The sequence below is a fragment of the Undibacterium sp. TC9W genome (assembly GCF_049339865.1).
Lineage (GTDB): Bacteria > Pseudomonadota > Gammaproteobacteria > Burkholderiales > Burkholderiaceae_D > Undibacterium.
In genome coordinates this window covers 56,662-114,332 of the sequence record NZ_JBMPPJ010000002.1, presented here as the reverse complement: position 1 = coordinate 114,332, position 57,671 = coordinate 56,662, and the positions used below count along the sequence as shown (strand labels likewise).

The window sequence follows — 57,671 nt, the reverse complement described above, 5'->3', positions numbered from 1 at the left end:
TCGCCCAGCATGACTATGTGCAGTGGAATGGCCTGGGTGGCAATGGTGGCCTGGGCCCACTGGGGCGCAATACAGGTGAAGTGATAGGTGTATTTGGTTCACTGGACTGGCATGAGGGCAAACGCTTCTCCATCACTTCATTGCTGACTGGTCAGGGCTGGACCAAAAAAGTGGTTGAGTATGACAGCTCCATCAATACCCAGAACCTGCGCCGAATAGAAAACCAGCTGACTGAATTGCAGTCACCCAAATGGCCGCAAGACATTCTGGGCAAGCTGGACCAGACCCGCATCAAGCGCGGTGAAAAGCTGTTTGCCAATTATTGTGTCAGTTGCCATGCAGAGATAGACCGCAGCTCACCACAACGCCGCGTGGTGGCGCATATGTCCAAGCTGGAAGAAGTGGGTACCGACCCGACCATGGCCGACAACAGCATCAAATATGAGGGTTATTCAGGCATCTTGCGCAATCAATATGTGGGTGCGGGTGTGGGTGATGTCTTGCTGGATAAAAAAGCCCCTATCGCTGCTCTGCTGACCAAGGCAACCCTGGGCGTGGTAACGACACCAGATGCGGACAAGGGCTTCATACGCCGCTGGTCTGAGTGGCTGCACAATATTTTCCAGGCTTTGTTCAGCAATGAAATCAAGGACTCAAACAAGCACGGCAATTACAATCCTGATACCACGATGACGCCCTATTCTTCCCTGCAGGCGTACAAGGGACGCTCACTGAATGGCATCTGGGCGACCGGGCCTTATCTGCATAATGGTTCAGTGCCTACCCTGTATGATTTGCTGTTACCTGCCTGTCAGGCCGAGCAAAAGGATGCAGAATGCAGACCTGAGAAGTTCATGGTGGGCTCACGCGAATTTGATGCAGAAAAAGTCGGCATGAAGAGCACAGCCTATGAAGGTTTTGTCTTTGACACCCGGCTCAATGGCAACCGCAATACAGGCCATGACTATGGAACCAAACCAGCCAAAGGGGCAGGCGACTTGCCTATGCTGACGAAAGAACAAAGACTGGATTTGCTGGAGTATTTGAAGAATCAGTGATGGTCTTCACTGCATTTAAAGTGGGCCGGTGGTTGATCCCGCGATCAGCACCGGTTGCCACAATACCTGCAAGTCTGCTGCGGGGGTGCCATTCATCAGAGCCAGCAGCATTTCACTCATCTTGACGCCTGCGGCGCGGGGATCAGGCTGGTCTATGGTGGTGACCTGGTCGCCGACCAGGGTGTCTTCCATATTGCCCCAGACGATGACGGAGATATCACGGCCTATGGCAATGCCTGCGTCCATCAGGGCACGCATGGCACCGACGCCGGACAGATGGTTATCGACGATGATGGCGCTGGGTCTTGGTGTGCAACACAACAAAGTCTGCACGGCCAGATAACCGCTGCGTCTGTCGAGCGCATCCTGTATTAAATAACGGGTATCAATATCGAGGCCAGCACTGCTCATGGCTTCGACAAAGCTGGTGCGTCGCTGGCGCGCAAAGTTCAATTCCAGCGGCGCGCTGATGAGGCTGATGCGCTGGTGGCCAAGCTCCAGCAAATGCTGCACAGCCAGCCGTATGCCGTTTGCATTGTCATAGTCAAACCAGGCATAGGGTTTGTCAGTCTGGGTACGGCCATGGGCAATGAAAGGAAAGCCCTGCCGGGACAAATAAGCGATGCGCGGGTCTTGCACCATGGTGCGGCTGACGATGAGACCATCGACACGGCGACCTTTCACCATTTGCTCATACGAGGGTAATTCGTTGCCGGGCGAAACAGGCGCAATCATCAGGTTCATCTTGCGCGCTTCCAGCGCCTCTGCCATGCCACCGACGACGCCCAGGAACATGGGGTCGCCCAAGTCAGAGGGCAGCAAAGGATAGATCAAGCCAAACACATTGGTGCGGCCGACGGCCAGGCTGCGCGCCATGGGGTTGGCTTCATAGCCATGCTGCTCTGCTGCTGCCAATACTTTTTTGCGCGTCTGCTCACCGACTTCAGGGTAGCCGTTCAAGGCACGGCTGACCGTGGTCTTGGACATACCCAGGCTGGCGGCAAGCTCCTTTAAAGTAATCGACATAGGGCAAATGGTAAAGATGGATTAAGTTGGAAATAAGCTGGGATTATATACTTGTGCAGCGTGGCTAAGTTCATCCATGGTCATATCAATCCAGTCGCTCAATCGCTCGCTTGAAGAAAAACAGGGTCAGCAAGATGACGCTCAAGGGCAGCAAGGATAAGTAAAACGCCGTTTGCCCATTCATCGCACCAAACACATAACCAGTGATCATCGAACCACTGGTACCACCCAAAGCAGAAAACAAGACCAGCAAACCCGTCATGGCGGCATGCTGGTTGGTCGGCAGAGAGCTCAGCATGACAGAATTAATGCCAGGATAAATCGGTGCCATGAACAAGCCTATCAATGGGAAGATGAAGGCCGCCAGCGGAGCATTGCTCCAGCGCAGATCAGGGTTGGCGACGATATTATGCGTCAATGGCAAGGTCAGCAAGACCAGCGCTGCCATGCTGATCAGGCAGATGTTCAACACCAGATACCAGTTCAGCTTGCGCATGACAGCACCCGCCCCCAGCCTGCCTATCGCCAGGCAGGCCGCAAAAATGCTGGTAGCTTGCACGCTCATATCCACTGGCATCTTGAGGATTTCATTGTTGAAGGTCGGCAGCCAGGTGCCTATGCCCTGCTCCAGTAACACGTATAAAAAAGCCGAGATTATATAAACACAGACGAGGGGACGCGCCATCAGTTTAAGCATATCGGCAAAATCGGTAAGCAGGCTGCTGTCGCTGACTGTCAGCTTTGCTTCAAATTCTGTGAAACTGGTTGTGGCAACCAGCAAGAAGGTCAAGGCACACAAGGCTGCCAGCAGCCAATACACATGCAGCCAGACTGGAGAGGCAGGATCGTTGGCATCGATGAAATAACCAAATATCCAGTAACCACTGAGCACGCCAACCATGAAGAAGCCTTCCAGCGTATTCATGAGGCTCGCATGTTGTTTGCGGTCTGCACTGATCAGGCCTATGCTTGCATAGACGGATACCTTGATAAGCGCAAAGGCCACACCCACACTGAGGAACAGGAGCTTGGTCATCAAAAAGCCGGGCAGCAAGGGCATGGCTGCTGTACTGATAGTGACTATCGCCATGCCAGTCAGCATTGCATATTTATAGCCTAGACGTGGCAGAAAAGACGCCACGCAGAAAGAGACTATGCTGATGGGAATATCCTTGAAAGCCTCCAGCACACTGGCAGCAGATTTGCTGACGCCATAAGTTTTGATGACTTGTAGTATCACCGTGCCCACGCTATTGAGCAGGATGGCGAATACAAAATACAGCAGGAATAGCGCAAGAATAATGCGCCGCCTGCTGGCTGGCTGTTGAGCCTGATTGGTCATGTTGTCTCCTGCCTTTTTTATTTTTCGGGACTTACGCAAAACCGCCCTAGCTGCGTTGCAGCTCCCGGTTTAAATCAAGACCTTGTACTAAAGTACTATCTTCGTCGCTGACGCCTTGCTGGAACGATTTTGCGTAAGTCCTGTTTTTGCATTACATTTTTTATTTACTGCTTATTTTTTTGTTTTTACTGCTTTTACTGCTCTTACTTCAGATAATCCTGCAAACTGAATTGATGCAAGCCTGCGATGACGACGTCGGCTTTCGTCAATACTGCCGGGCTGCCTATGCCTAGCGCAAACATGCTCGCAGATTTGATGGCGCGTATGCCTGCGATGGAATCTTCGATTCCAAAACACTCGTCAGAAGTCAAACCCAGCCCTGCTGCCGCGGTCAGGAAAATTTCAGGGTCAGGCTTGCTGTACTTTATTTTTGCGGCATCGACGACGACATCAAACTGATCTGCAATGCCCAGTCGCTCAATGACTGCATGGGCATTTTTACTGACCGATGCCAACGCTGTTTTTAAACCTGCTGCACGTATCTGTTGCAAGGACTCAGCCGCGCCAGGCAATAAATCAGCGGGGCTCAACTGCGCAATCAGGCTTTGATAATGCAGGTTTTTTTGATCTGCCAGTGCCAGTTTATCTGCATCGCTGAAATTCTTGCCAGATGTCGCCAGGATCAGGTTCAGCGAACCCATTCTATCGACACCTTTTAATTGCTCATTGAAGGCTTCATCAAAACTCGCACCTACACTTTCAGCCAGTTTTTTCCAGGCCAGATAGTGATAATGTGCAGTATCCGTAAGAACGCCATCCAGATCAAAAATCACACCACGGTAATCGTATTTACGCATGGCTCAGCTCCTGTGTCTGCAAAGCGACTTTGCATGTCGTTTGTTGCTCTGTGACTTGCAGGCTTTGTCTCTTGTGCTGGAATTGCAATGCCGTGCCGCGCAAAAGGCGGTATTCGACATGGGTTTGGCTCACGGTGATTTCCAGCAATTGCCCGTGGAAATGCACGCGGAACTGGTAGTCTTGCCATTGCCTGGGCAAGACCGGAGCAAAACTCAGTTGCCCCTGGCTGACGCGCATGCCTGCAAAGCCATAGGCAATGCCAAGCCAGGTGCCGCCCATGGCTGCCGTGTGCACGCCGTAATGGGTATTGCCATGGGTATTGTCCAGATCAAGCCTGGCAGTTTGCATGAAGTAGTCGTAAGCCTTGTCCTGATAACCGACTTCTGCGGCTATGATGCTGAAGATACAGGTAGACAGGGATGAATCATGGGTCGTGACTTTTTCATAAAAATCAAAGTCACGGCGCTTGTCATCAAGGCTGAACTGGTCACTGAGCAAGAGCAAGGCCAGCACCACATCTGCCTGTTTGCAAACCTGATGGCGATAGATGACAAGCGGATGGTAATTCAACAGCAGGGGATAATTTTCTTTGGGTGTATTGGCAAAGTCCCAGACCTTTTTGTTGAGGAAGCTGTCATCCTGCTCATGAATGCCCCGCTCTTTGTTATAGGGCAAAGCCATGTGATCAGCAGCATGTTGCCATGTGTCTGCCTCATCCGCGTGCAGATGAATTTTTGCTGCAAGTCCAGCAAATTTTTCTATGTGTTCAAGTTGTAATTGCTTGACGATATCAGCAGCAAAATGCAAATGCATTTGCGCCATCGCATTGGTGTAATAGTTGTTGTTGACTTGCGCCGTGTATTCATCTGGGCCGGTCACTTCATTGATGCAAAACGAATCCTCGTTGTGACCTGGCAAGCGGGTGTAATGGCCCAGGCCCATCCACAGGCGGGCGGTTTCAAGTACGATTTCTGCCCCTTGCGTCAGCAAGAAATCCATGTCTGCCGTTGCTTCCATATACAGCTTGATGGAATAGGCAATGTCAGCATTGATATGGTATTGCGCTGTACCTGCGGGGAAGTAGGCTGAGCATTCTTCACCATCGATAGTGCGCCATGGGTAAAGTGCGCCGCTGGCATGCGACATCTGACGCGCACGCTCTCTCGCTTGTGGCAGGTATTGATAGCGGTATTCGAGCAGCTTTCTGGCAATCTCTGGTTTGTTGTAGAGGAAGAAGGGGAAGATATAAATTTCTGTATCCCAGAAATAATGCCCTTCATAGCCTTCGCCTGTCAGGCCCTTGGCAGCAATATTGGTCTTGCCGTCACGCCCTACTGATTGCAACAGGTGGAACATATTGAAGCGTATGCCCTGCTGTAAGGCAGCGTCGCCGCTGATGTGCACATCGGCTTGCGCCCAGAAATCAGCCAGATATACTTGCTGGCTGGCGGCCAGTTGTGCAAAACCTTGTTCACACACCTTGCCCAATGTTTGTTGACTGAGCGAGAGCAAAGACGCTGCCGGATAATCGCGGGATGAAAAATAGCTGCAAAATTTATCCAGCTTTATTGCCTGTCCTTGTACTGCCTGGATGGTGAATTGCTGTTCCAGTTTGTCATCAAACTGCTGCAAGCTGCTGGTGTAGGCACTCTCTGCTTGCAAATGATTTTGCATGGCAGTTGCCAGGCTCAGACCGCTATTGTGGGTGCGGTGCAGGAAAGCAGAGAAATCATCCTCCTGCACCACCTCCAGTTTGTGCAGCACCGGGCCGCTGATGGCAGAGCCTACACGCGGGTCATCACCAGCAGCAATATTTTTTACTGCGGCATCAATGGCAGAAACCAGTTTGATCTCGCCAGAAAAATTCAGGGGCGTGACTTCATACGACATCGCATACACATGCTTGTTGTCAAAACTGACCAGTCGCTGGCTATGCAGGCGTATGCTGCGTCCCCGTGCAGATGTCCATTGCAAGGTGCGGGTCAGCAAACCGGTGCGAAAATCCAGTTGACGCTGGTAGCTATCTACCCTGCCCTGCTGCAGATCGAAAGTCTCATCTTCCAGCATCAAGGTCAGGCATTTGGCGTTGGGCACATTCAGCATGAATTGATTGGTGCGCGCCAGGCCATAAGCGTTTTCTGGATACTGTATGGCTTCGGATTCATAAAAACCATTGAGGTAACTGCCGTTCAGTGAGTCTGCTGCTGTTCTTTGATTGCCTTCTTCTGCCGTGCCGCGCAAACCTATGTAGCCATTTCCCAGGGCGAACAGGGTTTCGCTGAGCAGGTGATGCCCGTCATCGAGCTGATTTTCAGTAATCCCCCAGCCTTCCAGCGGAAATTGATGTTGCAAGGCATCACTTGTGTGCACGGTGTCGTCCTTCATTTTTGTTCTTGATTTTGAATATTGCGATTCATTTTGGTGGATTTGATATTAATAAATTTATTCAAACCGGTTTGAAACCTAAATTAATTCTATTTAAACCGGTTTTAAAAGTCAACAAACTAAATTTATATTTTTCGAACCAAGGTCAGCCAGCGTTTAAGCATTGTTTAAGAACGGCCCTGAAAATAGCTAGTTGGAGACCTGGGCGGCATGGAGCCAGGTTTATCCAGTGATCAGTTTATCGACGCAAAATAGGGGCATTTAAAGCAAGCTGCCCTCTCTTACGGCGGGCAAAACCGGGTCAGCTCTCAGCAAATTGCCCCTAAGCTTTCCAGGTTATTTATTAAATAATCCACAAATGATAACGATTCTCATTTATAATGATTTCACTTTAGCAATTTCACACCCTCTGAAGCGCCAGCCCCCAGCTACACACGTACGCCAGCATCCCTACGTGGGCAAGTGAAAAAACCATGCGTTATATTCGCGGGGAAATCATGTCCATCCTTATTTCACATTCGTCTCCATCTTCATATTCGTCTCCATCGTCGTATCCATTGCCGCACTCGTCCGTCATCGCTTCTGTCCAGAAAAATACTCTCATGACGCAGCACTACGACAGCCCCGGCTAACCGTCAGCCCATAAGCGCTTTTCATTTCACATCGTGCAGCAAACTGTGATTGCCCCGGCAATCGCAAGGGATTTGCTCACCCTCATTTTTTGGAAAAACTATATGGACAGCAGTAATCAAATTCCGGCGACTGGCAATAAGTCATTTTATACAGCAGCGGCCGAACGCACGCTACGCCAGTTCATCGATGCATTCTGGTTTGAGGGAGCCCTGGATGGGCATCTGGAACGACAGGCTGATGGCAAGGCTGATTTGTATTTACGGGGTATCAATGAGCAGGGCCAACCGATTGAATACCGGATAGCTGCACATCCGGCAAATAGCTTTGGGCGCAGCCGTTTGCACGGCCCGGTATGCGAAGTCAGCAGTGGGACGACCACTACTGATATTGCCATCGTTGCAGGCAATTTGCTGAGGTCACACGCGGCGCAGAATGGCCCACGCTTCATTAATGAATTAATTCATACCGCCGCCAAACAGGCCTGCTCATTGCAAGCCAGGGCACTGGCAGCAAAGGGCCGTACTGCACTTGACTTGCCGTATGCCTGGCAAGAAGCACAATTGGGTGACGGCCATCTGTACCATCCTTGCTATCGTTCTCGCATAGGTTTTAACCTGGCCGACCATCAGCGTTATGGGCCAGAATTTGCGCAGGCCTTTGGCCTGGTCTGGCTGGCGCTGGACAAGCAACTGGCTGATATCCATAGCTTGCCCGGTGTTGACTACACACAGTTTTTGCAAACGGAAATTGGTGCAGCAGAAGTGCTGCGTTTGCAGCAAGCCATCAGGCTCTCAGGCAGGGATGCAGACAATTATTATCTGCTGCCCGCCCATCCCTGGCACTGGTATCAGAGCCTGCAAATCCAGTACGCTGACTGGCTGGCAGATGGCCGCCTGCTCTATCTTGGTACGGGTGAAACGGTCTGGCTGGCACAGCAATCAATACGTTCACTGACATCTCTTGTCAGCCATAACAATCACAACCTCAAGCTGCCGCTCGCCATCGCCAACAGTTCAGCAGACCGCATCCTGTCTGACCATCATGTACATAATGCGCCGGTGATATCGCAGTGGCTGGAGAGTGTGTGTAGCGAAGATTTTTTTTTACAACAGCACTGCAGGCTGGCAGTTCTGGCAGAACCCATGGGCATCACCCTGGCACCTGCGGCGTCACGCCAGGACAGATATGGCTTGCTGGGCGCGATCTGGCGGCAGTCGCCCACATCCATACTCAGGCAAGGCGAGCAGGTATTCCCCTGCACGGCCTTGACTACGCTCGATGATCAGCAGCAACTGAATCAGCTGCAACTAAGTATCTCCCCCTGGTTGCAACAGCATGGTACTGAAGCCTGGGTCAGTGCTTTATTGCAAGCCATGCTGCCGCCGTTTATTCATCTGATGTTGGCGCATGGTGTCTTGCTGGAAGCGCACGCACAAAATACCCTGCTCATCGTCAGGGATGGCTTGCCTGTCGGTGTTGCCATCCGTGACTTGCCCGGTGGCCTGCACTATATCGCCGGGCAAACCACCAACGAAGCGCAATTACAGCATTTGCGCCAGGCGCCGACACACCGCAATGTGGCCAATGCCAGCAACGGTTTTGCCATGGACACGACAGACGAAGCCAGGGATTATCTGCTTGAAGTGCTCTTGTTTATCCATCTGTCTGAACTGGCACACAGATTGGATAAGCATCACGGCTTTGAGGAAAGCCGCTTCTGGCAACTGGCTGCGCAAACCGTGCTTGATTATCAGGCGCAAGTGCCGCAATTGTCTGCACGTTTCCAGCAATTCAATTTGTTTGCACCAGAACTGCAAATGGAAAAACTGGCGAGCAGGCGTCTTTCTGCCGCCAGTGCGCAAGCTTTTCATACTGTCCCTAACCCCCTGCATCAATTCATGCAGTCGCAGGGCGCGTGATGCGGCAAACCATTTTCATCACGGTACTGGGGCATTTTGGTGCGGCCTTTGCTGCGCTGTGCATGCCACCATTTTATGCGCATATACTGCAGCAGAACTTTTCGAGTCAGGCCCTGGTCATGGCTGGCTGGTACTTTACCCTGCCAACCCTGGCGGCGGCGATCTCCAATCCCTTATGGGGCAAGCTGGCTGACCGTATAGGCATACGTGCTTCGCTGATACGTGCACACTGGGGCCTGTGCCTGAGCTTCATCATCACAGGCATGGCGCGCACCCCCTGGGAATTTGCCTTTGGCCTGACTTTGCAAGGTTTGCTGGGTGGCACCTTTGCGGCATCAAATGCGTTTCTGGCTTCTTTCCTGCCAGGCAAGCGCCTCGCTACATTGCTGAGTGTCATGCAAGGCTCGGCCCGCACCGCGCTGTTCGCAGGGCCTGCCATCATAGGCCTGTTCAGCGACGGCCAAAATCTGCTGCACATCTTTTTTTACCTGGCGATATTCCCTGGTCTGGCGGGGTTGATACTCTATCTGTTGCCAGCAAAAACCAGTTTCCCTGCCGCGCATACAGTAGCAGACAACACTGGCACAGCACCTGCCGAGGCTGGCACACTCAGTGCCAGCAGTCTGTACCGCTACCAGGCGCTATTCACCATAGGTACGGTACTGACCTATCCGTATTTTGTCATTGACCTGGCGCAACGCCTGAATATGTCTGCGGCCTGGGCCGGTGCCCTGTTTGGCTTGCCGCATGCACTGTTTCTGGTGCTGGCCTGGCCTATCGGCCGCCATGTCAATTTTTCTAATGCGCAGACTGCACTGGCGCGTTTCTCCGCGCTGACCTGCGCTGGATTGTTATTGCAGGTGCTGGCCAATAATCTGCCCCAACTGGCCACGGGCCGGATACTCATGGGCGTGGGGATGACCGGCGCTTATCTGGCCATCAATGCCCTGGCAGCATCCACCACCAGAAAAGCCAGCGCTGGCCAGCACTTTGGCAAACTGGAAGGCGCCAATAAATGGGGCGCTGTCATGGCAGGAATTCTCGCAAGCGGTCTGGCTACTTCAATGAGTTATACCGCTCCCATCTGGTTGGCATGTGCGCTGTTGGCCGGCCTCTCCATTTTTATAGAAAGTAAACGCTGATGAACGCTAGCTTACCGCGGTTCGCATGGAACCATGCGCCTGAAACTCTGCCCTTACTCCATCTGCCGTCTTTGCCGCGTGCTTTGCCACATGCGAGGCAGGCAGCTAACAATGCTGTCCCTGTCGAAGCCAGCGAATACGCCCAGTTGCAACATGCCCGCGTGCTGCTGAATTGTTATGCGCGTGAGGTCGCCATGCAGGAACATAAACTGGCCGTCCGTTCCATCTCCCACACCAGGCTGGCACCTGCAGCACTGCGCCAGTATCAGGGCCAGGTGCTGGACATACAGTTACCGCGCATGCAAAGCCGTTTTTGCGTGGGCGTACAACATGTCTCAGTCACCGGTAATTATGATTACATCACCGACATCTATCTGCAAGACCATCAGCAGACCTGGTCAGTAGCCAGTTGGCGCGAGATTGCCCAGATCATCGTAGCTGACCTGTCGCTGCGCGAAGGCACTGCGTTTAATACCGACCTGCTACAACAAATCGAGGAAAGCATCGCTACCATGCAGCATTTGCTGGAGGCACAACAGGGCAAATTACGTTCTCTCCACACAGATTCAGCTTTACAGCAATACATACGCAGTGAACAGCATTTGCTGACGGGCCACCCTTTTCACCCTACACCCAAGAGCCGTTCAGGCTGGACAAGAACAGAAGAAAAAAACTATTCGCCAGAACATGGCGCAAGGCTGCAATTACGCTATTTCCAGATCCCGCGCAGCTGGATCATCAGCGACAGCCTGGATGAGCAAGATTTGTCCACGCGTCTTCAACAACTGACTGAGCATGGTCTGCAAGCCGATAGCGAACACATCATCGTCCCCCTGCACCCCTGGCAATCTGACTGGCTCATGCAGCAGCCCCGCATTCAAGCTGCCATGGCCGCCGGCGATTTACGCGACCTGGGTTGTAGTGGCAAGCAGTTTTATCCCACGGCATCCATCCGTACCATGCTGGCCGAAGATGGCAGTGCTTTCTTGAAGCTGTCGCTGAACCTGCGCATCACCAATTGCATACGCAATAATGCCCGGCACGAGCTGGCTGCAGCATTGACCGCCAGCCGTCTGTACCGTCCCATGAAAGCAGACATGCTGGCGCTGTTCCCGCATTTTCATGCACTGGAAGAACAGGCTTACCTGAGTGTAGCCTTCCCGGAAGACCAGCAACAGAGTGACCGGCAACATAAGGAAATCGAAGACGGCTTTGGACTGGTCTTGCGTGAAGGTCTGGCAAGCCATCTGGCGCAAGGCATCACACCCATGATATGCGCAGCCTTGTTTGGCAACGGCCAGGCGGGTCGTCTGCAGGTCGCTGCATTGATAGAACGGTTTTCTCACAGACATAGTCTGTCCCTGCGCCAGGGCATGCGACTGTGGTTCAGCCGTTATGCCGAGCTGGCAATTTATCCTGTGTTTTACCTGCTGTTTGAAAAAGGCATCGCCTTTGAGCCACACATGCAAAACAGCATCGTCGGGCTTGCAGAAGATGGCACTCCAGTGCGTTTTATCGTCCGTGATCTGGAGCTGACCAGGCTGACGCCCAGAGCCCACGAACTGATCAAGGCCATGCAACTCGATGAACATACCCGCAAAGAAATCTGTTGCAGCGACGAAGCTGGCTGGACACGCATAGGCTATTGCCTGCTGGTGAATAATATCTGTGAAGTCATCGCCACGCTGGCGAATGGCAATCATGAACTTTACCTCGAATTGTGGGCTTGTCTGCGCAATATACTGCAAAGTTATCTCGCCAATTTCCCCAACCCGGAAGCAGCACGCCGCATACAGGGCTTGCTGTCCGGCGAGCCCTTGCCAGTCAAGGGTAATTTGCTGATCCGTTTTTTAAAGCAGGCTGACCGCAAGGCAGCCTATCTGCCGCTATATCACCCACTGGGCGTAGTCAATGAAGCTTAGCGATTCGTGGCGTGGTCACAGCTCTGTATCCGTTTTTTTTCAACTCCAAATGATGTATTAATTATGCACGTAAAACCTTTTTCACTGATACTCCCGGCCTTGCTAGGTCAGGCTTATAGCCATGCAGTGATGGCGCAAAGCACGACACAAAATGACTTGCCTTTAATTGAAGTCAAGGCTCAGTCCAGGCCAGCAGCTACCCGGGTAAGCGGTGCCAGCAAAACCAATGGCATTTTGCTGGAAACCCCACAGTCGATATCTGTCGTCAATAATGAAGACTTGCGCGACCGTGCAGCCAACAGCAGCAAGGACGCACTGGCCTATACGCCCGGCATTATCGCCGGGCAAGGCGAAGGCCGCCGCGATGAATTTTATATACGTGGCTTTTACTCCCCACGTGAAACCCTGCTCGATGGCATGCGTGACGACAGCCTGTATTTCCGCGATCTTGCCACCACCGACAAAATCGAAGTCATCAAGGGTGCGACAGCCGCCTTGTATGGCCGTGGCGCAGCCGGGGGCCTGATCAACCGCATTACCAAAAAGCCTCAGGCCAAACAAGACAATGAAATTTCACTGGCCCTGGGTTCGAACAGCCAGCGCAGGCTCAGTGTCGATGCAGGTGGTGCCCTGAGTAATGAGCTCAATGCCCGCCTGATTGCAGCCTATGATGCGGGTGACAGTTACCGCAATATTGTTGATCATAAGCGCACGCTGCTGGCACCATCGCTGTCATGGAATATCAGCCCTCAAACCAGCTTGCTGCTGCAGACTGAAATACAGCGCGAAGACCACACGCCTGATCGTGGCATACCATCGGTGAATGGACGTGCCGTGGCGGTTGATGCCAGCACATTTTATGGTGAAAAATTTGACTTCACCAAAACCAATAGTGATCTGTTTAAAGCAAGGTTGGAACACAAGTTCAATCAGCAACTTAGTCTGGTCAACAACCTGCAATACAGCCAGACTGATCTTGATGGCGTGAACGCCCGCAACCGGCGCGTGAATGCAGACAACACCGTATCGCGCCAGATTACCTATTTCCCCATACAGCAAAAAAATCTGGTCAACCAGACTGAACTGACTTACGCGATCGGCAACCATCTGTTGCTGGCTGGCCTGGAATTATCCCAGCAAAAGCGCGATTCCCTGGTCAGGCAAACCGGCACGGCTTACCCTGTGGATTTATACCGCCCCCAGCAATTGCTGGCCGCTCCTGACTTCAGGGCTTTGCCTGTGGCCATAGACAGCCGCTTCAATGCCGACACCACTGCCCTGTACCTGCAGGATCAGATTGCCTTGACGAATGAATGGGACATACTGCTCGGTGGCCGCTTTGACCAGTTCAAGCAAAAGCAAACCAACAGGCTGCTCAACAATGCCGTCAGTGAACGTACCGATAATCTGTTCTCACCACGTATGGGGCTGGTGTATAAAATCACGCCGCAACAGTCTGCCTATGCCACGATCAGTCGCTCACATCAGCCTGCCGGTGGTGATTTACTGTACACCGGTAGCAATCCGCTGAGCCAGGTCAAGCCCCTGAAGACTGACCTGCAGGAAATCGGCTTGAAGCAAGAGTGGCTGGATAAACGCCTGTACACCAGCATCGCCTTGTTCAGGGTGGAGCAAAGCAATCAATTGACTGCTGATCCAACTGACCTGACAGGTTTGCGTCAGTTGCAAATTGGCCGTCAGCGCAACCAGGGGCTGGAGCTTGAACTGCAGGGACAACTGTTCAGCGCTACCCAGGTCAATGCGAGCTATACCTATAACGATGCAAAAATCGTCGCATCGAATGATATACGCATAGGCAATCGCGCAGAAATGACACCGACGCACAATGCCAGTCTGTGGTTAAAGCAAAGTTTCAGCAAGAACTGGAGTGCCGGTGCAGGCATCATTGCCCATAGCGAGCAGTATGCCCTGACTGACAATACGGTACGTCTGCCGGGTTACGCCCGGGTCGATCTGGCACTGACTTATATGCAAGCCCGTTATGACATTACCCTGAAACTCAATAACCTCGGCAATACCCGCTATATGGAGTCAGCCAACAATAATGTGCAGATACAGCCTGGCGCACCGTTCAATGCCTATCTGGTGTTGAATACACGCTTCTAGTGGACTGTAACAGTGAAATCGAGAGTGAAGGACATGTGCCCGGCGCATCAGGGCAAGACGCAAAACACAGCGATAGCGGGGCTATCGCGAGTATTTGCAACGCAGCCATGATCGTCGCGCACATGACAGGCACTCCGATTTCCACTGTGACAGTCCACTAGACACAGGGTCTTGAATGCCCCTCCCTGGCAAGGCGAGCCGGGTGCATCGCGCATCCGGTTTTTTTTATTTGTTCTTGCGCTTGCGCCACATGCGCCAGCCTGTCAGCATCAAAACCAGTGGAACCAGACCAAAGCATGAAATGAATATCCGGCCTGGCATGCCAAAGGCGATGCCGCTATGCAGGGGAAACAACCAGGCCAGGAAACGGTCGCCAGCCTGTCCCTGTAGCGGGTCGGCAACCCGGATGATACGTCCAGTGCCGGCATCTACACTGACCCTGCTGGCGCCATCGCCGCTATGCATTTCCTGGGGCTGGCGCAGACGGATTTCATACACGGCAGCAGAAGCCGATGGCAAACCCAGGCGCGAAATTCTGGCATGCGGGAATACGCCTTGTGCTATCAGCATGGCTTGTACAGCAGTGATGTGCTGACCGGGAAGCACATGTGCATCTCCCGGCTTGCGTGCCTGTGTCACCGGCATTACTTTGCCTATGACGGGCAATATCCATTGTGGCTGATTGAAATAGGCACCAGAAAATCCCAGCAGCAGGAGCACAGGCAAGGCAAAAAATCCCAGCACGCGGTGCAGGCGAAAATTGATGGCCGCCGGGGTTGCCGCCAGATTGATTGTCAGAGTCTGTCGCAAGGTTTTCCAGTTGGGCCTGGGCAGCCATAAAAACAGGCCAATGAGCGACATCAGCACGAGCATGATGCCGCTGACTGCGATCACGGTCTTACCGGTATCACCCAGTAAAACATAACGGTGCAAGTGATACAGGCTTGGTATCAGCAAGCTTACTGAGATGCCGTATTGCCCCCAGTTGCGTTCACCTTTCACTTCCAGCGTGAGCGGATCAAGCATGACCTGGCGTGACCAGTCCTGGCTAAACGCAGACTTGCCGGTAGCTGCTCTGGCAGGATACCAGGCAGTAATGACATCTGCCGTAGTGGCAGGCAGCATCAATTGCCTGGGCTTGCCATAAGCGGGATTGGCTGTCAGTATATCCAGCGCAGCCTGTACCATTTCTGGCTCGATGGGTTCAGCAGTGTAAGTTTGCCGTCCAGTGCTGAACAGGGCTGGATTGAGTGCGTGATCAAGCTCATGCATCCAGCAGATGATGCTGCCCGTGAGCCCCAATAGCACGAATACACTGCCAAACGTGAGCGCCAGCCACAAATGCAAACGCCGCAATACCGTGCGTGCCGACTTAGGCAACATAAACAGTCCCGAAATAGCGACTATTTGAGATCATGTGAAACTGGGATTTGCAGGTAAACATCGTGAATATCCAGACTGAGAAAAAATGGCTGGCTATTCTTGGGGAAACAGGAAAATGCTGGCTGTAATGGAGGCTGCTTATTGAATGGCACCAGATAGCAGCGCTGCCACTATCTTATCTAAAACAGCCAGGCAGATCAATGATAGTTAAGGGCTAACAGCCGCGATGCGGCTAAACGCCATCACATTCAAGTCTGCCTGACCACCAGCATGGTCTGCAAGACCTCGGACTCGACCGGCTCTTCGTTGATGAGACCAAGGATTTTCTTGGCGAGCAGAATGCCACCGTCGCGCAGGTATTGGTGTACGCTGGTCAGTGCCGGGATGAAGCTGGCAGCACCTGGGGTATCGTCATAGCCGATGATAGATACCTGGCCGGGCACGCTCATATCTGCTTCGGTAATTGCACGTATCGCGCCCATGGCTAGCAAGTCGCTGGCGGCGAAGACGGCATCGAAGGTTTTGTCCTTTTTATCCAGGTAGGCAGACATGCAGTCAAACCCGGCTTCAAAGGTAAACGCCTTGGGGCGCAGAATGGTGACGGCATGCTGCTGTTCACCCAGGGCTTCCATAAAACCAGCGCAACGTTCCTGCACTTCGGCGTGGTCAATATCACCGATGAACAAGAGTTTGCGCCGCCCTTGCTGGATAAAACGCTCAGCCACGCTGGCACCGCCCTTGCGGTTATCACTACCAACGACGATGCCAGGTTGGTTTGCATCCGGTGCGCCCCAGATGACCAGCGGCAGGCCGGAACGTTGCAAGCGATGCACAGCCTCCCCATGGGAGCCCTGGCCCAACAAGATCATGCCATCAGCGCCTTGTACAGGTGGCGTGTCGATGAGTTGCATGGAAGTCAGCACCACGCTATACCCTGCCGTGGTCAACTCCTGCGTGATGCCGCCCAATAATTCCAGCGGATAAGGGTCAGACATGGGCCTGTCATTGGCAGGCGTCATCTCCACCACCACGGCCACAGAATGGCTGCGGCCCAGGCGCAAATTGCGGGCACTGACGTTGAAGCGGTAGCCCTGCTCTTCTGCAATCTTGCGGATTTTTTCACGCGTCTCTACCGTCACCAGCGGGCTGTTACGCAAGGCACGCGACACCGTAATGGTCGAAACCCCGGCAATGGCTGCCAGGTGTTCCATCGTTACCCCGGATTCGGGATGAGGTGTGCTGCGTTTTTTTGCCGACATGCAAAGACCTTATGAACAATTGCCAGATGTAGAAATTTCGGGTGCAGTGATTTCAGCTTCGGGCAAGCTCAGCACTATGTCTGACTTTGCCCCTCTGAAACTGATTATTTCCCGCGCATTATGACAGAGCTTGTTTGGCTGCGATATATCCCCCTATATCCCCCTTCGACGCTGCGCAAAGTGAACACCCCCTTCTCCTCTATCGCTGCCGCACAACACAGGGGCAAATCAGGTAAAAACACGTCAGAAATTTTGCGGTGCTCATGCCAGCATCTGTACTGGCAAGTTAGTCAGCGTTTCATTTCCCATTGGAAATTTTTGTATTTTTAACCAATAAATTTATCTGTGTCGAATAAATGACATCGATAACATTTCAATTGACATCGATAACATTTATTGTTTCAATGAGCTTGTTTTTACATCTCGTCACTTGAGTACCAGGGAAACAGGCCGCATAAAAAACCAGGCCAGGCTCATTTAGGAAGTGGCAAGAGGCAACAATGCGTATCATGGAAAATGAACGTATTGCCCTTGAACGGATGTTAGGGACGACAAACTTTAATAATATTCAGGAGCACAACATGAACTGCAACAAGCCCTTCCGCTTGTCGGCGATTACTATCGCCATGATGACATTATTGAGCCAGGCCCAAGCCCAGGTCGCCAGCAATCCAGATACCAACACCACTGCCGCTGCTGCCAATACTGCAGCGCCAGCCAAGGCAGATGAAGTCCAGCAAATCGTCGTGACAGGTAATGCCCGCAACGGTGGCCAGCGCAAGATCGATGCGTCTTATTCCATCACGACTGCGAATGAAGAACAACTGAAACAGGCAGCTCCCAGCAGCACTGCTGATCTGCTGAAAATCGTACCCGGCATTTATGCCGAATCCAGCGGCGGTAATGCCGGTGCCAATATAGGCGTACGTGGTTTCCCTATCGACGGTGATGCGCCGTTTGTGACCATACAAATGAATGGCTCGCCTTTGTTCCCGCCGCCTACCCTGTCTTTCCTGGAAGGTTCATCCTTGTTCCGTATTGATGACACGGTTGAGCGGGTAGAAGTCTTGCGCGGTGGCCCCAGCCCTATCTTCTCGAATGGCCAGCCTGGCGCGACGATGAACTTCCTGCTCAAGAAAGGCCGCGATGTGGCAGAAGGCAGTTTGCGTGCGACTGTGGGCACGGGCAATCTGCGCCGCATCGACGGCTATTATGGCGGCAAGATTGCTGATGGCTGGTATGGCACCATAGGCGGATTTTACCGCGTAGCACAAGGCGTGCGTGACGGGCAATACCCGGCAGACGATGGCGGGCAAATCACTGCCAGCGTCACCAGAAAGCTGGACCAGGGCGAGCTGACTTTTTATGCGCGTACCGTCAATGACAAAAATACTTTCTATACTGGGGTGCCGCTGATCTCTGCCAGCTCTGCGGGTGGCAAGCCAACGGCTTTCCCTGGCTTTGATCCTTTGACAGGCTCCCTGTACAGCAATGAATTGCGCAATGTCGCGCTGGAAGTCGGCTCTGGCCAGGTCATCAATAAAGACCTGGCAAATGGCCGCGGCCTGCAGGCCAATCTGTTTGGCGTGGATTTTTCGCAAACCATCAATGGCTGGAATATCAGCAACAAGCTCAATCATTTTTCTGGTGACGCACCTACCCTGGCAATCTTCACCGGCAACAGCCCGGTGAGCATGTCCAGCTATATCAATAGCGCTATCCAGTCTGCCAATGGCCAGGCCAACGTAGTAGCTGCAGCAGGTGGCAAGCAGGCTGTGTCGGGTACGGCAAATTATCTGAATGGCGGTGCAGCAGTGGCGGGTGACCAGCAAGTAATGTCTGCCGGTATCTGGTCAGTAGAAAAGAAACTGAGTTCTTTTACGGATGAACTGCGCATCAGCAAAGAGATCGTCAAAGACCATACATTTACCGCCGGTCTGTACTACGCTGACTATTCATCCAAGGACATGTGGTATCTGGGTAATAGCGTGCTGATGACAGCAACACCAAATGCCCGCCCTATCAATGTACAGTTGAATAATGGCGTGATAGTCAGCGGCAATGGACATGATGGCGCATCTTTCTACACCTTGAATGAAAATTTCTCGGCACAGAACACGGCGTTTTACCTGGCAGATGAATGGAAGATCAATGACCGCATCCGCGTTGATGCTGGTGTACGTACCGAGAACCGCCGTTTGAATGGTGTTATCTCGAATCCAAAATCAGTGGATCTGGATAATAACCCGCTGACCCTGTATAACAACAGCGCATCAGTGCTGAGCGGCAGCAATACTCCGGTCGATCGTTCTGACAATGAAGTGTCTTATACACTCGGTGGCAATTACAAGGTGTCAGAAAATTTCAGTGTATTTGCACGCCTGAATTCTGGCTTTGCCCTGCCACAGTTCGACACCATACGCGACAATGGCGTGAATGCACCTGTGACCAAGGTAAAGCAATATGAGATAGGCTTGAAGAGCGTGTCGGAATATTTCAGCGCCTACCTGACCTTCTTCCACAATACCTTCACTGGCCTGCCCTTCCAGCAATTCTTGGCAGATGGCCGCAATGTGAATGCGATAGGTGGCTCCAGCGGCTCAGGCCTGGAATTTGAAGTGGCTGCACGCCCGATCAAGAATTTCCAGATTTCCCTGAGCGGTGCCTATCAGAAATCGAAGTATGAAAACTATGGCGCCAATACTGGCAATGAAGTGAAGCGTCAGCCTAAGTTGCAATTCCGCCTGTCACCAAGCTACCGTATCCCGCTCGACAATGGTGATATCAAACTGTATGGCACCTATACCCATGTCGATGCACGCTTTGCCGATGCAGAAAACCAGCAATCCCTGCCCAAGTATTACACGCTGGATGCAGGCATCCTGGTGGGTCTGGGTGACAACCTGGAATTCCGTCTGGCTGGCACCAACCTGAGCAATCAGCTCGGTCTGACGGAAGGTAATTCCCGCGTCATAGGCAGTGGCAGCAGCGTGGTCTTTGCCCGCCCTATCTTTGGTCGTGCGATTGAGGCGTCTGTGCTGTATCGCTTCTAAAACCGGTCTAAAACTGGTTTGTATCGATAATCAAGCGTGGTCCTGCCAGGGCCACGCTTTTTTCATTCAGGCGATCAGGCTTTGCACTTTTTTGACTTCATCAAACAGGAAGAAATGTCCGCCTGCAAAGCTATGTACTTCAGGCGTATTCACAAAACATTCCGCCCAGGCCAGACCATCGGCCAGCGCTATTCGGTCATCTTGCCCCAGCAGCACTCGCACAGGTACATCATGCTGTCGCTGGCTGCCATCAACATAGGCCTCTGCTGCGCCTATGTCTGCGCGCAGGATAGGCTCAAATAATTCCATCAATTGCGGCTCTGACAGCACTTCTGCCGAGATGCCGCCCATGTTTGCCACCCATTCCAAAAATTCCTTGTGCGGCAGTTCTGCATGATGTTCTGAAGCGCGGCAATGTGGTGCGGCGACGCCTGACAACACCAGTCTTTGTGGCAGGCGGGCACCCAGTTCCACCAGCCTGTCCAGCATGGCCAGCGCGATATAGGCCCCCATACTGTGTCCAAACAGAACATAAGGTTTGCCAGCGCTTGCACGCAAAGTAGGTTCGAGCAGGGCCGCTACCATCTCGGGTATGCTGTGCATCAATGGCTGGCGCATATTACTGCCATGTCCCGGTGGGTCAAGCACCAGCCACTCATGTGCATGTTCACGCGACAGTTTTGCATAGCTATAGCTGCTGCCACCGGCGAATGGGTAGGCGATGATTTTCAATATACTATTCCTTTATCGGCGTTCTGAATATAATGCGGCACCAGTGAATATAACCTGTCCATGACTACCCACACAAAGAATATGTACCCAAATCCGGCAGCAGAAATATGGATAGCCAGACTCGATCACCTGCGCATCTACAGAGCCTGCTTGCAAACCCTGCTAACGAGCGCAGAACAAATACGTGCCCAACGCTATCTGCAACAGGATGACAGGGACAGGTACCTGGGTGGCCGTGCACTGGTGAAACTGGCAGCAGGAAAAATGACTGGCGTCCTGCCTGAAGAGATATCAATTATCACTGCTGCTACGGGCAAACCATCCGTCAGCTTCGTCAATGACAATATTGTGGTTCCTGCCATCAGCATTTCTCACGCTGGTCAACTGGTCGTGGTGGCCTTGCAATATGGCGCAGAGTTGGGCGTGGATGTCGAATTATTTAACCATGATGTCAATCTGGATGATTTGATGGGTGTGGTTTGCAGCAAGGAAGAAATTGCGGAAATCAACCTGGCCGACGACAAAACCAGGAGACAGAAGTTTTATGAATTCTGGGTGTTAAAAGAAGCTTATCTGAAAGCCACTGGTGAAGGCTTGTCGGCAGATGCGCGCAAACTGGTGTTCAGTGTGGATGCGGTATCGAAGGTCAGCTTATTACAAGCGCCTGATAACAGCAGTGTCAGGCAGTGGGAGTTTTTACTCAGGCAATATGATGAAAAACATTTGATCGCGCTGGCAAACCAGAAGCCAACATCCCTAAAACCCTCTGAAAAAAACACTGAAAAACAAGTTCAGACACTACAAGATAATGCGTCATTCAAGGACGCATTATCTTTGTTCACTGAGTATTGCGAAAACCGCAAACAATAATCGGCCAGTGCATCAATTCATCAGCGCATCAATACATCAAAATTTTTGCCAGCGTCAACTCCAGCTCAAATCCGTATGCGTCAACGGCAACTGCCTGACCCGCTTGCCCGTCGCTGCAAAAATCGCATTACACACCGCCGGTGCCAGCGGCGGGAAGGCTGGCTCACCCAGACCCGTCACAGGAAAATCCGTCTTCAGGAAATGCGCCTCAATCTTGGTATAACTATCCTTGATGCGCAGCAGCGGGTATTCATTGAAATTACCCTGCACGACACGGCCGCGCTGAATATCGAGTTCAGGATACATCAGGGTACTGATACCATCCAGCACTGAGCCATATACCTGATGCTCGGCACCGCTGAGATTGACTATCTGCGAACCTATATCGGTCACCACCACCACCCTGTCAACCTTGAGCTCACCCTGTTTGCTGACGGTCACCTCGGCCACCTCGGCAATATAACCACGGTGGCTGAAATGGAAGGCAATGCCCTGACCCTGGCCGCGCGGGAATTTCTTTTTACCCCAGTCTGCCCTGGTTGCCACTTCTTGCAAGACACGCTTCATGCGGCCCACATGGTAGGGCTGGCCTCGCTCGCCTGTACCTGGCACGATTTCTTTATCACCGAGGATGTCGAGGCGGAACTGCACGGGGTCACGCCCTGCTGCATGCGCCAGCTCATCAATAAAACTATGAAAGACCCAGGCAAACACATTGCTGCCCGGTGCCCGCCATGGGCCCATGGGGATATTGCATTCCATCAGCGTCTGTTCAAGCAGGCAATTGTCGAGCCAGCGGCCAGGAAATTCATCTCCTGACAAACCGGCACCGCTGCCCGCCTGAAATTGCGGCTTGCCGTCCCGCATGACCTTGTTGCCAAAACTCACAAAGTGGTTATGCCAGGCAGTGAGCTTGCCCTTGTCATCCACTGCACCACGCAAGAAGTGAAAACCACCTGCACGGAAATGATCATGCCGCATATCGTCTTCGCGTGACCAGGTCAGTTTGACGGGTGCATTGACGCGTTTGGCAATCGCTGCAGCTTCGACGATAAAATCAGAACTCAGGCGGCGGCCAAAGCCACCACCGCTGCGGGTAATGTGCAGCTTGATTTTTTCCTTGGGCATGGTCAGAACTTCAGCCACCAGATTCTGGCCAGACTCAGGCAACTGGGTTGGCGCCCATATCTCAAGACTGCTGTCTTTTGCGTTATACGCAGCCGTGCAATTTTGTGGCTCCATGCTCGCATGCGAGATAAAGGCGTAGGAATAGGCAGCTTCCACCGTCTTGGTGGCTTTACCCATGGCGGCAGTAACATCACCATCCTTGCGCAAAGTGACAGTGCCCGGCTGGCCAGAGAGTTTTTTGGCTTGCTCGGCAAAGCCAGCCCAGCTCTCAGCCGCGCCCTTGCCTTCATCCCATTTCACTTCCAGCAGCTTGCGGGCGCTGAAGGCTGCCCAGGTGGTTTCGGCAATTATCGCCACGCCGGGCATGAGACCACGCAGATTGTCCGTACCCTCAATGACAAAGGCATCCTTGATGCCAGGCTGCTTCTTGATGTGGTCGAGATTGGCGCTGACGACCTTGCCACCAAATACCGGACATTTTTCATAGACTGCATATAGCATGCCGGGCAATTTCACATCAATGCCAAACAGCGGTTTGCCGGTGACGATGGCCGCATTATCAACCCCGCCTATGCGCGTGCCCAGTAGCTTGAATTGCGCCGGGTCCTTGAGTTTGACATCCTTGGCATCTGGCACAGGCAATGTAGCAGCTTTAGCGGCCAATGCCGCATACGTCAGTTTGCGATTGCTGGCCGCATGGTACACGGCACTGTCAGCCGCATGACATTCAGACGCTGGCACATTCCAGGTCTGTGCAGCAGCACTGACCAGCATGGTGCGTGCCGTAGCACCCAACCTGTGGAATTCATTGTAATTGGTTGGTGTGGAAGTTGAACCACCGGCACCCTGGCTACCGTAAGCAGGATTAAGATCACCCTGGATGATGCGCACATCCTTCCAGTTCACTTCCAGCTCTTCGGCTATCACCATAGGCAGCGAAGTCTTGATGCCCTGGCCTATCTCTGGCTGTTTGGATACCAGGGTCACGGTGCCGTCACTGCCTATGCGTATCAGGGCATGCGGCACAAAGTCAGTTGATGACGGCAATGCAGCAGGCTTGCTGATCTGCGCCAGTGCACTATCGCCAGCACCAAGGTAGGCCAGTACCAGGCCACCGCCTGTGAATGCTGACATGCGTAAAAAGTCACGGCGTGCCGTAGAGCTGACTTTTGGCTCAACAGAAATATTTGCAGGTTTATTCATTTCGCCACCTTCTTCTTGCCAATATTGCCACTCTTGCCGCTATTGCCATCAGCGAGCTCAGCCGCTCTATGTATGCCTGCCCGTATGCGTATATAGGTCGCACAGCGACACAGGTTGCCGCCCATGGCAGCATCGATATCAGCATCAGTAGGATGGGGCTTGTCTTTGAGCAAGGCGGCAGCCGACATGATCTGGCCAGCCTGGCAATAGCCGCATTGCGGCACGTCCAGCTCTTGCCAGGCGGCTTGCAGCGGGTGCGTGGCCTTGGCGTCCAGGCCTTCTATGGTGGTGATTTTTTGTTTACCTAGCGAAGATACCGGCACCATGCAGGATCGAGTGGGTGAGCCATTGATATGCACGGTACAGGCGCCGCACTGCCCCACACCGCATCCATATTTGGTGCCAACCAGGTTCAGGCTGTCGCGCAGCGCCCATAATAAGGGGGTATCGGGGGCGACATCTACGGCCTGCAACTGGCCATTAATATTCAGGGTATGTTTGCTCATGCTGAGTCCGCTAAAGTTGAACAAGTCCAATCAGGCATGCAAGATTGTATGCTTTTTAGGCAAATCAGGTGAGGCAGTTTCAAATCAATACACGATGAGCGATTGTCATGTACAAAGGGATACCGAGCAAGATATTGAATGGGAAGGTCATACCCAGTGACATGCCCAAATACAGTGCTGGTGAAGCTTCAGGAATAGCAAAGCGCAAAACCGCCGGTACTGCAATATAGGAGGCACTGGCAGCAAGGACCATCAACAGCGCGGCGTCCCCGGCAGGCAAGCTGAACAAGGCAGCCAGAACCAATGCAATTCCAGCGTGGACCAGCGGCGCCAGCAAGGAATAGGCAATCAGCAAGGGAGACTTTCCACGCAATTGTCCCAGGTTGCGTGCAGCCTTTAAACCCATATCAAGCAGAAAAAACGCCAGCATCCCTTTGAACAAGTCGCCAGAAAATGGCTGCATCGATGCCTTGCCCGCTTCACCGGAAAGTATGCCCACCAGCATGGCCCCCAACAACAGCAACTGCGCACCGTCCGTCAAAGACTCGTGCAGTATCTTGCCCAGTGTAGGCACACCACCGGGCTCACCAGCATTCGCATGGCGCTTGCGCACTGTATTTGCCACGATCACGGCGAACAGTATCGCTGGCGACTCCATCAGTGCCATCGCAGCCGCCATGTGGCCACCATAATGCAAACCATGGGTATCCATGTACTGCACCGCCGTAATAAACGTGACCGCGCTGACTGAACCGTAAGTCGCCGCCACAGCAACGGCATCAAGGGCTGGCAAAATTCGCTTCAAGGCCAGATAAGACAATGCGGGAACAATTAGCGCCAATGCAACCGCGCAGCCCAGGCTGGTTACCAGTTGCAAGTTGAGGCCAGAATGCGCCAGCGCAAAACCGCCCTTCAACCCCAGGGCCATGAGTAAATACAAAGACAGAAATTTAGCAATCTGCGAGGGTATCTCCAGATTTGATTTCATCAAACCAGCCAGGATGCCAAAGATAAAAAAGAGGATGGCGGGGTCAAGTAAGCTCTGCATATCTGCCTTAAGAATATCGTTGGCAGGCATGGTAAGCGCAGGCCATCATAAGGTAAAATCAATTTTATAAACTTCAATCATAGATAAAAACCTATGAACATCACCTTTAGACAATTGCAGATATTCATACGCCTGGCAGAGCTGCGCAGCATTAGTGCTGTTGCACGCGTCTGTCACGTGACACAACCCACGGTGTCCATGCAACTGAAAGAAATGACTGACACCATAGGCATGCCCCTGTATGAAGTGATAGGCAAAAAACTCTACCTGACCAAGGCAGGCGAAGAATTGGCGAGTACCGCCCGCAGCCTGGCGCATGAATGGGGCAGCTTTGAACAGCAAATCGCAGCCATGAAAGGTTTGACCGAGGGCAGCCTGCGCGTGGCCGTGGTCAGCACCGCGAAATACTTTATCCCGCGCATGCTGGGCGATTTTTGCAGGGAATATCCAGAAATTGATATCGCACTTGAAGTGCAAAACCGTGACGGCGTCGTTGAGCGCCTGAGAAACAATTTGGACGATATCTACATCATGTCCACACCCCCTAAGGACATCGACGTCGTCAAACAAGTATTCTTGCCAAATCCACTGGTCGTGGTTGCACCCTTGCAGCATCCTCTGGCGGGAAAAAAACGGCTGCAATTTGCCCAGTTATTAAATGAACGCTTTATCCTGCGTGAGCGGGGCTCTGGCACCAGGCTGGCGTGTGAACACTACTTTAGTGAGAATAAGGTCGCACCCGTGGTCAGACTGGAACTCGGCAGCAACGAGGCGATCAAACAAGCAGTTGCTGCCGATATGGGGCTGACCATTCTGTCACGCCATGCGCTGGGCGATCATTTGACTGATCAAAACCTGAGCGTTCTGGACGTCAAGGATTTTCCCATCATGTCGAACTGGTATATCGTTCACCTGCAAGGCAAACGCCTGTCCCCCATTGCCAGCAATTTTCTTGGCTACCTGAGCCAGCACGCACAAGACAAGGTTTAGAAATCATATCAAGGCAAAATCACCAGCCCTGAATGTTGAAAAGAATTACGGTCACCACGGCGATAACTGCGATAAACATACTTGCCTTCTGCTGTCCTGCTGCACATGGTGCAAGGCACGTCATGGTCTATCTCGCTGATACCGATTTGCTGCAAGGCACGCCTGGCAAGTACATTCAAATCTACATGACGGTAACGCGGGTTGATGGCTGTGGCATCCAGGTCAGGGAATTGCCGTACAAAATCCGCCGCCAGTTCTTCGCTGACTTCAAAACAGCATGGGCCTATATGCGCACCGATGGCAGCCACCCAGTCTTGCGGCTGCTCGCCCTGTGCGGCCAGCTCCTGCCACAAGGTTTGAACCACACCACCGACGATGCCACGCCAGCCTGCATGTGCGACTGCTATCATCTTGCCGTCACGCCTGGCCATTAACACCGGCACGCAATCCGCAGTAATCACAGTGACTGGTATGCCCGGCAGGCGCGTGAAAAAAGCATCTGCATCGCCACATTGCTGGGATTGTTCTGTCACCTCCACCACGCGTATGCCATGTACCTGCAGCTTGTTGGGCACAGTATCCCAATACCCGCTGAGACTGGCGGGGACAAAGTCACGGGCATTGCCAAAGCCATAGCGTATGCCGGGAATACTGGAAAGAACGCTGCTGTCGTGTTGACTATGGTGGCTGTGGTGGCTATGTTGGCTGCGATGGCGGTGATGCAGGGACAAGGCTGGCTCCGGTAAATTTGTTCAGAGCAAGATTTTAGCGACTTTCTTGTCCGGTATGTACAACAGGTTTCACTTTTAAATACCCGCACCTGTATCTATGCAGGAACTTAGTGGTAAAGCATCAGTCTGAATCCAGAATTCAGCACTGCAAATTTCAAATCTTATCTATCCTCATACCGCGAGACAATAATGCGTTCAATAGTATTCCCTGCCCTGGTCCTGCTATTTGCCAGCTTCAACCATGCACAGGCTACCACTGAGACCCTGTCCCCCGGCAAAACCCTGTCACGCATCGCCCTGTTAAAGGAAGGCACACATCACTACCTGCGCTATTTCAAGAGTGGCGACAGCAATGTCCCTCTTGATATCTGGTCGCGCGAAGTACAAATCACAGAGCAAAATAGCGAAAAGCGCATACGCATACGCCAGCGCTGGGATGGCGCAGCCATACCGCCCAGCGCAGCTGCGGCCACACAGGCCACCCAAGCCAACAGCACAGCGACTACCAAGCTCCTCGATTCATGGGCACAGTTCCCCAGCTTTACCCCTATCAGCCATGAACGCATCACCGACAAGGACGGCAAACACCTGGTAGAAGGCTTCACCTTCAGCGCCGACGAGATCACGGGCATGAAAGATCTCGCCAACAATAGCCAAAAAGATTTTGTCATGCCATCTGCCGTAGCCACCTACAATTTTGAAACCGACATCGAATTCCTGCAGACCCTGCCGCTGGCAGCAGGCTATGAAGCCAGGGTCAACTTCTACCACCCTGGCAGCCCTACTGCCCCAGCCTACTACAGCTTCAAGGTAGCAGGTGAAGAAAGCATCCCCGGGCCAGCTGGCAATGTCGATTGCTGGCTGGTGACCACCGATTACAACAGGCCAGGTACAGTCACCAAATTCTGGTTTGCCAAGCAAAGCCAGATCATGTTGCGACAAGAAGCCAAAATGCCCGATGGCCGCACTTTGGTAAAGACACTGATAGATTAATCGCTGTATAAGCGGTGAAATGTTGGACCTGCGACTGCTACTGCCGTGCATGCAGTTCAGCCAATTCCTTGAAGCGTGCTATGACATGCTGCGCCACCGGTGAATGACTGCGGCCCCGCAGTGAAACTATGCCTACCTCGGAATGCATATTCGGGATGCCCGTTATCACCAGCGGCAACATCAAGCCACGCTGTATTTCATCTGCCACCGCAGCATTGATGGCCGCCAGTATGGTGTCAGACTCCAGGGCCGCGCGCTTCAGCGTCAGTACATCATCACACTCAAGCGCAATTGGCAAAGCGGCACCCGCTGGCAAACCCAGCAATTGCGCCAGCGCCTTGCGTATCGCTTGCGGCAAACGCACTGATGCCAGACCATAATCGAGAATATCCGCAGGCAGCCTCCCTGCCTTGTTCAATAACGGATGCCCGGCACGCACAAAAAAACCACCACTCTGGCGCGCCAGCAAATCAATATCCAAATCCTGGTCCGGCGGCAGGTCACGCGTGTCTGCCACAAAAAAATCAAGCTCTTCAGCCCGCAGATGCTGGGCCAGGTATTCCCAGTTATTGACTTCTACCCGCAAGCTCACACCTGCAAAATTCTGCCGCAATTCTGGCATCAGCATGGGCAACAAGGTCGCCGCCGGAAATGGCCCCACGCCTATCGCCAGCTCACCTATCTGCTTGTTGCGGTATAGCTCTATATCCCTTTGCAGGCAATTGCTGTCAAACAGCAGCTTGCGCGCCCTGTCTATAAAAAAGCTGCCAGCAGGAGTAGGCAGCACCTCGGTCGTGCCACGGTCAAACAATTGCACCTGCAACTCAGCCTCTGCCGCCTGTATGCTACGACTAAGGGCAGACTGCGACAGATGCACACGCTCTGCAGCGCGGGCAAAATTCTTTTCATCTGCCAGGGCAACTACATGTTTGAGTCGCTTAAGTTCCATCATGTCCCATAGCCCTTACCTGAAGAAAACAGCATAAAAAGTCGGCAATGTGCGCAGTTCTTGAGTATTATCATTTCAATACGCTCATGCATGCAGCGCATTGATTTTAGCTTAAGAATGCATTGGACAACTACAATTCGCTGCCCTACGCTCTTCCATAAAATAAATAATGGAGACTGTCATGCATCATTTGAAGTTAAATCCTCTCGCCGCCCTGCTCTTTGTCAGCGTCACGAGCAGCCTCGCTCTCAGTGCTTGCGGACAAAAGGCCAGCAATGCCCCCATGGGCGACGCCACGGCCACCACCGTCAAAGCCAATGCCGACATGGCACAAAGCCTGGCGCTGGATGATCAGCAAGACTTTGAAGATGCCAAGCGCGGCCTGATCGCCAAACCAGAAGGTAAAATCCTCGGCCCCGCAGGTGAAGTGCTCATCGATTTCGATGCCTGGAAATTCATCGACGGCGCAGCCCCTGCCACTGTCAATCCCAGTCTGTGGCGGCATGCCAAACTCAATGCCCAAATCGGTCTGTTCAAAGTCACTGATGGCATTTACCAGTTGCGCAGTTTTGATATCGCCAATATGAGCATCATAGAAGGCAAGACAGGTTGGATCATTGTCGATCCACTCACATCAAAAGAAAGCGCCAGAGCCGCCCTTGCCTTTGCCCGCAAACACCTGGGCGACAAATCCGTGACTGCCATCATCTTCACCCACAGCCATGCCGACCATTTTGGTGGTGCACTCGGCGTCATCACGCCAGAAGAAGTCAAAAGCAAAAACATCCCGGTCATCGCGCCTGATGGCTTCATGGAAGAAGCAACCAGCGAAAACATCCTCGTCGGCACCGCCATGGCCAGGCGCTCTGGCTACCAGTTTGGCAAAGACCTGGAGCGCTCACCCAAGGGCCTGGTCGATACCGGCCTGGGCAAAGGCGTCGCCTATGGCAGCATAGGCGTGCTGGCACCTAACCAGTTCATCACCAAAGAAACGCAGGAACTGACACTGGACGGTGTGAACTTTGTCTTCCATAACGTGCCAGGTGCAGAAGCACCATCAGAACTGACCTTCAGCATCCCCGATAAAAAAGCCTATGCCGGTGCCGAGATACTCGCCCAAACCATGCACAATCTCTTGCCCGTGCGCGGTGCCAAGGCACGCGACGCCCAGCGCTGGAGTACCTATCTTGAACAGGCCCTCGCACAAAGTGCCGATGCCGATGTTTATTTTGGCCAGCACAACTGGCCCATCTGGGGCAAGCCACGTATTGCAGAATTCATCACCAAACAGCGCGATGTCTATAAATACACCCATGATCAGACCGTGCGCCTCATCAATGCCGGTTACACGCCTTACGAAATCGCCGACAAAATCAAGCTGCCCAAATCACTGGAAAACTATTTCGGCGCACGCGGCTACTACGGCGATCTGCGCCACAATGTCAAAGCCGTCTATCAGTTCTACATAGGCGCGTATGATGGCAACCCCGCCAACCTGAACCGCCTGCCACCGCAGGAATCTGCCAAACACTATGTAGAGTTGCTGGGCGGCGCAGATAAAGCCGTCGCCGCTGCGCGAGCATCTTTTGACAAGGGAGAATACCGCTGGACAGCCGAGCTGCTAAACCACGTCGTCTTTGCCGACAGCAACAACAAAAACGCCAAAGAATTACTGGCACGCACCTACGAGCAAATGGGCTATGCGGCAGAAGCATCCACCTGGCGCAACAGCTACCTCACCGCCGCCAATGAACTACGCAACGGCCCACCCGCCAAAGGCGTGAACCGCGCGGCCATGATAGACATGCTCAGCCAAACCCCGATAGAACGCTTCCTCGAAGCCATGGCCGCCGGCCTGAATGGCCCAGACGCTGAAGGCAAAGACTACAAGCTCAACCTGGTGCTGACCGACACCAAGGAGTCTTACGTACTATGGATAGAAAACGCGGTACTGCATCACAAGAAAGCCGAACCAGTCAAAGATGCGAATGCCACGCTGACGCTGACGAAGCCCATCTTCATCAAGATGATGGCCGGGACGGCGGGCATCAAAGATACCTTGTTCAGTGACGACTTGAAGGTGGATGGGAGCAAGATAGATCTGGTGCGCTTCTTTGGTCTCATCGACAAGGCGGCTGGAACGTTTGGGATCGTGACGAAGTAAACTCGACGCGTACCCAGCTTAAAAGCGCCTATCAAGGATACGGACTCGATGATCGTAAAAACCACGCACTGCGTAAGGGCACAGGGATTTACGACGCAATTGGAAATAGAGACGCGGGCGGGGAAATCGCCAAACCAGAATAGAGAAACGCTTCAGCGCTGCACCGTACTTGTGGCCTGCATATTTTTAACATTCTTAAATATGCATCCATACTTAAAACAAATGTCAAATTACCGATAATATCCATTGCTGCAAACCAATTCGGTTTTATAATCGGGTTCGTGAAGAGCGCATTTATCCGGTTGTCTCTCAATTGCAAGCGCTTCCAAACAAATCGCAGCCTTGCAATTTAAATCTTATACCGCCAATTCTCGCGGTAATGCTGTTGCACATTGGCCCAGGTCCTGCCAAAGCTTCTCAAATTTTAGTTAACTATTTTTTTGCCTCGTCTTCGATTGCATCATGGCTTGGCACATAGCGACGAATTTGCAATCCAATCTCCGGCAAATCGAATCTGAGTTGGCAGGCTCCGCAATTTTAGGAAATGACCAAGCCAACTACAGTAACGACACCGAGGGGGATGATGTGATAGTGCCAATCAAAAAAGTCAATTCTTTTGAAGTTGTGCACATTGTCGGCTAGCAATTTATTAAATCGTTGCTTTCTTGTGCAATATCAATATGCCGTAAAGAATCATTAAATGCAGGAAAAATAGGCGTATAAGTAAGAGGCAAGTTTCGTAGAGACCGCACCTTCAGAATAAACGCCTCAACAATAATTTGCGATTATAAAGACAGGGACAAAATGAAATTTCAATTTCGCAGTATGCAAAGCTGGAGTGTTGGAGCAAAGCTGACCCTGGCCATCTTTTTTCTTGTGTCTTTGATGTTTATCACTTTCATCACGCTCATCGACGTCAACCTTTCAAAGCAAGTGGAACAGCAGGTATCCGCTGATTTAATAGCGCGGACTAATCTCATTGCAGAAATGATAGACAGCTTTGACCGCGACCAAAGAGCGCAGATTAACGTTTTCTCCAAAGTCTTTAAGAGTAATTTCACAGGCGATTTTGCTGTGAATGAAGCTGTTACTGTTGATGTCAAAGGCACTGCTACAGCGTCCCTCACAAGCAACGGTTCTGTTTTAAATATGGAATTCAAAACTCCTGATCAATTCACAGCACAGACTGGTGGAGTTGCTACTATCTTTGTCAGGCAGAAAGATGACTTTGTTCGCATTTCCACCTCTCTCAAAAAAGAAAATGGTGAGCCTGCCATCGGTACTAGCCTGGACAAAAATGGGGCCGCATATAAAAGCATCATGGAAGGTAAGAGTTACGTCGGCAATGCCGTGCTCTTTGGTCGTCAATATGTGACGCAGTATGACCCCATCAAGTCCGCTGACGGCAATGTGATCGGCATCTTGTTTGTTGGCTCCGATTTTACAGAAGCCGCCAAGCGCATCAAGGATCAGATACGCCCCTTGAAAATCGGGGATACTGGCTATTACTATGCTATCAATGCCAAAGAGGGCAGCGACTATGGCTTGCTGATGCTACATCCAAGTAAAGAAGGACAAAACGTACTGGCATCAAAAGATGCAGACGGACACGAATTCATCAAGGAAATGCTGGAGAAAAAGGAAGGCATCATTCACTATCCCTGGATCAACAAGGAACTGGGTGAGACTGAAATCCGTGAAAAAGTGGTGGCCTACAAAACCAATAAGAACTGGAACTGGCTGATTGCTGGTGGCGTCTATACGGACGAATTTACGCGTGAATCAAAAGGCTTTATGCGTATGATTGGCGCACTCGCCATTGCAGTTCTGCTGGCAATGGGCGCTGTCATGTATTACACCATGCGCCGTAGATTAAGCTATCCGCTGCAAGAGGTGAATGCCGCTGCTATGCGTTTGGCCAGTGGTGATTTGACTGTCTCGCTGAACGTGACACGCGTTGATGAGATAGGTCAATTGATGCAATCCATTAATGAGATAGGCCGCGGATTGACTAACGTAGTCCATCAAGTTCGAAGCAATACCGCTTCAATAGCGCAATCGTCCAAAGAAATTGCCAACGGCAATGCCGACTTGTCTGCCCGGACAGAGTCGCAAGCCAGTTCACTGGAGGAAACTGCGGCATCAATGCATGAACTGACAGGAACCGTACAGAAAAACTCAGAAAGCGCCGAAAACGCCAATAACCTGGTTGTGGCTACCTCAGAAGTAGCCGCCAAGGGTGGCGCGGTGGTGACCCAGGTGATCGACACCATGGACTCAATACAAACCAGTTCACGTAAGATTGTCGATATCATTTCAGTGATTGACGGTATCGCTTTTCAGACCAATATCCTGGCGTTAAATGCCGCCGTTGAGGCAGCTCGTGCTGGCGAACAGGGGCGTGGCTTTGCTGTTGTTGCTACTGAGGTGCGTAATCTGGCACAACGTTCGGCAAGCGCCGCCAAGGAAATCAAAATCTTGATTGATGATTCGGTTGAAAAAGTGGATGCAGGTCATCGCCTGGTGATTGAAACTGGCAGGACAATGACTGAAGTCGTTGATGCGGTTGACCGGGTAGCCACCATCATTGCAGAAATCAGTGATAGCAGCCGTGAACAAAGCTCGGGAATAGCACAAATCAATCAGGCAGTTGCACAAATGGATGAGATGACTCAACAGAATGCTGCCTTGGTTGAACAGGCTGCGGCCGGTGCAAAAGATATGGAAGAACAAGCACAAGCGCTAGTGCATGCAGTACGTGTATTTAAAGTCATGCCGGCTTTAAAATAGCTGTCGCCCAGGTAGGGCAATTAGCAATCACCTGATTGCCCGCAAGCTTGACAATGTTGGAAAGTTAAACCTGACCCCGCACCCGCTGCAACCCCGATAGAGAGCTTCCTAGAAGCCATTGCCGCCGGCCTGAATGGCCCCGATGCCGAAGGCAAGGATTTCAAATTCAATCTTGTACTGACCGACACCAAAGAGTCTTACGTACTATGGATAGAAAACGCGGTACTGCATCACAAGAAAGCAGAACCGGTAACTTTACATAATCGCACGCACGATATATATCAAAATACAACAGTCACTTCAAAGACTTCCATCCCATACTTCCTGCCGTCATCAACCTCATATCACCAACGGCACGACACATATCTTCAATCGCTAAGTAGCAACTAATATATATGCGATTGCGCATAGCTATAAATTTGTACGAAGCAACTAATATTTCCCCGCAAAATCATTCCCTCCAGCAACAGCCTTGCATACAAGCCTGACTACGTTTATATTGCCGGGTTGCCCGCCCCCTATATTGCGCTTTTACAGTGCATAAAAACAATTCAAACCATGTCCGCAGAACCCCAGATCAAGATTTACCAAGACGATATCACGCCATTTTTGCAGCGCCTGCCTGCTTTTTTGCTGTTTCCTTTCAAGCCTGCGCCGCTGATCATGATTGCGGGCCTGTCAGCCCTGAGTGTCGTGACGGTGTTTGCCTTTGGCATGTTTCGCGGCTTGCTGATGCTGTTCTTTTTGCGTTATGCGTATGCGGTCATGGAAATGGCATCGATGGGGCAACTGAACCCAAAATGGGATGACATTACTGTCTGGGGTAATAAAGATAAACGCCCCTATAAGCAGAACCTGGTGTTCCTGCTGTATTTTCTCTTGATGGTCGTGGTTGGCACATATGCCATGAAGCCGGATGCGAATGCGCCTGCGATCTCATCCAAATCCCAAACCAGTGCCACAAGTGTGCAAATGCCTGCGGCGGCATCGCTGGCGGCAATAGCGGGCAATGAGGCCTCCCCTGCCCGCAGGCCTGTGCCAACAGATGAGGATGACGACAGCGCCGACCCGGATGAACCGAAAGCCCTCAGTCAGTATGATATGGCTGCGCCCAAGGCTAGCAGCGATGGCAGTGATGAAGCAGCCCGGCGCATTGCCATGCGTGAGGCGGAGCTGACCAATGGTACGCAAAACGGCGCGCAAGACAATAGTGTAGAAGAAAGCAGCAACCAGCCGCGTAGCAGGATGGATAAATTCATGGCGCCGGATGTGCATTTCGCCAAATGGTTCTATGTGCTTGCCATTCTTTTTGCCCTGCCCATACCCGCTGCAGTGATGGTGCTGGCGATTGAAGACAATGCCTGGCGTGCACTCAACCCTGCAACGGCGCTGTTCTTCATACGTGGCATGGGTGCATCCTATTTCGTGGTGTGGGCAATCTTTGGTGCAGTTTTGTTGAGCATAGAGGGCTTGCGTCATCTGATACCGGCAACCTGGTCACCCTTCGTGAGCGTGCCGCTGATGACATTTTTGAATTTTTACCTGATCCTGGCAACCTATTCGATGATGGGCTATGTGCTGTATCAATACCATCAGCAACTCGGTTTGCCGGTGGCAGTGGATTTTGATACGCACAGGGAGCAGTCCAAGGCGAAGGACAATCCGGCACCTGCATCTTCTGATCCGTTCATCCAGCGTATCGACGCACTCCTGATGCGGGGTGAACTCGATGCTGCCTTGCGCATACTGGAAGATGAAATGCGCTATGAGCGCGGCAACCTGACCCTGAATGAAAAGCTGTATCAGCTGCTATTGCGCAAAGGCGATGAAAAACGCATCTGCGAACAGGCACGGCGCTATATGCTGGCGCTGGGTAAAGCTGGCTATCATGAAAAAGCCATGCATATGCTAGGTGAACTCAAAAACCGCGACCCGGCTTTTGAAGTGCAGCCGGACGATATCCTGCAAGTTGCCAGCAGTGCTTTTGCGACCAATGATTTCAAGGGCGCGATGAATCTGATACAGGGTTTTGACAAAAAGAACCCCAAGCATGATGACATCCCTGCCATATACATGCTGGCTGCCCGCCTGTCTGGCGACCATTTCCGCAAATATGCGCAGGCAATTTCCATCGTGAAGGTGATCTTGCAACGCTACCCGGATGCAGACGTGGCAGCAGAAGCCAGTGCCTATCTGGAAAAAATGCAAAAGCTCATGGCAGCATTACCACCTGCTGCACCAGTGGCATCAAGCTGACAATCGGCTCTTGCAAGTCAAAGAATAGAGCTCACCTCACCACCGCTGGCTCAGTGGATGGTGACTTAAAAAATATTTAAAAGGATATAGTAATCATGTCACTCGCTGGAAGAATTCGTCTTTTGGGTTTCTGTTTTTCTGCACTGGGCTTATATGAGGGAGTTGGAGGTTATCTCGAAAATCGCGACTTCGAACTCCTCGGAAGAAATGCTCAGGTTGAACCACTGGAGAAAATTTCTGGGCCAGCCAGCAATCAAAACAACGTCCGCCTGACACTCATCACAGAACGAGGCGAAAAGTATACTGTGACGAAAAGCATTGATCAGGCTACCTCGCAAACCCTGCATGGTGGACGAAGTATGAGGATCATTTATTTAGCGAATGACTATACAAAGAACAGATGGCCATGGGAAAAAAGAGACGTGAAAATGGGGCTCGTCATGACGATTTTTGGTTTTCTTATTTTGGCATTCTCTTATACGTACCGGCCATCAAAGTGAAACATCGCGTGATGTGACAGATTTGGCCAGGTCCCCCAAGGGCAACTCCGTGCTGGTTTTGACACTTTGAATAGGGAGTAAGTGATTTGAGAAAATCATTGCAATGATTAGCTCATTGTAGGTACGATTAGTGAAACGTAATCGTACGCATGCAAAACGTTGAAACAACTATAGGTCTCTCAAACATTATGCGTGAGTCAACATGCTTACGATTACGCGATGCTAATCGTACCTACGCAGGGTAAGACTGCTTTAATTGAATTCCAGGACATGCAATCCAGATTTTTCTGCCAGACGTAGAACTGGCTCAGCCCTCAGGCGGTCGTTAAAATAGAGCTCATGGGTGTCGTCCCACGATGCTACGTAGAGACTATCAAACTCAGGCAAGATGAGAAACTGGAATGGCGTGCTGAGCATTTTCTGCTTGCATTGCGTCAGATATCCAGTCTTGTCGGTATATTGCCTGATGACCAGTTTCTCTTTTTGCGGCCATTGACCACGGTAACGAACCGTGAACACCTCGGTAGCATCAAATATGGCAGCCCAGTGCGACAGAAATTTCTTATTCCGGTTTTCTTGTTCAGCGGCGTCTATGTTATCCAATAAAGGATACTCTCTCTCGCAAGTGATCCAGTGGTCAAACACAGAGGTGGCAACGCGCCCCATATTGCCGTGATCAATGTTTTCTTTTATGTTCTGCAAAAATGGGAATTGCAGCTTGATGCTGTTTTCTTTGTCGGTGCTGACTTTGGATAATATTTTTGTTTTGCACATGTTGTTCAATGATCGGGGTTGCATAAGTGTGTGCGATTACGTCGTCAATTTCTATCAAATGCAGGTCGTGTAGGTCCGATTAGTGAAACGTAATCGTACGCATGTAAACCGCTGAAACAGTCATAACGCTCTCAAGCTTGATGCCCGCGTAACTTGTACTGTGCGTCCAACCAGGAGTCTTGAGTGAGTAAATATGCTTACCATTACGCAAAGCTAATCGTATCTACAGGACTGATCTGACAATCGCAGTCTTAAAGTCGGAAAATGATCAGATCATGTCATGGCTATTGCATGCAAATTATCAAAACTTGAGCAACGCTCTCAAAGCCAGCACGGAATTTGCATTGTGATTATTCATCTATTTTCTGACCCTGCCTCCTCCAGCGCTTGGCAGTGGCACTATTCGCAGTTACACCATAAGTTCCTTTTTCGTATATATTTGCAAGGCGAAATGCCGCTGATGAAATTCCTATGTTTGCGGCTGCAGTCAACCAGTTTACATATTCTGCAGGATGGTCAACAAAAAAGCTTTTTTGATCTTCGAGGAATAATTTCAGCAACTGCTCTGCTTTTCTTGGATTACTAGGTACGCCATCACCGATTTGGTACATTTTAATGACAGACCACCGTGGCTTATAAGCTCCCCGTTTTCCTGCTCGCTCGTACCATACTATGGTCTCCCGGGGATTCTCTGTAGTACCGATTCCGTGGTAATGCATATACCCTATGCGGATAGCAAGATCGCAATAGCTCTGGTCGTCAAAATTTCTTTGCGCCATGAGCCTGATTATTGTCTGCAAATAGAATTGTTTATTGGCTCTATCATTGGGATCCTCATTGTTGACGTTGAGCCAGCCATGACTGGTTAACATCTCAAGCGCGTCACGATTACCAGTCATCACCGATTTCTCGATCCAAGGCAGCCATATTTCTGGAGATGCGTTTTCTTCCTTAAGCACTCGCCCCAGTTTCACCTGAGCTATTGCATCACCTGCTTGAGCAGCTAATGTGTAGTAAGAAATGGCTCTTTGTAGATCTGATCTTGAAGACCTGCGATTTAAAAATATATCCCCTAACGCGGTCAATTGTTGCGTATCAGTTGCCAGAACCGTCGCTGCACATTCATCTAAAGCTTCAACCCCCATTCGTGGAGAATATGTCATTACGCATCCGCCGGACTGAGCCTGAGCAGTAGCAAATACCGTCATTAGTAAAACAGGGCTCAAAAGCCTCACCACCTTATTCCTATTCATCTTGATTTCTTTCTGTAGCATGCCAACGCGCCCCATATTGCCGTGATCAATATTTTCTTTAATGTTCTGCAAAAATGGGAATTGCAGCTTGATGCTGTTTTCTTTGTCGGTGCTGACTTTGGATAATATTTTTGTTTTGCGCATGTTGTTCAATGATCGATGTTGCATAGATGTGTACGATTACGTCGTCAATTTTTATCAAATGCAGAGCTATGCAAAATTCGGTTTCTGAAGTGATACCAGCACTACCTGTCCATCATTCGCGGAATAAGAGATATGTATTTGATTCGCAGCTACGTTGTCCCAACGATCTGCTGCAACAGAGCCATCGTTTCTCATTCTTTGCCATGTCGGAACTCCCATAAGGGACACCAACTCTTCATGTTTATCGGTGAAACTTATTCCAAATGGAATAACTCCTCGAAACTGCGAGTAATTATCTTTACCTTCAGCATAAAGAAATATTCCAGAGAAATACAAGGGGCCAGATCCCAACACTTGTTTGTCCTTACCTAAGAACATGGCTTCGTCTGTAAAAACAAAACATATACCGTCATCAGGCTGCTCAACATAGCAATCAAATTCATCCATTGGAAGATTTAAATCGTTTGATAAATCAACACTTATGCCCGCAAACAAAGTTATCACCGATGGCGTCAAAACGCTCATACCTAATTGAGAAATAAATAAATTTATATCCATTTTTCTGGTTTCATGTATGTGCGCATGTTGTTCAATGTCAAGGATTGCTTAGCAAGAGTAGATACTGTTATTCATGCCACAAGCTCACGAATTCACTGAACCTATGGGCTACGAAAAATGATTGTCCCGAAGCTGGATCGAATACCTCAACCGTAGGCGAGCTTTTATTAAAGTTCAAACAAATCAAATAATCTCCGGCATCTCTCGCTATGGGAATAAATCTTTCCGGTAGATTGAAAACTCCGTGGGGTCGTGCATACCATGAAATAGTAAACTGCCTGACTTCATCAGTGAACTCAAAAAATTCACTAATGCATGTCTCTTCTTTCTGGTATTCAAATGTAGAAATCTCCGGACACGCACTGTCAGAATGCATCACTAAATCTACATACGAGTCAGGGAAAATAACATTTAGTTTTTTCTGTACTGCAGACACAATCCGTGAATCGACAGATGATTTCTTCTCTATTCCAAATGATTCCCAGTCAATCGTCATTCAATGACTCCAGCCAACGATGGGCTCTAAATAATCGCAAATACGCTTAAGAACGCGTGAACATTGCTTGTTACCCTGGTTTTCTCAAATCGCTTTTTCACAGTAAAACCCAAGCTACCCAATTCACTCAAGCCAGCAAAGCCGAAATAAAATCCTTCTTGTCACTCTTCGCCACTTCCTTGAATTGCAGTGCTGATTCAACGTGGTGCAAGTGATGGGCCATCAGTTCTACGGCTTTTTCTACATCCCCGGCTTTTGCGGCCTTGATGAATTCTACGTGTTCATCTGATGAGCAACTGGCGTCGCGGCTGGACTGGTAGAGCATGGTGATGAGGGAGCTGCGGCCAGCGAGTTTCATGAGGATGTCGGTCAGTACCAGGTTGCCTGCGGTTTTGGCGAGCAGGATGTGAAAGTCGCTGAGCAGGGTTGAGCGTTCCTGTACGTTGTTGTCGCTGATGGCCTGGCGTTCCTGGAGCAGGTGTTGTTCTATGCGGGCGTAATCTTCTGCGGTGGCCTTGGCGATGAATTCGCGTACCAGCGCAGCTTCGAGTATGCGGCGGACAGCAAATATCTCGTGCGCTTCCTGCTCACTGGGCTTGCTGACGAAGGCGCCTTTTTCTGGCACGAGGTCGATGAGCTTGTCCTTGGCCAGCATGACGAGGGCAGCGCGGATTTTGGTGCGGCTGACGGAATACATGCGCGCCAGTGCCTCTTCCCTGAGCTTGGTGCCGGGCGGCAGCCTTTGCTCGGCGATGGCCGTGGTGATGTCTAGGGCGATGGCTTCTGAGCTGTCTGCCTGGTCTGCCTGGGCTGGATTGGTGGTGGCGGTCATATTCTTATTTACCTATAGAGCTAGCGTGCTGCATGATGAGCTAAGGCGAAATTGTAACCTGATAAACTTAACGCCCAAAGATTTTGGCCTTTGGGCGTTATTTTTATTCCACTACCCTTGACCTGGCGCAGTCAGCGTATAAAAAACCAGCGTCATCCCGCCACCAGCTCTGCCTTGCTATTCGCCAGATCATAACTGGCAATCGCAGCAGTATCGCCATTCAGCACAGCATGGGCACGGCTTCTGTCTATGTCTTTTTCCCATGCGGCGACAACCACGGTAGCAACGCAGTTACCGATCAGGTTACCCAGGGCACGGGCGATGCCGATGAACCAATCGACTGACAGCACCAGTACCAGGCCCACTACCGGTATCGCCGGTATGGCAGACAGGGTGGCGGCCAGGATGACGATGGCCGAGCCGGGTACGCCATGTGCGCCTTTGGAAGTGACCAGGGCAATCGCCAGTATCGCCAGCAAATCTGAGAACGCCAGCGGGGTATTGGTGGCCTGGGCGATGAATACGGCGGCCAGTGTCAGGTAGATGGAAAACGCGTCGAGGTTGAAGGAATAGCCGGTGGGTATCACCAGGCCGACCGTGGTGTCCTTGATGCCCATGTATTCCAGCTTTTTCATCACCTGTGGCAAGACAGAGTCTGACGATGCTGTCGCCAGCACTACCAGCAATTCTTCACGCAGGTATTTGATGAATTTGAAGATATTGAAGCCAGCGACTTTCAATATCCCGCCCAGGATGACAAATACAAAAATGATGACGGCAGCGTAAAACAAGATCACCAGCAAACCCAGTTGTTTCAACGAGCCCACCCCATATTTGCCCACGGTGAAGGCAATTGCACCAAACACGCCCAAGGGGGCGAGCTTGATGATGAAGGACATGCACTTGAAAAATACTTCAGACAGGCTGCTGATTGCGTCGGCAATGGGGCGGGCTTTTTCACCGACCAGTGACAGGGCGCAGCCAAATATCAGGGAAAACAGCAAGACCTGCAACACGTCACCCGAGGTAAAGGCGCTGACGACTGTGGTCGGGATGATCTTCATGACAAATTCGGCAAAGCCTGCGCTTTTGACCTTGTTGGCATTATCGACATAAGTGCCCAGGGTGCTCGCATCAAGCGAAGCGGGAACGATGTTCATGCCCTCACCCGGGTGGAACAAGAAAGCCAGTGCCAGGCCCAATACCAGTGCAATCGTGGTCACCACTTCAAAGTAAATCAGCGCCTTGAGGCCGACGCGCCCTACTTTCTTGAGCTCGCCCGCACCATAAATGCCATGGACGACGACGCAAAAAACGATCATGGGGATGATCATCTTGATCAGTTTGATAAAACCATCGCCTATGGGTTTGAGGCTGACGCCAAAGCTGGGGTACAAGACCCCTATCAGTATCCCGGCTGCCAGGGCGATAAGCACCTGGCCAAAAAGTGATTTATAGATGCGCTGCACGATTACCTCCTGATTGACTGGTTATTATTACTTACTGAAATTCAACTCCAACTCATTGATATATAGACGAAAATTTTTGCAGACCTCACCATCAAGCCAGCTTTTCAGGAAGCGATCTGAAATCAAATATACTGCATCCAATTTTTGTATGCAATAAATGAATTCAATAGTAGAATCCAAAAAAACAGGTAAAGCGGCAGCTCTCACGACCAGGTAAATGCGGCATACATAACAAGACAAGCCGGGACAGCCACAGCTCACAATGAAGCCTGTACAAGATACCTAACAAAGGAGGAGACCAGCATGTCGAGCAAGATGCATTCCTACGCGAGTTGTGGCTCGCAAATCATGAACAGGGCTGACGTATTGGCGCAACATACCGAAGCACCGGGCATGTTGACGCGCACTTACCTGACCCCTGAGCACCACAACGCCGCAGCCCAAGTGGCTGAATGGATGTGCGCTGCCGGCATGAATGTACGGCGCGATATGGCAGGCAATGTCATAGGTCGCTATGAAGGCCTGGAACCCAACGCCCCCGCCCTGCTGACCGGCTCGCATTTTGATACGGTGCGCAATGCGGGCAAATATGACGGCAACCTCGGCATCTTGCTGCCACTGGCCTGTGTAGAGCAATGGCATGCGGCGGGCAAGCGTTTCCCTTTCGCGATAGAGATCATCGGTTTTGCTGAAGAAGAAGGCGTGCGCTTCAAGGCCACCCTGCTGGGCAGCCGTGCCGCCGCAGGCACGTTCGACATGGCTGTGCTGGATAATCTGGATGACAGTGGCCAGAGCATGCGCGAAGTGATGACGGCTTCAGGCTTTCACCCAGCCGGGCTGGCCAAGGCCGCGTATGACCCGGCCAGCGTATTGGGTTTTGTCGAAGTACATATAGAACAGGGGCCGGTCTTGCTCAATGAAGGTCTGGCGCTGGGCGTGGTCACGGCAATCTCCGGCGCGACCCGCTTTATGGTCGAGGTGGAAGGTTTGGCAGGACACGCAGGTACTGCACCCATGGGCATGCGCCGTGATGCCGCCATGGCCGCAGCAGAAACCGGCCTGTATATAGAACAGCGCTGTCAGGGCATACCCGGCCTGGTTGGCACGGTGGGGCAATTCAATGTACCAAATGGTGCTGCCAATGTCGTGCCTGGCAAGGCGGTATTTTCGATAGACATACGTGCTGAGCGGGATGCCGTGCGCGAGCAGGCCGTGGTCGATGTGCTGGCGCAAATCGAGCGCATCGCAGCACGCCGCAAGGTGCAATTCAATTTGCGAAAAACCCATGAAGCTGCCAGCGTGCCTTGCGCGCCTTGGCTACAACAGCAACTGGCAGATTCCATTACCGACTGCGATGCAGCCTTACGCCACCTGCCCTCTGGTGCCGGACATGATGCGATGGCAATGGCCGCCATCTGCGATGTGGCCATGCTGTTTGTACGTTGCGGCAATGGCGGTATCAGCCACCACCCGGATGAAATCATGACGGCAGAAGATGCCGCACTCGCCACACAAGCCTTTGCCCATTTTGTTGAACACTTTCAATCGAGGCGTCAAGCATAAGACGCCAAATCACACTCAATACTCACAATGAAAGCTCTCCACCATGAATAACTACGAACAACTTGATGCCTGGATAGACAACCACTTTGACGAGCAAGTCAAATTCCTGCAAGAACTGGTACGCGTGCCTACCGACACACCACCCGGCAATAACACTCCGCATGCAGAACGCACCGCCGATCTGCTGCAAGACATGGGTATCAGCGCAGAAAAACATGCAGTACCTGATAGCGAAGTCAAAGACGCAGGCCTGCAAAGCATCACCAACCTGCTGGTGCGTCGCCAGTATGGCCCAGGCAAGACTGTGCTGCTGAACGCCCATGGCGATGTAGTGCCACCGGGCGAAGGCTGGACCAAGAACCCTTATGGTGGTGAAATAGAAAACGGCAATATCTATGGCCGTGCCACAGCTGTCAGCAAATGCGATTTTTCGACTTACACCTTTGCCTTGCGCGCCCTCGAAGCGGTTGCCAAACCAAAGGCGGGTACGCTGGAATTGCTATTCACTTACGATGAAGAATTTGGTGGCGAAGTAGGCCCCGGCTGGATGCTCAAGCATAATCTCATCAAGCCTGACCTGATGATAGCCGCTGGTTTCTCTTACCAGGTCATCACAGCGCATAACGGCTGTTTGCAGATGGAAGTGACGGTGCATGGCAAGATGGCCCACGCAGCAATCCCTGATTCGGGTGTCGATGCCTTGCAGGCTGCTGTCAAGATTTTGAATGCCCTGTATGCGCAAAATACCTTGTACAAACAGGTCACATCGAAAGTCGAAGGCATTACCCACCCTTATTTGAATGTGGGGACCATAGAAGGTGGCACCAATACCAATGTCATCCCTGGCCGCGTGACGTTCAAACTCGACCGTCGCATGATACCGGAAGAAAATCCGGCAGAAGTCGAAGCAACTTTGCGCAAAGTCATCAGCGATACGGCAGCAGATTTGCCCGGCATCAGCATTGATATCAAACGCATCTTGCTGGCAAATTCCATGCGGCCCTTGCCGGGTAATACGCCGCTGGTAGAGGCGATACAAAAGCATGGCGGGACGGTGTTTGGTGAAGCGATTCCTGCGCTGGGTACGCCGCTCTATACTGACGTGCGTCTGTTCTCGGAAGTGGGCATACCGGGGGTTATCTATGGCGCAGGGCCGCGTACTGTGCTGGAGTCACATGCGAAACGGGCAGATGAGCGTTTGAATCTGGAAGATTTACGCAAGGCTACCAAGGTCATTGCGCGTAGTCTGGCGGATTTATTGGTGTGATGCCGGGTTGCACTTGCCAAGCCAAATCAAACTCAACAGGCATGCGATCACACTGTATGTGTATCGCATGCATGCTGGCCGGGTACATGTGTGCGACTCAGGCTAACTGATTTTTTCTGTCCGCCGCTATTGCCTGATTGCGGGCGATTTCGAGTTCCATGGCTTTCATCTTTTCCTGATGTTCCATGCTGCGTTGTTGCAGCTCAGTTTCATGCTGACTGGTCTTGATCCAGGCATGGCAAACCGAGTAAGCGATGGCAACAGCAAATGCACCGAGGGGAACGATTTGGGAGTAAGACAGTATATCGGACATGATGTTTTTCCTTGCTTGGTTGATGGAGACGTTAGTATATGGAAGCAAAGTCAGGTACATAAGTAGCGGCTGTAAGCAGTATTGCATGACATTTGTCATGCCCCCACCCTGCTCTGGTGAACAGCAAGGCTGGTAAGCAGAGTACTGGCAAAAACTGTCGCTGCAACAAAGTAATACAGGTGTTACAGAGTTTTCTTGCTAAGCTACGCGCCCTGATCAAAGAATCAATAAGGCGCGAATAGCGCCACCTGCTGCCATGAAATATCTGCTCCCCCTGTTTTTCCTGTTACCTGCGCTCGCTTTTGGCCAGGGCAAGGACAGCAAAACCACCTGCACTGATGAACGCCTGCTACAGGCAGAGACATTGAAAAAATCCGGCATAAGTCTGTCGGTGTTCAAGCACTACTGCTATAGCGACCAGTCTGGCAACTACGTGCTTTATCTGACTGAAAAGCAGGATGTGAAGCAAGGTGAAGACAAACTTTCCAGCGCTGTAGAAGCGCACCTGCTGAAGATAGAAACTGATAAATCCCTGAGCAGCATTGCCAGCATACGCGACAAGGCCAATGCCGATGAAGCGGGCATGGAATTTTGGAGCAAGCTGACAGAAATCGGCGACATAGACAAGGATGGCAACATCGAAGCCATCATCGTCTATCGCTTCTATAACAAGAAAGAGGACAGACCCGCAGAGCAGGATGCTTTTTCAGGCCGCATCAAGATAGTGATGTTCTACAAGGGTAGCAAGGTCGTCATACGTGCCATTACGGGCACTCTCGATGGTGAGCGCGAAACCACGGCGACAGATAATTTCTTTGCCTTGCCTGCCTCAGTGCAAAAGAACCTGGTGAAGAAGATGGCGAACATGTACAAAGATAATTTGTATGGCTTTGATAATAGCTATCAATTCAAACCCGTCAAAGCACGAACCAAATAACAGCCTTTTATATTGCATCATGAAACCAAGTTTATTTCTGCTCTTGCTGGCATGTGCCAGCCCTTTCGCCTGGGCACAGAACAAAGGTGTCAATACCATCTGCAAGAACGACGCCATGCTCATGCATGCGGCAACCCTCAAGAAACTGAACATACAATTGCCAGTGAGCCAGCACTATTGCTACAGCGACCAAAGCGGCAATTATGTGCTGTACCTGGCGGAAGAACAGGATGTCGAATACCCAAGTGAAAACCTGTCAAACAGCATAGCCGCATATCAATTCAAGATAGAAGATGACCAGTCTCTTACCAACCCTATCATCATCCGCGACAAGGCAGCCAGGAATGATGCCGGGGTCGCATTCAGGCAAAAACTGATCGAGTTTGTTGACATAGATGGCGATGGCCGCATAGAGCCCATCCTGGTTTATCGCTTCTATCTTGATGACGATGCCAGGATAAATTACGACCCTTACTTTGGCCGTCTCAAGATAGTCATGTTGTACAAGGGAGAAAAAGTCGTGATAAGGGCAAGCACCGGGCCATATCATGGTGATGCATTCACGACTGCAAGTGAGAATTTCTTTTCCTTGCCAAAGTCCGTACAGGAATATCTGGCAAGGAAAATGAAGAAAATGTCAGAAGACAAGTTTTTCGCCTTTGAGCACAACCACAACTATATGCCACTCAAAAAGCGCGAGCCTTACAAGGAATTCTGAGGGCAGCTTCTGGCGAATTCGCTACCCTCTATTCTTTTGGGCTTAGGCAGGCTTGAATTCCATGCGTTTGATATCACCGACAATAAACACATAGCAAAAAATAGCGATGGCGGCATTGGCAGCTACAAAAACCAGGGCACCGGCAAATGAACCCGTCGCTTGCAGGATATAACCGATGACGATCGGTGTAGTAATACCGGCGACGTTGCCAAAAGTATTGAACAGCGCACCACTGAGGCCACCCGCTTCTTTTGGCGCTGTGTCAGATACCACAGCCCAACCGAGAGCGCCTATGCCTTTGCCAAAGAATGCCAGTGACATGGTCGCAATGACGATTGCATCTGTCGTGATGTAATTGCAGAAGATCATGCTCATCGCCATCAACAGGCCGATGACGATGGGTGTTTTTCTGGCCTTGGACAAAGATACACCGGCCTTGATCATGCGGTCAGAAATGATACCGCCAAGTACCCCACCGATAAAGCCTGCGATGGCGGGAATGGCCGCGACGAAACCCGCTTTGAGGATAGTCATGTGCCGCTCTGTCACCAGATACACAGGGAACCAGGTCAGGAAAAAATACGTCAGCGTATTGATGCAATACTGGCCAATATATACCCCCAGCAGCATGCGGTTGGACAGCAATTGCCTGATGATGGAAGCAGTATCAAGCTGCTCTGTTTTTGTAGTCTGGTGCGCAGTCTCAAGATCAATCAAGGCCCCGCCGTCTTTTAAATACTGCAGTTCAGCAGCATTAATGCGCGGGTGCGTTTGCGGGTCGTGCAGTTTGAACTTCCAGACCACAGACATCATGATGCCCAAAGAACCCATGACATAAAACACACTGGGCCATCCCCATTGATGGACGATCCAGCCCATGAAGGGTGCAAAAATCACGGTCGCAAAATATTGCGCAGAATTAAATATCGCTGCCGCCAGCCCGCGCTCACTGACAGGGAACCAGGCAGATGCAATACGGCTGTTACCAGGAAAGGATGGCGCCTCTGCCGCACCAACCAGCAGGCGCAGCGCAAACAGCACGGCAATCGCCATCGCCCCCGACAAAAACCCCACGAGGCCCATGAGCATCGTAAAAAATGACCACAGGAAGATACTGAAGAAATACGTCCCCTTGGAACCATATCTGTCCAATAGCCATCCACCGGGGATTTGCGCCAGCACATAAGACCAGGCAAACGCTGAAAAGATAAAGCCCATCTGCACAGATGACAGGCCCAGGCTCTTGCTTAACTCCGGCCCGGCGATGGAGATGGATGCACGATCAGCATAGTTGATGGTCGTTACGATAAATAAAATCAGCAATATACCCCAGCGGGTTCCTGTGCGTGTCTGGCTGTTCTGCCTGCCTGCTGCTAATGCTTGCGCGTCCATCCTGTCCCCATTTGTATAGTTTTTCGATATCGCTTGCAGCCATAGAAATGGAGCAATGCCAATGCCGGATTAAATATATCTAAAACTATACATTGTTATAGGACGTCCTACAACCAAGGATTATAACGAAGGCCATTTTGGGAAAACTTAAACACTTGTGGATGACATTTCCTTTCGGATTCATAGATAACAATTGCTACTGATTGTTATCAGGGATTATTGCTTGCTTTATTTGCCAAAATCCATGTTGTACGACAACATATGATAAACTCATGATTTCAAGAGTATCAAGTTTTGATTGGCTGTCGAAACAGTATGTGGTTTCGTGCGATGCCGGTCATTCTGCTTTCGGATCTATCAATTTACATCCAGCAAGCCATCACCCCACTCTGTCGCCGGGTCCCGTGAAAAGTCGCCAGTCATGACAGCATTCACTTACATTGAATACTAAACTGATTTTTTTTATTGATTTGATAGTTGCATTTACTAACCCTTTGCTTGAGATCAACCCGCTCAACATGTCCATCGACGTATTTGCAAAGCACCGTAACAGAGCGCTTTTGATCATAGACAGACTCCAATAGCCAATAACCTGAACGTTTGCCGCTCTCTTCTGGCACCAGACTGGCAAGCTCTTCTGGTGTACCGTCGAAGACTGTAACCGATAGAGGAAAAGCAGCGTCGCGGCGTGGGCAAATCTCTGCAGAAAATGCTGGCTGGAGCAGGCTGAATGTCACACATGCGCAAAGTAATTTTTTCAACTTGAATTTGATATGCACAGTATCTCCTTCTTAAGTGACAAAAAAGCGGCAAAAAAGTGACGACAAAAGATGACGTCAGAAAGCTGGTTCCAGATTATCACATTGATACAATAAGTCATTCATCAGAATTTTCACAGACGCTGACCCACGATACAAGAAAGGCCCAAAAAGCATTTCTACTTTTTGAGCCTGCAATTTCCATCCACTAAACCATCATACCGTCTGCGGTCTGTTCTTATGAAAGGTCACGGTACTGTATTGCACTGATGAAGGTGGTGGCGCCTGCAAAATGTGTTTTTTCATTGCACCAATGATGTGCATCTCACATGGCTTGCAGTCGAATTTCAGCGTGTATTTTTCTTCACCGGTGACCAGCGTCATGGGTTCCGCCTTGACCTGGCCTTGTACACCTTGCACGCCCTTGGCTTGTTTTGGGCAAAGGTTGAAGGAGAAGCGCAGGCAGTGCTTGGTGATCATCAGCGATACTTCGCCCGGTTCTTCATGTGACTCGTAGGCGGCGGCGATCAGTTGTACGGCGTGTTTTTCATAGAAGCTGCGGGCCTTGTGGTTGTACACGTTGGCGAGGTAGCTAAGCGTGGTTTCTGGATAAGCTACTGGCGGCTCAACTGCTGGTGTACGCTCAGGGCGCTGCCATGCTGCCAGGCGCGCGACTTCATGCGCGGCTACGGCATCTCGGCGTAAGGAGTTGATGACGGATGATGGTACAAACCAGGGCTGCTGCAAATCCAGATTGACTTGCGCAGCTTCAAACATGGTGTTGCCGAGCTTGGCGAGGTTGTCGCGCAAACCAGCCTCTGCCTTGTCGCGGTTTTGTGCCGGTTCCAGTGCGAGTTGCGTGCTGACTTCAGAAGTCACGCCATCTTCATCGGTAATCTTCAGCAGCAATCCATCAGCCTGTTCTGTCAAAGTCATATAGACAGGAATGCGGCGCTCAGCAGATTTTTTGGTCAACGCATGTTCCCAGCGATGATCGCGGTTGCGATTGATCAGGGTGCCGACTTTGAGGCTGACCAGCTCGGCCATTTTCTCATTCGGGAATACGCGCCAGATTTCACCGTTTTCTGATGTGCCTACGCGTTCTACCGTGTTGGCCTGTATGCCCGCGACTTCGCGTTTGACCATGTAGTTGAGGCCATCGCCATTCGACATGGGTTCATTGGCTTCGATCTCAAAGAAATTGGCAGCCAGGCGGGTGACATAACCGAGGTGCAAGCCTACATATTTGGGTGAGTCGAATGCGCCTATGTCATCGAGGCGGCCATTGGCAAAATAATCGGTATGGCCGCGGTGGAAGTTTTTATCAACGTTAGGTGTGAAGGCAACCTGGCTATGGCCGCTGGAAGCACGTGTGAATTCTGGCCTGCGCTCTAAAATTTCATCCAGCAGCAAGCGGTAGTGGGCTGTGATGTTCTTGACATAGCCCATGTCCTTGTAGCGGCCTTCTATCTTCAATGACTGCACGCCTGCATCGAGCAAGGCTTCGAGATTGCGGCTCTGGTCATTGTCTTTCATCGACAACAAATGTTTTTCATAGGCGACTACCCTGCCCTCGCCATCGCTGAGGGTATAAGGCAGGCGGCAGGCTTGCGAGCAATCGCCACGGTTGGCGCTACGGCCATTGTCGGCATGCGAGATATAGCATTGGCCAGAGAAGGCAACACACAATGCACCGTGGACAAAATATTCCAGCGGCGTGGCAACCTGCGCCTTGATGGCCTGTATCTGTTTGATCGTCAGTTCACGCGCCAGCACCAATTGCGAGAAACCGACATCGCCAAGGAACTTGGCTTTTTCCACGCCACGGATATCGCACTGTGTGCTGGCATGTAGCTGTATAGGTGGTATATCGAGTTCGAGTATGCCCATGTCTTGCACGATGAGGGCGTCGACACCTGCATCGTACAGTTGGCGTATTTGCTTGCGTGCAGGTTCCAGTTCTGAATCATGCAGGATGGTGTTCATAGTCACGAAGATGCGCGCATGATAGCGATGGGCAAATTCGACCAGGCTGGCGATCTCGCTGATCTCATTACTGGCATTGTGACGCGCACCAAACGAAGGGCCACCAATGTACACAGCATCAGCACCATGCAAGATCGCTTCGCGGCCTATCTCTACAGTTTTGGCGGGCGATAACAGTTCGGTCTGGTTGACAAGCAAGCTCATGGTGGTGGCCGGTGACAGGGAAAGGGCGAAATTATAAAGGAAATCAAGGGCTTATGTCATATTTGCTGCTATAACCCAGTATTAATTGAATGTTGATTAAGCAATATTTGCGTTAGCAAAGCTGCTTTCTTGGGTTTCCATCAATATTGAAGCCTGATTTTTATCTTTTGCAGTGTAGATCAAGACGGGCAAATAACCAGAAGATATGTGGCGCAGACAAAATTTCATTGCACAAAAAGAACGCTTTCCTGTTTCCCTTTCTTGCCTGCTCTACAATATGGCTTCATGTCACCATTACCGTATCTATGCGCTTAGCTCCTGCCTGCCTCTTATCCGTTTTACCCTTGCTACCTGCTTTTGCTTTCGCACAGGCCAGTTTGCCGACTACTGTTGAAGCAGCATTCAACAGGACCGCTGTGCCGGTCCAGGCATTCAGCGCAATCGTCATGCCTGCCAGTGGCGGCCAGCCAGTCTTGCTACAATCCGCAGACCGGCCCATGAACCCGGCATCGGCGATGAAGCTGGTGACAACTATCGTGGCACTCGAAGAACTGGGGCCGACCTTTCGCTGGAAAACGCAGATACTGGCCGACAAGAGCAACAAAAAAGACATCTACACTGGCAACCTCTACCTGCGTGGTGGTGGCGAACCCAACCTGACGATAGAAAAACTGGGCAGCATGTTACGTAGCCTGCGCAACCAGGGCTTGCGCCGCCTGCGTGGAGATATCATTCTTGACCGCAGTTATTTCCAGCCTGAGCGGCCAGATATAGGCGCAGCGCAATTCGATGAGTTCCCCGATGCTTATTACAACGTCATACCTGATGCACTGCTGGTCAACAGCAACCTCAGCAGCATCTCCCTGGAATCAACGACGGACAAGATAGAGGCACGCCTGAACACGCCGCTGGACAAGGTCAAGATCGTTAATCACCTGCACTTTAATGAGCTGCCCTGCTCTGCCTGGGAGACTGAATGGCAGCCGCCTGTAATTGAAACTGTCAACAACGTGGCGGATGATCCCGAGACAGAGAATCCAAACGCGCCAGCCAGTAAAAAACCACTGCGTCAGACCACCAAAGCTGGCCTGGAGATCACGCTCAACGGCGGCTTCCCCAAGCGTTGCAAGATCACGAACAATATCAACATCCTTGACCGCAACCAGTATCTTGCGCACCTGATACGTGCGCTGTGGCAAGAGATGGGCGGTACCTGGCAGGGCGAAGTGCGCGATGGCAAGACACCCGCCTCGGCCACGGTACTGGCTGAGCGCCAGTCCGAGCCACTGGCCGATATCCTGCGCATCATCAACAAGCAGTCCGACAATGTCATGGCGCGCATGCTCTACCTGACTCTGGGCGCAGAATCCGCCAACAAGCAGGGCATGACTAACCTGCAAGCAGCGGACGCACGTATCAGGCAATGGTTGTTCAGGCAGGGTATCAACGATGCCGGGCTGGTGCTGGAAAATGGTTCCGGCCTTTCACGAATTGAACGTATCAGCCCACAACAAATGGCGGGTTTATTGCAGGCGGCCGCCCGCAGTAACTGGTATGCAGAATTTGCCAGCAGCCTGCCGGTGGCCTCCATGGATGGCACCATGCGCCGTCGCCTCAAAGGTGGGCCGGCAGAATTGCGCGCCCGCATCAAGACCGGTACCTTGAAAGATGTGGTGGCGATTGCTGGCTATGTACGGGATATCAATGACCAGCAATGGATAGTGGCGGCGATGATCAATCATGATGAAGCCGTCAAGGCGAAAGCCGCTTTGGACGAATTGATTACGTGGGTGGCGGCAGGTCGCCCTTAAATTTCACTACGATCCACTGCGCCTATTTGGCCTTGACCGGCTTGTCATTTGCCACGACATACTTCTGCGTATCAGCATCAAACACCAGCTTCTTCTTGCCCTTTTGCGCAGTGATGACAAAGTCATAGGTGTTGGTGCGTTCACCTGCACTGTCGGTCATGCGGCTGACCTGGCGGTAACCGTAAGTTTTACCTGCAAATTGGACAATGAGCGGGCCGGGTGCGGCAATGCCGGGGGCGAGTTCCCACTTCGCCAGGTAGTCATAGCAATGCGGCGGGTCCCGTTCGTTTTCATGCAGGTGCAGGCGCGGATGCTTGCCCTTGCCGGGGCGCATCATGCTTTCACATTCAGTGCCACTCTCTACATGCTTGACCAGATCAACATCCTTGTCTTTGTCAAACAATGGGGTGATCTTGTCTGCTTCTATGCGCAACAGGCGCAGCCAGACATGGACTTCGTTTTTCTCCACATGGCTATGTTCAATTGCCATGGCAAAGTCACCTGGGAATAATTCCACCATGCTGGTCTTGCTGATGCGACCGTTGGCAGCCAGCCATTCAACCACATCCTGACGGTTGGTCAGCGACCAGGCCTCACCCCGCCGCTTGAACCAATAAGCAGCAATCAAATTGGGCAAACCCGATGCCAGGGGCTCGCCCTTGACCAGCAGGACTGCCGTGTCTGCATCGAGTTTTTGCACGTGCAGGGCATGCATGCGCAATGCCAGTTGAGTCGTCGTAGGAATAGATGCCGGCAATTCGGCCTTTAACTGCGGTGTCCTGATGATGTCCTTGTCGTCATTGATGTCCCAGCCCTTGAACACCAGGCGCATGAGATCACGCTGCTCCAGCGTTTGCACTGACTCATTGCGGGCGCAGGCTCCCAGCATGCACAGGGATAGCATGAGTACTGCGTAAGCAGGGGAGAAAATGAAGCGCCAGGTTAATTGCACAAGGGAAATTCTTCTCGATGAGGCAGTCTGGATTTTAACTGATAGGCAGTGATTGAAGGTTGTTTGATGGACTAAGTATGGTTTTAGCCCACTCACCCAGGCCAGAAGAACACAAAGCCCTTACTCTCCATTCTTGAACCGCCTCACAGCCTCATCCCGCCTGGCGATGAGCTTGTCCCCCTTGGCCTGCATGCCCAGCGCAAAGTATGACTGCGCCAGGGCTTCGAGAGTGTAGATATCCCATTCATTGCCATTTGCCATGCTCTTTTCCAACAGGGCGATGGCTTGTTTGTGGCTGTTCTTTTTGGCGTACAGCAGGGCCAGTTCATTGACCAGTAACTGATATGGCTGGCTGTTGAGGCCGCGCTCAAACCAGGTGCGGGCACCTTCATGGTCTTCGCGATAAATGGCGATGCCGCGGTAATAACAAAGACGTGATTTCAAATCATCGACCAGTATTTCATCGCCGGTGGTTTTTCTGATGTTGCCGATGAAGGTCTCCATCTCAGAAAAAGAACCTCCCCACTGCGGCAACAATTTGCTCAAGTAGGCATATACCGGTGAATACAGGGTGGGGTCATTTTGCAGGACGATTTTCAGCAATGCATCATCACCGTCTTTGATACTGAGTGCCCTGTTACTGGTGATCAACTCACCTGCACAGATACTGCATGATTTTATTTTTTCATTTGCTTTCGTCAGATCGACTCTTGCCAGGCTGGATAATTGATGAAACTCAGCAAACTGTTTTTTGCTGGTCTCAGCAGCCAGTTTATCACCGCGTGCATCCCATGCCTGCTGTTGCAAGAACATGCCACGTGCGAGAGAAGCATAGCCATAGGTGCTGGATTTTAGCCAGGTATCAAACTGCTTTTGAAAGTCTTTGTCCAGGCGCGACAAAGTAGCAAAGCGTTTATACAGGGTATTTGATTTAAGCCTGCCAGCCTTGTTTTGTGCAAAAGCACTATCGAGTGCAATGTCCAGCTTTTTGAATTCGCCTCGCCATAACATGCCCACCAGGATGTTTTGTTCATGTTCTTCATCGGCATAATTGCTACCCAGTTTTTGCAGTTCAGGATTTTCTGTTGAGCTTTTTAACCATACTGCCTGATGTAATTCAGTATTAGCGGCATCGAGGAAAGACTGGTGCCAGATTTCTTGAAAGCCCTCTTGCGCCATACTGTTTTTACGCGCGACATACCATACTGTGGTCATGCCCCAGTATGAATAGAATCTCTCCATATCCCTAGGAAAAGGATGGAAGTAGGCTTTATAGCTGAGCAAGTCCTTGTCATTTTTTTGCCCGACGACCTTATAGGGCATGAAACGGCTTTCCACCATTTTTTGCAGCAGTTGCGTCAGCGCAGAATCAGACAGCCATGCGCTCTCCTTTACTTTTTCATTCGCCGCAATTGGCGTCGCCGGTTTGGTTTGTGCCTGAACCTGCGTAGCAGCAAAACTCAATACCATGGCGCAGGCCAGGCCAAGTTTGCTCAAGGATGAAACTTCTTTTAGACGGAACTTGCTGGATAAATGATCAGGCATGGATGATAACTCAGATTTTTGTAAGCCAATCATAGCCCGACAGACTGGCAAACGCCAAGCATGCTTGCGCATGTGGGATACAAATCACAGACTCAATCAAAACAAAAAAATAATCCTATTGACATCAAAAATGATTTGCAAATGGATAATGTGTGCACTATGCTCATTTCTACAACTTGCACAACAGGTTGAGCACAGCACACCAAACAATATCGGGAGAGACTGCCAAATAAAGATTGTGGCAGCGCCGAAGGAGCAACCGCCCCGGAAACTCTCAGGCAAAAGGACCGTTATTGTTTTCAAACTCTGAAGAGCGGCTGGATTGCGTCACCCAGCACACCGAAGGAGCAAGCATTGCCGCCTTACCCATGGCAGCAGGCGAAATCTCTCAGGTCCAGGACAGAGGGGGTATCCGTTGCGTAACTGCGCACGGACATCCCTTTGACGTCTGGAGTCTGCTTACCATGAAATTCATCCATTTGAACGGTGACACTGTCACCGCGATGGCGGCCGCCTGCGCGCTGTCCATCTATAAAACCGGGTTCTACACTGACTGCAAAACCGAGTTCAAAAACATGAACGACGCTCAACAAACAGCCAGCCTTGATGGCCCTTGCTACAAAGATGATCTCAGTATCACCACAATAACCTCAATCACCTCAATCCGCACAGGCCTTTTGCACTCTCACGATATACGACCGCAGTGTAGTCATATTCATTGTTGACGCTGACCAGCGCAATTTCTTTTTCATAAAAATTCTGATTATAGAGTTCTGAACCGCTCTATAAGAGGATCCCCTATTCCCGTCTGCGCGGGAATGTTGTCCGGCATGTCAGCCATGCCATGTTTCAAGCTGCCCAGTCCGCTTGAATGGGCGAGCTATTGTCTCAATCTAACCAAGGAGTAAATCATCATGCATTTTCACCCTGTTTCAAGATTCAAAAAATCCACCCTGGCTGCTTTGATTGTCAGCATCAGTTGCGCTGTCGCCAGCCCTGCATTATTGGCACAAAATCTGGCCAGCGATATTGGTGGAACAAGCGATCAGGCCCGCCTGGTCAGCGCTGCTGCACAACGCGATTTTGCCGAGTTTGTGCAATTCAATGTGCAGCGTCGCGGCGGTACCCTGCCGTCTGAATTCCCGCTCGAAGTCAATGATGTGCAAGACCTCAAGGACGCGAAGATAGGCTATGGGTTTCCAGTTTATAGCCTGCCGCCGCAAGATGTCATGACAGGCCGTGGTGATCTGCGCAGCATGGCAAAAGCGACCGGTGAATGGCGCTTTGTCATCACCCTCAACGACACACCGATAGGCCTGGCAACCCTGCGGCAAAACAACGGGCACTGGGGTGTAATTTCGTATGGCGGCGCAGTGCTGGCCAAGGATGTCGATGCAGCGATTGCAGTGCATGGCAACAGCACACGCTCCAACCTGCGCTTCATTCGCGTGTATCAGGCCATGTCGGATTTTCTGGAAGTAGTCTCGCCTACCGATGCTCGTGCCCGCTTTGCGCCCTTGCAAGCCGCCCGCCAGAATTTGCTGCTGCAACAGCGCAGTGAAAAACTCGGCACTCAATCTGCCAACAACGGTTTGCTGGAGCAAAGCGACATCCTTGAACCTTTGCGCGTCAGCGTCAAGCGCAATATCGACAGCTTTCGCTAAGCCAGAATCCAGTTGAATATACCTACAATAAATACGGAGATATCATGAAAAAAAATCTGTTAAAGCTC

Annotated in this window: 46 protein-coding genes and 1 riboswitch (2 of these 47 only partly in view); of the genes, 22 read left to right on the top strand and 24 right to left on the bottom strand. The window is 51.3% G+C overall.

Annotated features, from left to right (window positions below; translation table 11 throughout):
* Positions 1-1,058, top strand: partial view of a di-heme-cytochrome C peroxidase gene (locus ACO0LN_RS02800; RefSeq protein ID WP_422970868.1) — the 3' portion only. It extends 976 nt beyond the left edge of the window; only the last 1,058 of its 2,034 coding nucleotides appear in the window; the start codon falls outside the window, past its left edge; the stop codon is at positions 1,056-1,058.
* A gap of 15 nt (positions 1,059-1,073) precedes the next feature.
* On the opposite strand, the gene ACO0LN_RS02795 is transcribed toward ACO0LN_RS02800, so the two are convergent.
* From ACO0LN_RS02795 to ACO0LN_RS02780, 4 genes are all read right to left on the bottom strand, one after another.
* Complete coding sequence (locus tag ACO0LN_RS02795; protein ID WP_422971268.1) at positions 1,074-2,078, bottom strand: substrate-binding domain-containing protein; 1,005 nt, start codon at positions 2,076-2,078, stop codon at positions 1,074-1,076.
* 91 nt (positions 2,079-2,169) lie between these two features.
* Positions 2,170-3,426: an MFS transporter gene (locus tag ACO0LN_RS02790; RefSeq protein WP_422970867.1), complete on the bottom strand. Its 1,257-nt coding sequence runs from the start codon at positions 3,424-3,426 to the stop codon at positions 2,170-2,172.
* Between the two features lie 203 nt (positions 3,427-3,629).
* Entirely contained in the window at positions 3,630-4,283 is a 654-nt protein-coding gene (pgmB, locus tag ACO0LN_RS02785) for a beta-phosphoglucomutase (protein ID WP_422970866.1), read from the bottom strand.
* Positions 4,276-6,654, bottom strand: coding sequence for a glycoside hydrolase family 65 protein (locus ACO0LN_RS02780; RefSeq protein ID WP_422970865.1), 2,379 nt, complete (start codon positions 6,652-6,654; stop codon positions 4,276-4,278). The genes pgmB and ACO0LN_RS02780 overlap by 8 nt, the downstream gene beginning before the upstream one ends.
* Before the next feature lie 749 nt (positions 6,655-7,403).
* On the opposite strand from ACO0LN_RS02780, the gene ACO0LN_RS02775 reads away from it, so the two are divergent.
* The 4 genes from ACO0LN_RS02775 to ACO0LN_RS02760 all read left to right on the top strand — a co-directional run bounded on the left by ACO0LN_RS02775 (position 7,404) and on the right by ACO0LN_RS02760 (position 14,412).
* On the top strand, positions 7,404-9,221 hold the full coding sequence (locus tag ACO0LN_RS02775; RefSeq protein WP_422970864.1) for an IucA/IucC family protein: 1,818 nt from the start codon (positions 7,404-7,406) through the stop codon (positions 9,219-9,221).
* Complete coding sequence (locus ACO0LN_RS02770) at positions 9,221-10,363, top strand: MFS transporter (protein WP_422970863.1); 1,143 nt, start codon at positions 9,221-9,223, stop codon at positions 10,361-10,363. The genes ACO0LN_RS02775 and ACO0LN_RS02770 overlap by 1 nt, the downstream gene beginning before the upstream one ends.
* Positions 10,363-12,285 (top strand): IucA/IucC family protein, encoded by a 1,923-nt coding sequence (locus ACO0LN_RS02765; protein ID WP_422970862.1) that lies wholly within the window; start codon positions 10,363-10,365, stop codon positions 12,283-12,285. Before ACO0LN_RS02770 ends, ACO0LN_RS02765 begins: the two co-directional genes overlap by 1 nt.
* A gap of 63 nt (positions 12,286-12,348) precedes the next feature.
* Complete coding sequence (locus ACO0LN_RS02760) at positions 12,349-14,412, top strand: TonB-dependent receptor (protein WP_422970861.1); 2,064 nt, start codon at positions 12,349-12,351, stop codon at positions 14,410-14,412.
* A gap of 225 nt (positions 14,413-14,637) precedes the next feature.
* Here the strand turns inward: ACO0LN_RS02760 and ACO0LN_RS02755 are convergent, their stop codons facing one another.
* Together ACO0LN_RS02755 and ACO0LN_RS02750 are read right to left on the bottom strand one after the other, a co-directional pair.
* Entirely contained in the window at positions 14,638-15,795 is a 1,158-nt protein-coding gene (locus ACO0LN_RS02755; RefSeq protein WP_422970860.1) for a PepSY-associated TM helix domain-containing protein, read from the bottom strand.
* A gap of 248 nt (positions 15,796-16,043) precedes the next feature.
* Positions 16,044-17,054 carry a LacI family DNA-binding transcriptional regulator gene (locus ACO0LN_RS02750; RefSeq protein ID WP_422970859.1) on the bottom strand — a complete coding sequence of 337 codons (1,011 nt, stop codon included), beginning with the start codon at positions 17,052-17,054 and terminating at the stop codon, positions 16,044-16,046.
* Here ACO0LN_RS02750 and ACO0LN_RS02745 point away from each other — a divergent pair.
* Both ACO0LN_RS02745 and ACO0LN_RS02740 read left to right on the top strand, forming a co-directional pair.
* Complete coding sequence (locus ACO0LN_RS02745; RefSeq protein WP_422970858.1) at positions 17,053-17,178, top strand: hypothetical protein; 126 nt, start codon at positions 17,053-17,055, stop codon at positions 17,176-17,178. The two genes, ACO0LN_RS02750 and ACO0LN_RS02745, sit on opposite strands and share 2 nt — an antisense overlap.
* Before the next feature lie 457 nt (positions 17,179-17,635).
* Entirely contained in the window at positions 17,636-20,107 is a 2,472-nt protein-coding gene (locus ACO0LN_RS02740) for a TonB-dependent receptor (RefSeq protein ID WP_422970857.1), read from the top strand.
* Between the two features lie 66 nt (positions 20,108-20,173).
* Here ACO0LN_RS02740 and ACO0LN_RS02735 read toward each other — a convergent pair whose 3' ends face one another.
* On the bottom strand, positions 20,174-20,839 hold the full coding sequence (locus ACO0LN_RS02735) for a thioesterase II family protein (protein WP_422970856.1): 666 nt from the start codon (positions 20,837-20,839) through the stop codon (positions 20,174-20,176).
* Between the two features lie 60 nt (positions 20,840-20,899).
* Between ACO0LN_RS02735 and ACO0LN_RS02730 the strand changes: the two genes are divergently transcribed.
* On the top strand, positions 20,900-21,709 hold the full coding sequence (locus ACO0LN_RS02730; RefSeq protein WP_422970855.1) for a 4'-phosphopantetheinyl transferase family protein: 810 nt from the start codon (positions 20,900-20,902) through the stop codon (positions 21,707-21,709).
* Between the two features lie 54 nt (positions 21,710-21,763).
* Here ACO0LN_RS02730 and ACO0LN_RS02725 read toward each other — a convergent pair whose 3' ends face one another.
* From ACO0LN_RS02725 to ACO0LN_RS02715, 3 genes are all read right to left on the bottom strand, one after another.
* Positions 21,764-24,040 (bottom strand): molybdopterin cofactor-binding domain-containing protein, encoded by a 2,277-nt coding sequence (locus tag ACO0LN_RS02725; protein WP_422970854.1) that lies wholly within the window; start codon positions 24,038-24,040, stop codon positions 21,764-21,766.
* Positions 24,037-24,546: a (2Fe-2S)-binding protein gene (locus ACO0LN_RS02720; protein ID WP_422970853.1), complete on the bottom strand. Its 510-nt coding sequence runs from the start codon at positions 24,544-24,546 to the stop codon at positions 24,037-24,039. Before ACO0LN_RS02720 ends, ACO0LN_RS02725 begins: the two co-directional genes overlap by 4 nt.
* A gap of 79 nt (positions 24,547-24,625) precedes the next feature.
* Complete coding sequence (locus tag ACO0LN_RS02715) at positions 24,626-25,594, bottom strand: sodium-dependent bicarbonate transport family permease (RefSeq protein WP_422970852.1); 969 nt, start codon at positions 25,592-25,594, stop codon at positions 24,626-24,628.
* A gap of 93 nt (positions 25,595-25,687) precedes the next feature.
* Between ACO0LN_RS02715 and ACO0LN_RS02710 the strand changes: the two genes are divergently transcribed.
* Entirely contained in the window at positions 25,688-26,584 is an 897-nt protein-coding gene (locus tag ACO0LN_RS02710) for a LysR family transcriptional regulator (protein ID WP_422970851.1), read from the top strand.
* Positions 26,585-26,592: 8 nt separating this feature from the next.
* Here the strand turns inward: ACO0LN_RS02710 and pgeF are convergent, their stop codons facing one another.
* Positions 26,593-27,315, bottom strand: a complete 723-nt coding sequence (gene pgeF, locus ACO0LN_RS02705) for a peptidoglycan editing factor PgeF (RefSeq protein WP_422970850.1) — start codon at positions 27,313-27,315, stop codon at positions 26,593-26,595.
* A 189-nt stretch (positions 27,316-27,504) separates the two neighbouring features.
* On the opposite strand from pgeF, the gene ACO0LN_RS02700 reads away from it, so the two are divergent.
* Complete coding sequence (locus tag ACO0LN_RS02700; RefSeq protein ID WP_422970849.1) at positions 27,505-28,308, top strand: hypothetical protein; 804 nt, start codon at positions 27,505-27,507, stop codon at positions 28,306-28,308.
* 37 nt (positions 28,309-28,345) lie between these two features.
* Here ACO0LN_RS02700 and ACO0LN_RS02695 read toward each other — a convergent pair whose 3' ends face one another.
* On the bottom strand, positions 28,346-29,260 hold the full coding sequence (locus ACO0LN_RS02695) for a LysR family transcriptional regulator (protein WP_422970848.1): 915 nt from the start codon (positions 29,258-29,260) through the stop codon (positions 28,346-28,348).
* A gap of 178 nt (positions 29,261-29,438) precedes the next feature.
* Here ACO0LN_RS02695 and ACO0LN_RS02690 point away from each other — a divergent pair, with 178 nt between their 5' ends.
* From ACO0LN_RS02690 to ACO0LN_RS02670, 5 genes are all read left to right on the top strand, one after another.
* Positions 29,439-31,421 (top strand): alkyl/aryl-sulfatase, encoded by a 1,983-nt coding sequence (locus tag ACO0LN_RS02690; protein WP_422970847.1) that lies wholly within the window; start codon positions 29,439-29,441, stop codon positions 31,419-31,421.
* Between the two features lie 804 nt (positions 31,422-32,225).
* On the top strand, positions 32,226-34,211 hold the full coding sequence (locus tag ACO0LN_RS02685; RefSeq protein WP_422970846.1) for a methyl-accepting chemotaxis protein: 1,986 nt from the start codon (positions 32,226-32,228) through the stop codon (positions 34,209-34,211).
* A gap of 96 nt (positions 34,212-34,307) precedes the next feature.
* A complete protein-coding gene (locus tag ACO0LN_RS02680) occupies positions 34,308-34,601 on the top strand; it encodes an alkyl sulfatase C-terminal domain-containing protein (RefSeq protein WP_422971266.1) in 294 nt (97 codons plus the stop codon).
* A 168-nt stretch (positions 34,602-34,769) separates the two neighbouring features.
* Positions 34,770-36,467 (top strand): tetratricopeptide repeat protein, encoded by a 1,698-nt coding sequence (locus ACO0LN_RS02675; RefSeq protein ID WP_422970845.1) that lies wholly within the window; start codon positions 34,770-34,772, stop codon positions 36,465-36,467.
* A gap of 95 nt (positions 36,468-36,562) precedes the next feature.
* Positions 36,563-36,967 (top strand): hypothetical protein, encoded by a 405-nt coding sequence (locus ACO0LN_RS02670; protein WP_422970844.1) that lies wholly within the window; start codon positions 36,563-36,565, stop codon positions 36,965-36,967.
* A 252-nt stretch (positions 36,968-37,219) separates the two neighbouring features.
* On the opposite strand, the gene ACO0LN_RS02665 is transcribed toward ACO0LN_RS02670, so the two are convergent.
* The 6 genes from ACO0LN_RS02665 to ACO0LN_RS02640 form a co-directional block, all read right to left on the bottom strand.
* Entirely contained in the window at positions 37,220-37,741 is a 522-nt protein-coding gene (locus ACO0LN_RS02665) for a hypothetical protein (protein ID WP_422970843.1), read from the bottom strand.
* Positions 37,742-38,091: 350 nt separating this feature from the next.
* Positions 38,092-39,138 (bottom strand): tetratricopeptide repeat protein, encoded by a 1,047-nt coding sequence (locus tag ACO0LN_RS02660; RefSeq protein WP_422970842.1) that lies wholly within the window; start codon positions 39,136-39,138, stop codon positions 38,092-38,094.
* 66 nt (positions 39,139-39,204) lie between these two features.
* Positions 39,205-39,696 (bottom strand): hypothetical protein, encoded by a 492-nt coding sequence (locus tag ACO0LN_RS02655; RefSeq protein WP_422970841.1) that lies wholly within the window; start codon positions 39,694-39,696, stop codon positions 39,205-39,207.
* A 67-nt stretch (positions 39,697-39,763) separates the two neighbouring features.
* A complete protein-coding gene (locus ACO0LN_RS02650; RefSeq protein WP_422970840.1) occupies positions 39,764-40,192 on the bottom strand; it encodes an SMI1/KNR4 family protein in 429 nt (142 codons plus the stop codon).
* 127 nt (positions 40,193-40,319) lie between these two features.
* Complete coding sequence (locus ACO0LN_RS02645) at positions 40,320-41,024, bottom strand: GntR family transcriptional regulator (protein WP_422970839.1); 705 nt, start codon at positions 41,022-41,024, stop codon at positions 40,320-40,322.
* A 152-nt stretch (positions 41,025-41,176) separates the two neighbouring features.
* Positions 41,177-42,493 carry a C4-dicarboxylate transporter DctA gene (locus ACO0LN_RS02640; protein WP_422970838.1) on the bottom strand — a complete coding sequence of 439 codons (1,317 nt, stop codon included), beginning with the start codon at positions 42,491-42,493 and terminating at the stop codon, positions 41,177-41,179.
* Between the two features lie 303 nt (positions 42,494-42,796).
* Between ACO0LN_RS02640 and ACO0LN_RS02635 the strand changes: the two genes are divergently transcribed.
* Together ACO0LN_RS02635 and ACO0LN_RS02630 are read left to right on the top strand one after the other, a co-directional pair.
* Positions 42,797-44,056 carry an allantoate amidohydrolase gene (locus ACO0LN_RS02635; RefSeq protein WP_422970837.1) on the top strand — a complete coding sequence of 420 codons (1,260 nt, stop codon included), beginning with the start codon at positions 42,797-42,799 and terminating at the stop codon, positions 44,054-44,056.
* 43 nt (positions 44,057-44,099) lie between these two features.
* Positions 44,100-45,323, top strand: coding sequence for a M20 family metallopeptidase (locus ACO0LN_RS02630; protein WP_422970836.1), 1,224 nt, complete (start codon positions 44,100-44,102; stop codon positions 45,321-45,323).
* 97 nt (positions 45,324-45,420) lie between these two features.
* On the opposite strand, the gene ACO0LN_RS02625 is transcribed toward ACO0LN_RS02630, so the two are convergent.
* Positions 45,421-45,636, bottom strand: coding sequence for a hypothetical protein (locus tag ACO0LN_RS02625; protein ID WP_422970835.1), 216 nt, complete (start codon positions 45,634-45,636; stop codon positions 45,421-45,423).
* A gap of 256 nt (positions 45,637-45,892) precedes the next feature.
* Here ACO0LN_RS02625 and ACO0LN_RS02620 point away from each other — a divergent pair, with 256 nt between their 5' ends.
* Entirely contained in the window at positions 45,893-46,573 is a 681-nt protein-coding gene (locus tag ACO0LN_RS02620) for a M949_RS01915 family surface polysaccharide biosynthesis protein (RefSeq protein WP_422970834.1), read from the top strand.
* Between the two features lie 19 nt (positions 46,574-46,592).
* Positions 46,593-47,291 carry a M949_RS01915 family surface polysaccharide biosynthesis protein gene (locus ACO0LN_RS02615; RefSeq protein WP_422970833.1) on the top strand — a complete coding sequence of 233 codons (699 nt, stop codon included), beginning with the start codon at positions 46,593-46,595 and terminating at the stop codon, positions 47,289-47,291.
* Between the two features lie 42 nt (positions 47,292-47,333).
* On the opposite strand, the gene ACO0LN_RS02610 is transcribed toward ACO0LN_RS02615, so the two are convergent.
* The 3 genes from ACO0LN_RS02610 to ACO0LN_RS02600 form a co-directional block, all read right to left on the bottom strand.
* Positions 47,334-48,683, bottom strand: coding sequence for an MFS transporter (locus ACO0LN_RS02610; protein WP_422970832.1), 1,350 nt, complete (start codon positions 48,681-48,683; stop codon positions 47,334-47,336).
* Between the two features lie 431 nt (positions 48,684-49,114).
* Positions 49,115-49,462, bottom strand: a complete 348-nt coding sequence (locus tag ACO0LN_RS02605; RefSeq protein ID WP_422970831.1) for an STY0301 family protein — start codon at positions 49,460-49,462, stop codon at positions 49,115-49,117.
* 195 nt (positions 49,463-49,657) lie between these two features.
* Positions 49,658-51,631, bottom strand: coding sequence for a peptidase U32 family protein (locus ACO0LN_RS02600; protein WP_422970830.1), 1,974 nt, complete (start codon positions 51,629-51,631; stop codon positions 49,658-49,660).
* 305 nt (positions 51,632-51,936) lie between these two features.
* Here ACO0LN_RS02600 and dacB point away from each other — a divergent pair, with 305 nt between their 5' ends.
* Entirely contained in the window at positions 51,937-53,442 is a 1,506-nt protein-coding gene (gene dacB, locus ACO0LN_RS02595) for a D-alanyl-D-alanine carboxypeptidase/D-alanyl-D-alanine endopeptidase (protein WP_422970829.1), read from the top strand.
* 22 nt (positions 53,443-53,464) lie between these two features.
* Here dacB and ACO0LN_RS02590 read toward each other — a convergent pair whose 3' ends face one another.
* Both ACO0LN_RS02590 and ACO0LN_RS02585 read right to left on the bottom strand, forming a co-directional pair.
* On the bottom strand, positions 53,465-54,346 hold the full coding sequence (locus ACO0LN_RS02590; RefSeq protein WP_422970828.1) for a hypothetical protein: 882 nt from the start codon (positions 54,344-54,346) through the stop codon (positions 53,465-53,467).
* A gap of 168 nt (positions 54,347-54,514) precedes the next feature.
* On the bottom strand, positions 54,515-55,939 hold the full coding sequence (locus ACO0LN_RS02585; RefSeq protein ID WP_422970827.1) for a tetratricopeptide repeat protein: 1,425 nt from the start codon (positions 55,937-55,939) through the stop codon (positions 54,515-54,517).
* 203 nt (positions 55,940-56,142) lie between these two features.
* Positions 56,143-56,239: riboswitch (glycine riboswitch) on the top strand.
* Positions 56,240-56,853: 614 nt separating this feature from the next.
* Here ACO0LN_RS02585 and ACO0LN_RS02580 point away from each other — a divergent pair.
* Together ACO0LN_RS02580 and ACO0LN_RS02575 are read left to right on the top strand one after the other, a co-directional pair.
* A complete protein-coding gene (locus ACO0LN_RS02580; RefSeq protein ID WP_422970826.1) occupies positions 56,854-57,603 on the top strand; it encodes a hypothetical protein in 750 nt (249 codons plus the stop codon).
* Between the two features lie 44 nt (positions 57,604-57,647).
* A protein-coding gene (locus ACO0LN_RS02575) for a C39 family peptidase (RefSeq protein ID WP_162059793.1) crosses the window boundary here: on the top strand, positions 57,648-57,671 show its beginning. It continues 564 nt past the right edge of the window; only the first 24 of its 588 coding nucleotides appear in the window; the start codon lies at positions 57,648-57,650; its stop codon lies beyond the right edge, outside the window.

Excerpts from the sequence above, each read along its gene's own strand:
- ACO0LN_RS02790 (WP_422970867.1), bottom strand. The coding sequence starts at position 3,426 with ATGACCAATCAGGCTCAACAGCCAGCCAGCAGGCGGCGCATTATTCTT.
- pgmB (WP_422970866.1), bottom strand. The coding sequence starts at position 4,283 with ATGCGTAAATACGATTACCGTGGTGTGATTTTTGATCTGGATGGCGTT.
- ACO0LN_RS02775 (WP_422970864.1), top strand. The coding sequence starts at position 7,404 with ATGGACAGCAGTAATCAAATTCCGGCGACTGGCAATAAGTCATTTTAT.
- ACO0LN_RS02770 (WP_422970863.1), top strand. The coding sequence starts at position 9,221 with ATGCGGCAAACCATTTTCATCACGGTACTGGGGCATTTTGGTGCGGCC.
- ACO0LN_RS02765 (WP_422970862.1), top strand. The coding sequence starts at position 10,363 with ATGAACGCTAGCTTACCGCGGTTCGCATGGAACCATGCGCCTGAAACT.
- ACO0LN_RS02760 (WP_422970861.1), top strand. The coding sequence starts at position 12,349 with ATGCACGTAAAACCTTTTTCACTGATACTCCCGGCCTTGCTAGGTCAG.
- ACO0LN_RS02755 (WP_422970860.1), bottom strand. The coding sequence starts at position 15,795 with ATGTTGCCTAAGTCGGCACGCACGGTATTGCGGCGTTTGCATTTGTGG.
- ACO0LN_RS02745 (WP_422970858.1), top strand. The coding sequence starts at position 17,053 with ATGCAAAGACCTTATGAACAATTGCCAGATGTAGAAATTTCGGGTGCA.
- ACO0LN_RS02750 (WP_422970859.1), bottom strand. The coding sequence starts at position 17,054 with ATGTCGGCAAAAAAACGCAGCACACCTCATCCCGAATCCGGGGTAACG.
- ACO0LN_RS02740 (WP_422970857.1), top strand. The coding sequence starts at position 17,636 with ATGAACTGCAACAAGCCCTTCCGCTTGTCGGCGATTACTATCGCCATG.
- ACO0LN_RS02730 (WP_422970855.1), top strand. The coding sequence starts at position 20,900 with ATGACTACCCACACAAAGAATATGTACCCAAATCCGGCAGCAGAAATA.
- ACO0LN_RS02725 (WP_422970854.1), bottom strand. The coding sequence starts at position 24,040 with ATGAATAAACCTGCAAATATTTCTGTTGAGCCAAAAGTCAGCTCTACG.
- ACO0LN_RS02720 (WP_422970853.1), bottom strand. The coding sequence starts at position 24,546 with ATGAGCAAACATACCCTGAATATTAATGGCCAGTTGCAGGCCGTAGAT.
- ACO0LN_RS02715 (WP_422970852.1), bottom strand. The coding sequence starts at position 25,594 with ATGCAGAGCTTACTTGACCCCGCCATCCTCTTTTTTATCTTTGGCATC.
- ACO0LN_RS02710 (WP_422970851.1), top strand. The coding sequence starts at position 25,688 with ATGAACATCACCTTTAGACAATTGCAGATATTCATACGCCTGGCAGAG.
- ACO0LN_RS02700 (WP_422970849.1), top strand. The coding sequence starts at position 27,505 with ATGCGTTCAATAGTATTCCCTGCCCTGGTCCTGCTATTTGCCAGCTTC.
- ACO0LN_RS02695 (WP_422970848.1), bottom strand. The coding sequence starts at position 29,260 with ATGATGGAACTTAAGCGACTCAAACATGTAGTTGCCCTGGCAGATGAA.
- ACO0LN_RS02690 (WP_422970847.1), top strand. The coding sequence starts at position 29,439 with ATGCATCATTTGAAGTTAAATCCTCTCGCCGCCCTGCTCTTTGTCAGC.
- ACO0LN_RS02685 (WP_422970846.1), top strand. The coding sequence starts at position 32,226 with ATGAAATTTCAATTTCGCAGTATGCAAAGCTGGAGTGTTGGAGCAAAG.
- ACO0LN_RS02675 (WP_422970845.1), top strand. The coding sequence starts at position 34,770 with ATGTCCGCAGAACCCCAGATCAAGATTTACCAAGACGATATCACGCCA.
- ACO0LN_RS02670 (WP_422970844.1), top strand. The coding sequence starts at position 36,563 with ATGTCACTCGCTGGAAGAATTCGTCTTTTGGGTTTCTGTTTTTCTGCA.
- ACO0LN_RS02665 (WP_422970843.1), bottom strand. The coding sequence starts at position 37,741 with ATGTGCAAAACAAAAATATTATCCAAAGTCAGCACCGACAAAGAAAAC.
- ACO0LN_RS02660 (WP_422970842.1), bottom strand. The coding sequence starts at position 39,138 with ATGCGCAAAACAAAAATATTATCCAAAGTCAGCACCGACAAAGAAAAC.
- ACO0LN_RS02655 (WP_422970841.1), bottom strand. The coding sequence starts at position 39,696 with ATGGATATAAATTTATTTATTTCTCAATTAGGTATGAGCGTTTTGACG.
- ACO0LN_RS02650 (WP_422970840.1), bottom strand. The coding sequence starts at position 40,192 with ATGACGATTGACTGGGAATCATTTGGAATAGAGAAGAAATCATCTGTC.
- ACO0LN_RS02645 (WP_422970839.1), bottom strand. The coding sequence starts at position 41,024 with ATGACCGCCACCACCAATCCAGCCCAGGCAGACCAGGCAGACAGCTCA.
- ACO0LN_RS02635 (WP_422970837.1), top strand. The coding sequence starts at position 42,797 with ATGTCGAGCAAGATGCATTCCTACGCGAGTTGTGGCTCGCAAATCATG.
- ACO0LN_RS02630 (WP_422970836.1), top strand. The coding sequence starts at position 44,100 with ATGAATAACTACGAACAACTTGATGCCTGGATAGACAACCACTTTGAC.
- ACO0LN_RS02625 (WP_422970835.1), bottom strand. The coding sequence starts at position 45,636 with ATGTCCGATATACTGTCTTACTCCCAAATCGTTCCCCTCGGTGCATTT.
- ACO0LN_RS02620 (WP_422970834.1), top strand. The coding sequence starts at position 45,893 with ATGAAATATCTGCTCCCCCTGTTTTTCCTGTTACCTGCGCTCGCTTTT.
- ACO0LN_RS02615 (WP_422970833.1), top strand. The coding sequence starts at position 46,593 with ATGAAACCAAGTTTATTTCTGCTCTTGCTGGCATGTGCCAGCCCTTTC.
- ACO0LN_RS02610 (WP_422970832.1), bottom strand. The coding sequence starts at position 48,683 with ATGGACGCGCAAGCATTAGCAGCAGGCAGGCAGAACAGCCAGACACGC.
- ACO0LN_RS02600 (WP_422970830.1), bottom strand. The coding sequence starts at position 51,631 with ATGAGCTTGCTTGTCAACCAGACCGAACTGTTATCGCCCGCCAAAACT.
- dacB (WP_422970829.1), top strand. The coding sequence starts at position 51,937 with ATGCGCTTAGCTCCTGCCTGCCTCTTATCCGTTTTACCCTTGCTACCT.
- ACO0LN_RS02590 (WP_422970828.1), bottom strand. The coding sequence starts at position 54,346 with ATGCTATCCCTGTGCATGCTGGGAGCCTGCGCCCGCAATGAGTCAGTG.
- ACO0LN_RS02585 (WP_422970827.1), bottom strand. The coding sequence starts at position 55,939 with ATGCCTGATCATTTATCCAGCAAGTTCCGTCTAAAAGAAGTTTCATCC.
- ACO0LN_RS02580 (WP_422970826.1), top strand. The coding sequence starts at position 56,854 with ATGCATTTTCACCCTGTTTCAAGATTCAAAAAATCCACCCTGGCTGCT.